A 57,671-nucleotide genomic window follows, 5' to 3' on the forward strand; every position below is an offset into this window, starting at 1 on the left:
ACAGGATCTTCCGGTGGACCTCCAGGACCTACGGGACCGACCGGAATAACTGGAGCGACAGGATCTTCCGGTGGACCTCCAGGACCTACGGGACCGACCGGAATAACTGGAGCGACAGGATCTTCCGGTGGACCTCCAGGACCTACGGGACCAACCGGAATAACTGGAGCGACAGGATCTTCCGGTGGACCTCCAGGACCTACGGGACCGACCGGAATAACTGGAGCGACAGGATCTTCCGGGCCAACCGGGCCTTCTGGGCTTACAACATCTGGTTTATCTCAGTATGCTTATGTTTTCAATACAGCAGCTCAAGTTATTGCCTTAGAAGCACCTATTCTTTTTAATTCACACGGCACAATCACATCCGGTTTTACTCATACTCTTGGAACTTCTCAGATGACAGTTATTAATGCGGGAGATTATAAAATTTCTTTTTCTGTATCAGGAGTTGAGCCTAATCAATTTGCACTCTTTTTAAACGGGGCTCCCGTTACCAACTCCGTTTATGGATCAGGTGCAGGAACTCAACAAAACAATGGGCAAACAGTTCTCACTTTAGCCGCAGATGATATTCTTACCCTTAATAATCATACTTCCGCTGCTGCAGTTACTTTGCAGACTTTAGCGGGTGGAACACAAACCAATATAAATGCTTCAATTGTAATTGAAAAGTTAAATTAATTATTCCTTGAAGCTCTGGCAGTCAATAATCTAGAAAGGATTCTTTTTTCAACAAGTATTTAGCATTAGTGATTCATTTTCACATTACGTTGAAATGGTCATATATTATTTCGAAGCAAGAAACCCTAATCTACTTTTCAACATTTCACTTTTCCCCTAAAGAGCACCGTAAATAAGTGCTCTTTTTTAGTTTCATCTATTCTACAAAATGAAATTTTTATACCAATCCTCACCAAGTGTTATAGCAATTATGTCGCCTCTTGTCTTCTTCTTTTAGCCAATTCATTTTAATATAGCTATATCCTATAACTTACCTTCTAATAAATTTATTTTAGAAGATTAAAAACACATGTTTATTGCCCATTCCTCAAACAACCCATACCCGCATAAATTATTAAGTATCTAAAATCCATAATTGATCATTATTTTAATCAAAAGAGAGCAGTGTTAATAATGATAAAAACAATAATGATTTTGTTATACATCTGTTTCGGAATAAGTGCAGTTTTTAGATTAATAAAGGAAGTTCGAAAACCACAGAAAAAACAGTTCTTGATTTTAGTTGATTCTCTAATTTTGATAGGAGCTATATTTTTAATGGCTAGCTTCTTTATCTAAATTACATAAAGAGAACTCCCTGTGAGTGAAGCAGCTAGCAAAAGCTAACTGCTTTTTAATTAAAATAACTATTTTGTTATAAAGTCACTTCTTCTGCTGCAGGTTTGTTTTTCTCTAATTGTTCAATTGCCATTTGCAGCCCTAACCAATAACCAATTAAGCGACGTGGTAACCTTTCACCGAAATTCCAAACATCTTCCATCGTGTCAGAATCTAATGAGCTATTATGATAGACATCACTCAACCAAAAGTGGTAACTTTCCATAGATGAACTCTCACCGATTGCTGAAATAATGCCGTCATATACTTCTTGTCCATCTTCCGTTTCATTCATGTTGTATTCTTTCCAATATTCATCAAGTTCCTTTTTAGCCTTTTCTTCATCGAAATTCCAACGTTCCTCACAAAATGCTGTTAACTTTTCAGTGAAATATCCTAAATTGAATCCCTTGATGTTTGCTAATGTCGCTGGACATGTAAGGTTATACACCGCTTCTCCAATATCACCAGAAACGAACACGTTGTATCCTGAAAGAACAAATTTAGTGCGATACATATTCGTTCCAGGCTTGCCCCAGTAAATAACCTGCAATCCTTCTTCACCTTGAATTTCAGCTACATGATCTTCAAACCAATTTTCTCTAATATCTTTAGTTGCTTTTTCAATGTATTCCATTTCTCATTTCCCCCTTTTGTATTCAAATAACGCTTTTGTTATAAGTCACTCGTAATAAGTCACTTCTTGTTGCAATCAATATAATACGTAACTTCCCTTGTATTTGAACCAACTTCCTAAGAGCCGTGACCTATATTAAAAACAAGCATCTAATAAATGAAAGGATCTTTATTATTCCAATAATCACCATCTAATAAATGAAAGGATGATGTATATGTGTTGTTGTCCAGACCCACAATTTGTATCTGTTTCTACATGCAATACTTTCACTACAACTGGAGGTGATGAAGTGGGTGGAGCTGTAGTATTTAATAATACTGGAGGTCCAGTCCTTTCTGGCTATGTTACTTTAACTAATAATCCTACAAGTGGTACTATTACTGCTTTTTTAGCGAATAATGGTACAAACATTATTGGCCCAATAACTCCAGGAAATAGTCAAACTGTTTTTGTGTCAAACATAGGAACATTGGATGCCTTTTCTGGTACCGCTGGCCAACCTGTTAGTGGTAGAGTTTGTGTTGATGCTGCCCGTCAAGTAGCTTAGCTTTTAAAGAAAAAGATATTAATTCATTTTTGGGTTAATATCTTTTTCAATTTATAGAAATGAGGCATTATATATGAAAAAAAATTTTAGGGATTTTAAATACTCCATTACAATCCCTTGTGCTTTTCCTATCCCAGTCTGTGATGTATTACCCAAACCACAAGAAGAACAAAAAATTGTATGCAATGACATTTGTGGTAACTTTTTACTTAGTGACAACATTACCTTTCTAGAAGTTTGGGAAAAGAGAATTGATCAACCTGTTACTGCTACTGTCACGATTTTTAACAGTATACAAAGCTCACTTATTGAAGTTAATGTGCAACAAAACACTGGTAACTCAATTCTTTTCACAATCCCTCCTGGAAATTCGATTTCCAAAACAATTGGAGACATCAAAGTAGTTACCATTCTTCTCACCGAACCCGGTAGTGCAAGCGGAAAATTTTGTTTAGATATAAATTTCACTATAAAGTCCCTATGAATATTATGAAGGGACTTATACATATCCCTCCAAATCTCTTCCTTGTTTCTTAATAAAATTCAAATTTGATTATAATAACTGTGTTTTTCGTTCTTCCATCCGAATTACTTTTCCACTTTGATATACAAATGATTGTTCACCAAATCCACCTTGAGGTGGTTCTATTAGTTGGACTTGACCATTTTTAACAACATATATTCCGTTTGTTTTCAAATCTATTTCAGCCGTCATTTCTACAAGATTTTCTTTTCTAATTCCCATCAAGATCACTCCCATATGTTATAATTACTTTGTCGGAGTAAGTTGAGAGTGATCTCAGCTTTTTTTATTTGTCTATAAATATTGCAAAACATTTTCCGGAACAAATAATTGTTCCAGTGATAGATGGAGCCGAATTGGAATCGGCTCTTTTTCATCTCTTGCTCGCTTACAAATTTCTTCCGCTTCTTCCCATACAAAATTCTTGTCCTCCGCTCGCTTATAACGCCAAATTCCAATTGCGTAATCTTCAAATAACTCATACCGCTCATCAGGCGCTGTCGTTGGTTTTAATTCATCAATCGCTTTGGCTTGACGTGGTATTTGTACAACCACATCTGCATACCGTAATTTTGAATTCAAACATTGAATATGAGCTTTCTTAGGATCAAATGATACAACTGGTTCCACGTCAAAAATTGTTAATTGCTTTGGCATTGTTTTTTCCCCTCCAATACCTGCAAGCTTGCTATTAAAATTCCTTCAAGCTGCGTTAACGTTAGTTGATCTAATGTTTGTCCGTTAATTTCAGTTAATCCTAATCCCAATAATTTACGAATAATTGCTAGTTTTCTACGCTCTACTTCCTGCCGTAACAACATGATTAGGCATCCTGTTGATGATTGAACTTTCGCTCTAAATTTACAAACTTACTAAATTCTTTAATGAATGCTAGTTCAACAACACCAACTGGACCATTTCTCTGTTTCGCTAAAATGATTTCCGTTATGTTTTTATTTTCTGTTTCACGGTCGTAATAATCTTCGCGATATAAGAATGCGATCAAGTCCGCATCTTGCTCAATTTGACCATTTTCACGTAGGTCTGAGAGCAACGGCCTTTTATCTTGTCTACTTTCAACAGCACGACTTAACTGCGATAATGCAACCACGCATACGTTTAGTTCTCTTGCCATAAGTTTTAGCTTACGACTAATCTCACCGATCTCTTGCATGCGATTCCCTTTGTGCTTTGGGTCACCTACAATAAGCTGCAAGTAATCAATTGCGACTAGCACCTTTTTGTCTGGGTATTTGCGCTTTAGTTTCCTAGTCTTTGCGTAAATCTCTTGCATCGTTACATTTGCTTTATCGTATATTTCTAAAGGCAAATCGTTTATTAACCCCATTGCTTGGCTAATCTTTTCCCAATCCTTTAAATTACATAGTTTTTTAGGATTCTTTAATTTCGTAGCATCTATATTTCCAGTACTTGAGATCATCCGCTTAAGCAACTGTTCTTCTCCCATCTCTAGTGAAAAGACGCCTGTTGCTGTATTAGAACTCGCTGCATGATAAGCAACGTTTAATACGAAAGCTGTTTTCCCCATCGAAGGACGTGCACCAACAATGATTAGGTCCCCTTCTTGTAGTCCAGCTGTCATTCTGTTCAACTCATCGTAGCCAGTATTTATTCCCGTTAAATCTCCAACATCAACTTGCATTTTTTTATATAAATCAACGAGCGTTTCCTTTAGGTTAAAATCATCTGAATAACCTGTTTCTTCAATTGCGCTTAATTCATCAATCGATGTACTAATAGCGCTCATATCTCTTTCTTGCTGAAGACGATTATATAAATTACCAGCAACCTCCTGAGCATGTCTCATCTTCCACGCCTCAATTACTAAACCTTCGTGATACGAAAAGTTTTTTGTTGTGGTAACAACTTCTGTCAAGTTTACAAAGAATCCAATTCCGCCAATTTGATTCATAAAGCTTTCATCGAATTTTCCCATGAGAGCGACAAGGTCTATTGGAACCTCAGCATCCTCTAACTCTCTCATCGCTTTAAAAATCACTTGATGTGTTGGTAAAGAAAACTGTTTTGCCTTTAGCTGGCAATCTTTAATTAAATCGCCTTCTTGGATTATGCTACCTAAAACACTTTGTTCGGCTTCTGCGTTACGAATCATATCATTACTCATTGAACCATCCACCCATTTTGTTGATTAAGTGCTGCAAGTTCTTCATCCGTTGGAATGTTTTTCTCCCATGATTGTTGCTGCTGTATTACGTTCTTAGTAGATTCTGATAAGCCTTTCTGTTGATAAGGAGCTTGCGTCGGTTGTTGTGCCTTTGCTAATCGTTGAGTACGAAATGCTTTATCAGCTACTTCAACATCTACTATCGTTTTAAAACCTTTAAGATGCCAATCTCGTAAAATCGTATTTACGTAAGACATGTTTCTCGTATTTTTCTCTAAAGCAATCTCCATAGCTTTTACAACTAGCTCCGCATTTAAATCATCTATCCAAGCGTGAATACCATCTGCGATAAAAGGTGTAATGAATCCGAAGTTCTGCTCGTAAAAAGAAATTGGATTAACCTCAACAACTTCTTCCGCGCCTGCGCGTTCTTCTTGTTGTTGTTCTTTTTCTTCTTCTTTTTCTTCTTCCTTGCTAGGGTCTTGGAAGCCCCTTATAAGCCCCTCCAAACGGACTGATAAATACTCCTTGATACGAGGGATTTTGAAATCTTGTTCACGTTCTAATTGCAAACATGTTTCATAGAAATCAACCAGAAAATCTTGATCTTTTACAGATTGAATTTCTTTTAAAACACACTTTTCAATGTTTACATTTTTAATTGGATTGAATTTCAACCAGTTGATTAAGAACAACTCTTTTGTTTTTTGGTTGTAATTAATTTTTCCATACTCAACAAAACGTTCTAATAGCTTCATAACAGTTTCGCGGTTGTACCCTGTATCCGTTTCAATGATACGAAGTGGAAGCTCATAGATTCCTGATTGAGACGTCTTACTGTTTGTCATCAAATATAAGTAGAAATACTTTTCCTCCGGTGTAAGATCTAAAACAAATGAATCCTGCCAAAATGAAACGTGTACTGGTCTATAAACTGCCATATTATTCATCCTCCCGTTTACATATCGCGAATCCGTCCTCTACACGTAATAAGCGATAATTCTTATATCCTATTTTGAGATATTGTTTTACTAAGTAAATTAGGTGTTGCTCTGATGTTGCTTGTTGAAACACTTTAGGGTTCAGCAACACTCTATGTAATGATTTGTCTAAAAGCATGTAGCACACTCCGTTGTTATACGAATGCTAATTTGATATAATTAATCCTAAGATCTTTTGCAAGACCGTTTGTCTATCACTCTGCCAAGTGATAGATCTTTTTATTTTCTACGTGTTACCAGCGAAGCGTTAACTCCTCTTGCTCTTAAATCTTTAATCACTACTCGATAACTCATCGATGCCTCATGTTCCTCTTTTGTATCACGAAGCATTTTAAATTCCCTCATACATCGCTCCAGCTCTTCTTCCCAGTGATTTGATTCTTCGATTGATTCTGCATTAAAAATGTAATAAATACATTCACTCATACAGTTACGAAGTTTATTCGCAAATGAAAAATCTCCAGGAAGAACTAGATCATGAAGACGATTGTTTTTATCGTTCATGAATTACATCTCCTTTCTGTTTGAGTTGATGCTGTACGCATCGTTACAACCAGAAAAGAGTTTTGTAGAGGTAAGGGAGGAACAATAATCCCTTTCTGGTCATAACGACAAGCACAGTGGCTTGTCCAAATAATGAATAAAATGGTATAATTACTTTGTAGAATTTATTGCGAGCTACTGTTGTCTAGGCGGTAGCTTTTTCTTTTGTCCACTTATGTTTTAAAGTAAATGATGCCTCAATAATTTTGATTCGAATTCCCACTAACTTTTTCTCTTGTTGTAATTCTCCTGACTTTTTATCATCACCAAATGTTTTAGCTATTTTTATTTCACCAGTTAACTTTGCATCATAACGAATTAGTTCCTTATATTCTCTTAAGCTTGGATTCTTGTAATCTACTGTCATTTACATTTCCTCCTTTATAAAACTTTTGTTAAAGTCATTAAGCTATCCACCGATTGAATAATAACGTTCTCCGCCATAGCCTTTTGCAACCAACTTCTTTGTATTTGTTCCATAATGCCAAAATGAACTTGTTCAAGAGCTTGTACTACACACTGAGTAGCTTGGATTGTATCGAAGATTTCTTTTGCATGAACTGCGTATTCATGTTTCTTCTTTTCATCAATCTTCCATGATCTTGTTGCAACTTGTAAGTTCATGATTTCTTTCGCTGCCGCAATGCCCTCTTCAGCTTGCTTAATGTAGTTCATCAATTGTAGATTTACATCTTGGGTTAAGCGTGGATCTGTAGGCGGTAACCCAACACCATAAATATGTTTGATTGCTTGTTGATTCAACTTTGCTCCTGTTGCATGGCACCAATCCATTGCAAGTTCAAATTCTGGTTTAGAAAGTCCAGATTCAATTCGAGTTAATCGTTCATGTGTAATACCAAGGTACTTAGATAGTCCTTTCTTCGTTTTCAGCTGAACATTGTCACAACATTCTCTAGCATTCTGTAATAATTCTCCTATTGCTGAATTGCAGTATATGCTTGTTCCCATATCTGTTCGCCTCCATATTTAGCTTTCGAATGGTTACAATGGATTTAATACATATGTAACTTGTCTACTTTTCGTATAAAAAGAGAGGAACTATTCCTCAACGTTTTCTTTTACTTGTATTTCTTTGATGATGGCCCAACCAGCCTTATAATATGCTTGACGGATTTTATCAATATCCTTTTGTGATTTTGGCTCAGGAGCCACAACATGGACTTTCGTTTTTCCAAATTCATAAGTCGCCGCATATTCTTCTTGTTGGCTCATGGTGTCACCTCTTGAAGTGCTTTTTATATGTTTATGCGACGGGTCTGTTGGTACTGCCATTTGAAGTTTTGACATTTCCTCACTCCTTAGAAACAATTCGTTTCCTTTTTAACCAAAAAAAAGATCATCAATTGTTGTTTTATACAATTCAGCTATTCTTTTGGCCAACTCTAATGAGGGTGTCCTATCACCTCGTTCAATCGCTCCTAACATTTGAGGAGTAATTTCCAACTTCTTTGCTACCATTATTCTCGATTGGACACTTCTAAACTCAATCATTTTATTTCTTTTTTTATCCACTAGTTCACCTCCCTAAAGAAACAATTCGTTTCCTCATACACCTAATATAAAGAAACAAATCGTTTCTGTCAATATTTATTAGAAACTTTTTGTTTCCTTTATAGATTTAGAAACTAAACGTTTCTATAATTAAGAAACAAAGCACCTATTCTTATTTAGAAAGAGGGCAGAATTTATGCTTGGAAAAAAGATTTCAGAACTCAGGAAAAAACAAAAGCTAAGTCAATATGAGCTTGCTGAACGATTAGGCTTTTCAAGAGGAAAATTAGCTAATTATGAACAAGGTCAACGTGAACCAGATTATGATACCTTAAAGAAAATCGCAGATTTTTTTGAAGTATCAATTGATTATTTATTAGATAGGACACAAAAAAAAGAAATGGTATCTAGTGAACCATCTAATTTATCTATAAAAGAAAAACGTGATATTGCCAAAGACTTAGAAAAAACTTTAGAAGATCTAGAAAATAGCGAGAATGCCCTTATGTTCGATGGTGAACCTATCGATGAACATACAAAGGAAATGATTCGTATCTCTCTGGAAAATTCTATGCGTATGGCAAAACAATTGGCGAAACAAAAATTCACTCCAAACAAGTATAAAAAAGATTAAATGGAGCGAAAAATGGACATAAAAAAATACGTACTATACATCGCACAAAAACATGAAACCACAAATCCATTTGAAATCGCTAAACAAAAAAATATCATAGTGTTGTTTGAAGACCTTGGGAATACCCTTGGCTTTTACAACACTTATAAACGATTTAAATTCATTCATATTAATAGTCAAATTGACGAAATCACTCAACGATTTGTTTGTGCTCATGAATTAGGTCATGCTGTACTTCATCCTAAAGCAAACACTCCTTTCTTACGCAACCAAACTTTCTTTTCAGTAGATCGTTTAGAAATTGAAGCAAATACATTTGCTGTTGAGCTGTTACTTACCGATGAAATGGTTTCTACTTATGAAGATACTTGTTTATCTATTCAAGAAATCGCGGAGATTCATGGGATACCTGGAGGATTTTCTCAACTAAAAACCTATTAATCAGGTTTAAAAATCCCATTCAATTTGACATTTTATATTCCTAAATAATACAAATATTTTTATCGAAACTATTTTTTATATTTAGTAGTTTTCGGTTTAATATAATTTTTACATAAACTAATTAGGAGGAAATAATCATGAAATTTAATGAACGTTATTTTACTGAGGTAATACCTGAACCTAATATTCTTGACAATTCTAGCTTAAGAAAGGCACAAATTCAGTCATATGCTAAAATTGCCAATCACTTTTTATTGGAAAAGTCCAGCCAACCAGCTGTAGCTATTTTGCCTACTGGAGCGGGTAAAACTGGTGTTATGGCAATAGCCCCATTCGGTATATCAAAGGGAAGAGTTCTTATTATAACTCCTCAATTAGTAATTAAAGATCATGTAGTAGATTCTCTTGATCCATCTTCACCAAGTAATTTTTGGTTGAAACATCATGTGTTCGAAGATTTTCCAAATCTCCCTGTAGTACTTGAGTACGATAATAAAACTTTAGATGAAGAATTACATAATAGTAACATTGTAATTTTGAATATTCATAAACTATCAGCTCAATATAGAAAATCTTTACTAAAAAAAGTCAATGAAGATTTCTTTGATATGATTATTATCGATGAAGCACATCATTCTCCCGCTAAGACCTGGCAGGATGCATTAAATTACTTTAAAAATGCCAAAGTACTAAAAGTCACTGGTACACCATTTCGAACTGATCGAAAAGAAATTGAAGGCAAAATCATTGTAAATTATCGTCTAGGACAAGCAATGAATGAAGGTATCGTAAAAACATTAAAAAACTTTGTTCTTAAACCAGAAAAATTACATTTAACTTTAGATAATGATTCATCACAAACATATACGTTAGAAGAAATTAGAGAACTTGGCATTAGAGATGAAGATTATATTTCACGTAGTGTAGCCCTTTCTGATGCATGTAATCAACAAATTGTGGATTCCAGCATAGAACACTGGAAAGAAAAAATACAAGAAAATAAAATACCACACAAAATCATTGCTGTTTGTTGTAGTATAAACCATGCTGAAGATGTTAAAAAATTGTATGAGCAAACAGGATTAAGAACAGTTATTGTCCATAGTAAGATGAAAAAGGGCGATAAAATTGAAGCATTTCGTATGATTGAGAGTCATCAGACTGATGTCGTAATACATGTTGCAATAGATAAGTAAGGGTATGATCACCCTTACTTATCTATTGCAGCCATCTTTAGACCATATAGAAGCTTAGCGCCATATTCTCAATTCATAGGTAGAATCTTAAGAAGAATACCTGACGAAGAAAGTAAAAGCCCTTCAGATAATATCGGTGTGGTTATCGCTCATAAAGAGCTAGGCCTAGATAAATTATGGGAAGAATACAAGAAAGAAAAAGAGTATTGCGCTATCCTAGAGGATGTTAAAAAACACGAATCTAAAGAAAAGAAATTAGAAAAAGAAATTTCTAAAAATACAAAAGATATAGGAATAGTTGCAACCGAAGGAGAACTATATTTTAGTACGGAATACTATGAATACACATTGGCTGCTCAAAAATATGAAGAGCATGAAAAAGAAATCCAACAAAAAATTGCAGAACTAAGAAAAACATTTAAAAAGGCGAGTGAGTCTGAATTACGACGTTTAATTAATGAAGAAACTCAAGATTATGAGTTCAATCCATTGATTAATAACCCTAAAAAGTATAGATTAACATTAAGAGAAGAGTTCAATCAAAAGATTCAATATGATTTACCAGCGGCTCTACTTCAAGAATATAATTTGGATACAAAAGGAACCGAACTCTCTAAACTTTCTCTAAAAGATAAATGGATATTGGATAAAGGAACGAATGATGCTATAATTGTTATTTTCCTTAATAATGAATTGAAGAAGCGATTTAGCGACAGAGATTTATGGACAATTAATGATTATAATTTTGCGGAAAATTACTTAGATAATGATTTAGTTCCTTATCTGCGTAAATTAATAGAATCAATAATATGAGGTGAAATAAATGATTAATCAATTGCGTGATCAATTGTGGAAAGCAATTTATCTTAATCCTGTATTCCCTAAAGACTTATTAGAAAATGCTAAAGACCCTGACTATGTTGGTGTGAATTTCTCTTATAGTGAAGCCGGGACGAAAGTAGACTTAACTTTTAAAGATCTTAATCAAATAATAAGAGCAACTTACTACTTTGATTCTAAAGATTTCTTACAAAAAGCTATTATGAACGAATTCGGCCAAGAGAGTATAATTTATGATAGAAATGCAGAAATCCAATCAATTATCAACAAGATTAAACATATAAATCCAAATGAAAATATAGAAATTGCAAATTATGCATAAAAGCTCCATTAATTGGAGCTTTTTCTTTTTAATTCATATTATTACTTCTTTCTCTAAATTTCTTTTCGTATAAATTAGTAATACTTAAGGGGGACTTCCATATTATGAAAACTGCGATTTACCTAAGAAAATCCCGTGCCGATCTCGAAGCCGAAGCACGTGGCGAAGGTGAAACTTTAGCAAAACACCGCTCTACCCTACTGAAAATTGCCAAGGAAATGAACTTAAATATTTTAGCTGTCCGTGAGGAAATTGTTTCTGGTGAGAGCTTAGTGAAACGCCCTGAAATGTTGGCGCTACTTGAAGAAATTGAAGATAACAAATATGATGCTGTTCTTTGCATGGATATGGACCGTTTAGGTCGTGGTGGTATGAAAGAGCAAGGAATCATTTTAGAGACGTTTAAACGCTCGAATACGAAGATTATGACACCTAGGAAGACTTATGACCTTAATGATGAGTGGGATGAAGAATACAGCGAATTTGAAGCGTTTATGGCTCGTAAGGAGTTAAAGATTATTACACGACGTATGCAACGAGGTCGTGTTGCTAGTGTAGAGGCTGGTAATTACCTTGGTACACATGCACCATTCGGATATGATATCCATCGTTTAAATAAGCGAGAACGTACTTTAACAATTAATTCAGAAGAAGCCTCTGTCGTTAGAATGATATTTGATTGGTATGCAAATGAGGATATGGGAGCAAATGCAATTAGGAACAAGTTAAATGATCTTGGCTACAAAAGTAAACTAGGTAATGAATGGAACCCCTACAGCATCTTAGATATATTAAAAAACAATGTTTACATCGGAAAGGTTACTTGGCAAAAGAGAAAAGAAGTAAAACGTCCTGACGCTGTGAAACGTAGTTGTGCAAGACAAGATAAATCAGATTGGATTATTGCTGATGGCAAACATGAGCCAATTATACCGGAAAGTTTATTTGAACAAGTACAAGAAAAATTAAACTCAAGATATCACGTTCCTTACAATACGAACGGAATTAAAAATCCTCTAGCTGGCATTATTAAATGTAGTAAATGTGGTTATAGCATGGTCCAACGTTATCCGAAGAACCGAAAAGAAACAATGGATTGTAAACACCGTGGCTGTGAAAACAAATCAAGTTATACTGAATTAATTGAGAAGCGTTTACTCGAGGCATTAAAAGAATGGTACATCAATTATAAAGCTGATTTTGAAAAACATAAGCAAGATGACAAATTAAAAGAAACACAAGTCATTCAAATGAATGAAGCTGCATTACGCAAGCTTGAAAAAGAATTAATGGATGTCCAAAAACAAAAAAATAATTTACATGATTTATTAGAACGTGGTGTTTACACAGTCGATATGTTTTTAGAACGCTCGAATGTAGTTTCTGACCGTATAACTGAAATTACTTCCACTATGGAAAACTTAAAGAAAGAAATTAAAACCGAAATTAAGAAGGAAAAAGTCAAGCAAGACACAATACCTCAAGTGGAGCATGTTCTTGATCTGTACTTTAAAACAGATGATCCCAAAAAGAAAAACAGCCTCCTAAAGTCAGTTTTAGAAAAGGCTGTTTATAAAAAGGAAAAGTGGCAAAGGCTCGATGATTTCGAACTTGTGCTTTACCCTAAGCTCCCTCAAGATGGCGACATATAAGCGTTTATGCTTTGTCGTCACCTTGTTGGTGTAATTAGATTTACTCCATTAAGCCCTAAAGCATCATTCGTCGAAACAGCTAACACGACAGGCTTCCCATTTCTAAGCGTCGCTTTTGCTGCCATTAATACTGGAGAGTCTGTCATTGCATTTGCAAATTTACTCATCGAATTCCCTGTTAGTGGTGCAATCACCATGCAATCTAGTGGAATTTTCGGTCCTAGTGGCTCTGCGCCAACGATTGAATTAATTGCCTTAAAACCGGTTATTTCTTCGATCTTTTTAATCCATTCTTCCCCTTCGCCAAATCTAGTATTTGTTGATTGGACAGTATAAGAAACAACGGGACGTACTTCTGCACCTTCTGCAATTAACTTCTCTAAATGTGGCATAACTTCTTCATACGTACAATGTGAGCCTGTAAATCCGAAACCAATTCGTTTTCCCTTCAAACTCATTTCTCATCATCCTCCTTTGCGATTGCATCTGCTATTAATAACTGAGAAAGAACATTCGCTAATATTTGTCCTGCTGTTTTCGGTGCAACAATCCCAGGAAGACCAGGTGCTAATAGTGCCTTCACTCCACGCTTCTCCGCATAGCGAAAGTCCGTGCCACCTGGCTTAGAAGCTAAATCAATAACTAGCGTATGAGCTGGCATTTTTGAAATAACATTCGCTGTCACAACGAGATGCGGAATTGTATTAATAACAATATCGATATTACCTACTTCTTTCTCTATGTCTTGCATATGAAAAGGAGAAAACATCATTTCTGTAATACGAGCAATATGTTCCGAACGTCTCGCTCCAACTTTGACATGTGCTCCTAATGATTGAAAGGCTCTTGCAACACTCATACCAGTTCTACCAAATCCTAAAACCATTACATTCGATCCATGAATTGTGTAATCAGTATGTTGAATAACCATCATTAGTGTACCTTCTACGGTCGGAATAGAGTTATAGATTGCAACATCATCACGATCAAATAATTTTACAAGTTTGCGATTTGTAGTAGCTACGAGATTTTCCAAGTAAGGTGTACCAATACCTGAATATATAGTGAAGTTTTCTGGCGTCTTTTCAATTTGTTCTTTCGTTATGGAAACTTTTTCATTTGAAAAAATAGTATCTACTTCTCCTCTGGCATTCGTCCCTGCAACCGGCAAAATAATCGCATCTAAAGAAGTGAAATTTAAATCTTGTATACTTTCCTTTGCTGCCCCTGTGAAGCCATGATCTAACTGTTCAAACCCTATTAATGAAAGTTTCGCGTCCAGTTCGACTAGCTTGCGAATTACTTCTAGCTGCCGTGCATCTCCTCCTATGACAGCAATATGCATCTCAGTCAACATTCCCTAATTCACCTTCTTTTTCTTTCATTTATAAGAAAAATGCCTACTTTTTCTTTTTCCTCCACATCATATGTAATGTACGCGTTTGAGGTGATTGAAAAACAAAATGCACACGTGATTTATTTTCTTTATATAAAGATAAAAAAAAGACAACCAAAATGGTCATCTTTCACTATGATCTTGAATGGTTCGTAAGATCGCAAAGTATCATATCATTTCCAACCTTCTTTATTTTGCTCCATTCTACTCTCACTTCTTGCTGTTCTCTTTTAAAACCTCCCCATTTCCCAGCAGGTATAATAAGCGCTTGTATTTTTCCATCTCTCTCATCAATTTCTAAATCTGCATGACCTAAAACTCCCATTTTTTCTGCTCTTTCTAAATCCACAATCTCTTTGCCACTTAATTCACTTAAACGCATTAAATCTCCCCCTATCCTACTTTTTATGAAGGTTATCCTATAATAAGTACCTATTCTGCATATATAAAAAAAATAACCGTATCTCATATAAAAGAGATACGGTTATTTCCGAAAGCGAATGAATTACAAGATCGATTAAAGTTTCATTCCTTTTGGCAGTTTTCCATCCGGACTAATAAGTGCCGCAGAGAATTCATCGGTAAACATATTGCGAATTAACTCGTCTACATTTTGCTTTGTTACAGTGTTTACACTTTCAATAATCTCATCAAGAGAACGATGTTTACGAAGAAGCAATTCGTTTTTACCATTACGGCTCATACGACTATTCGTACTTTCTAAACTTAACATTAAGTTTCCTTTTAATTGTTCTTTACTGTTAACAAGCTCTTTTTCTGTAATACCTGTATTTTTCAACGTATTTAACGTTTCTTGCATTGTTTCATACAGTGTATCTAATTGTTTACTACCTGTTCCACCGTAAAGTGTTAACATACCTGTATCTTCATAAGAAGAATGGTAAGAAAATACTGAGTACGCTAACCCACGTTGCTCACGTACTTCTTGGAATAAACGGCTACTCATACTACCGCCTAAAACATTATTTAATACAATTAAGTTATAAATATCTTCGTGTCCCATTTGCAAGCCTTTATATCCTAAACATAAATGAGCTTGTTCTGTTTCCTTCTTACGTGCTACTTTATTGAAATGGAAAATTGGGCTATGTACTTGTTCACGATTTGTTGTCCCTTCGTAACTACCGAAATATTGCTCTACAGTTTGTAAAAATGCTTCATCAATATTCCCTGCAATTGATACAACAACATTTTCAGGTGTGTAATGATCTTTCATATATTGACGTAACGTATCACCTGTAAATGTTTCAAGCGTTTCTTCTGTTCCTAAAATAGGATATCCAAGCGGATGCGTTTCATATGTCGCTTTCGTTAACATATCATGCACAATATCATCTGGCGCATCTTCGTACATTTTTATTTCTTCACATACAACATTCTTCTCTTTTTTCAGTTCTTCCTCATCAAATGTTGAATTAAAGAACATATCTGCTAAAACATCTAATGCATATTTAGCATGCTCATCTAGCACTTTCGCATAGTAACATGTATATTCTTTTGAAGTAAAAGCATTTACTTGTCCACCAATGCTATCAAATGATTCTGCAATCTCTCTTGCACTTCGCGTTTCTGTCCCTTTAAAGAACATATGTTCCAAAAAGTGCGAAACCCCATTATTTTTTTCATTTTCATTTCTTGAACCTGCGTGGATCCATATACCAATCGCAACCGAGCGTACAGTTGGTATATTCTCCATAACAATTCTTACACCATTTTTACACGTATATTTTTTAATCAAAAACTTTCCTCCTAATGCCAGTTTCTCTAAATAATTGCTATTATTTAATGATAACAAGTTTAGAGATGAATGTCATGCAAATGTATTTAATCCACACGTTTTTCATCTAGTAATTCTGTAATATTCCCCACTTTATATCCTTGTTCCTTTAAATTTTTAATCATAGTATCTAGCGCTTCTGTTGTAGATGAAGTAGGATGCATTAGCACAATAGCACCTGGATGTATTTTTCGCATTACTCTCTGCAATAGCACACCCGGTTCTGGCCGCTTCCAATCAATTGTATCTACAGTCCACATAATCGTCCCCATTTGGAAATCATCCGCTATTTTTACTACCTCATCCCGAAAGCTTCCACTTGGCGGAGCAAACCATCTCACTTTCTGATTTGTAGCTGCTTCTATCATTCGATTCGTTTTTTGTAATTGATCTCGTATTTCATCTGTAGACAGCGTTTTCATATTAGGGTGTGTGTAAGAATGATTTCCTACTTCTTGATTTGCATCGACAATCATTTTGGCAAATCGTAAGTTTTCTTTCACCCAGCGTCCTTCTAAAAAGAAAGTCGCCTTCACATCATGTTTTTTCAATATCTCTAATATACGTGGCAAATACTCATTACCCCAGGCCACATTAATTGTTAATCCCACCATCTTTTTATGTGGATGTCCTCGATAAATGGGAGCTGGTGGTAAATCTTCTAAGTGAACACTCGGTGATACTTCCTTAAATTCAAGTTGTTTTTGATCAAACTTCTTGATTTTCTTCATATTATTATAGGACGCTTCTATATCCACTTGTTTTCCATTATACCCAGGCGTCGCCTTCCAAATCTTATCAATCATCGCATTTTGCGGCATAATCTCATACTGTTTTACATGCTTTTGAATCTCTTCATGCAAGTTATCCTGCGCAAAAACGGAATAAGAGCCACAACCCATATATAAAGAAAATATAAATATGTACGCTAATATACGAGCTTTCATATAAACCCTCCCATTAACTATAAAAAAGAAACCATTTTCTTCTTATCTTTGTTAATTTGAGCGTTATGATGAAAACTATACCTATACTCACATAAAAATCTAAATGAATCACATTTTTTACATAACAAAAAAAGCCAGCTAAACTGGCTTTCACTTATTGTTGCTCTTGTGCGTTTTCTTCTTTAGCTGCTTCTTCTTTAGCTGCTTCTTTTTCTTGCTCTTCTTTTAGCAATACTTTTCTAGATAAGTTTACACGACCTTGTTTGTCAATCTCGATAACTTTAACTGAAATCTCATCACCGATTTTCACAACGTCTTCTACCTTACCTACACGCTCAAGTGCAAGTTCAGAAATGTGAACAAGTCCATCTTTACCGCTAAATAATTCAACGAACGCACCGAATTTTTCAACGCGTTTAACTTTTCCTAAGTAGATTTCGCCTACTTGTACTTCGCGAACGATATCTTCGATAATTTTCTTCGCTTTTTCATTCATCTCTTGATTAATTGATGAAATGAATACTGTACCATCTTGCTCGATGTCAATTTTAACGCCAGTTTCTTCAATGATTTTATTGATCTGTTTACCACTTGGTCCAATAACATCACGAATTTTATCTGGGTTAATTGCCATTGTAATAATCTTCGGAGCATACGCAGATAACTCAATGCGAGGTTCCGCGATAACAGATAACATGTGATTTAAAATGTGCATACGACCAACTTTCGCTTGTTGTAATGCTTCTTCTAAAATCTCACGAGATAAACCATCGATTTTAATGTCCATTTGTAGTGCAGTTACACCTTTTGCAGTACCTGCTACTTTAAAGTCCATATCACCTAAATGGTCTTCCATTCCTTGAATATCTGTTAAAATTGTGTAATGCTCACCAGATTTCACTAGACCCATTGCAATACCAGCAACTGGTGCTTTAAGTGGTACACCCGCATCCATCATCGCTAATGTACTACCGCAAATACTCGCTTGTGAAGTTGAACCATTTGATTCTAATACTTCAGATACAAGACGAACTGTATATGGGAAATCCTTTTCAGATGGAAGTACAGGTTCAAGAGCACGTTCTCCTAGTGCACCGTGACCAATTTCACGACGACCTGGTCCACGCATTGGTCTTGTTTCACCAACACTAAATGAAGGGAAATTATAATGGTGCATAAAGCGTTTTGACTCTTCTACACCTAGACCATCTAAAATTTGCACATCGCCTAATGCACCTAATGTACAAATACTTAATGCTTGCGTTTGTCCACGTGTGAATAGACCAGAACCATGTGTACGAGATAAAATGCCAACCTCTGATGCTAAAGGACGAATTTCGTCACCTTTACGACCATCTGGGCGGATTTTTTCAACTGTAATAAGACGACGTACTTCTTCTTTTACAATTTTATATAAAATCTCACTTACTTGTCCTAATGTATCAGCATCAGCTTCCTGAGCTTCGTAATGCTCAATTACACGCTTTTTCACTACGCTAATTGCATCTTCACGTGCATGTTTTTCGTGCACTTGAATTGCAGAATGCATATCTGTCTCAGCCATTTCACGTACAGCTTGATTCAAATCAGCATCCACTTCATAAAGTTTCACTGCTGTTTTCTCTTTACCGACAGCTTGTACAATCTCTTCTTGGAATGCAATTAGACGTTTAATTTCATCGTGTCCAAACATAATTGCTTCTAACATTGTTTCTTCAGGTACTTGATCCGCTCCTGCTTCAACCATGTTAATTGCATCTTTCGTACCAGCTACAACAAGGTGCATATCACTTTGTTCTTGCTGTTCTACTGTTGGATTAATAACGAACTCGCCATTAATACGACCAACTGTCGCACCTGCGATTGGACCTTCAAATGGAATATCTGAAATAGATAATGCTAATGAAGAACCAAGCATAGCTGCCATCTCAGAAGAACAGTCTTGATCAACACTCATTACGATGCTGACAACTTGTACTTCATTACGGAAACCATCTGCGAAAAGTGGACGGATTGGACGGTCAATTAAACGACTTGCTAAAATTGCTTTTTCACTTGGACGGCCTTCGCGCTTAATAAAACCGCCTGGGATTTTTCCAACTGCATATAAACGCTCTTCATAGTTTACTGTAAGCGGGAAGAAATCTACATTTTTTGGCTCTTTTGATGCAGTTGCTGTAGATAGAACTGCTGTGTCGCCATATCTTACTAATACTGCTCCGTTTGCTTGTTTTGCAAGCTGACTTGTTTCAATTGTTAGCTGACGACCAGCTAAATCTATCGAGAAGACTTGCTTTTCCTGACTCATTTAAGTACCCCTCTCAATTTAAAATATTCAATTCTTCTATGTAAATGGGTAGTATATCACAATATTCTTTCCTCTAGTATTGCCGAAAATTAAGTAAGCTATAAAGAGTAGAAGATATATTTTTACCTAACAAAAAAGCGGGAATATTCCCGCTTCTTTGACTATCGACGTAAGCCAAGCTTTGTGATTAATTCACGGTAACGTGTGATATCGCTATTACGAAGGTAAGTAAGTAAGTTACGACGTTTACCAACCATCTTTAATAGACCACGACGTGAATGATGATCCTTCTTGTGAGTACGTAAGTGCTCGTTTAGAGTGTTAATTTGCTCCGTTAGGACAGCAATTTGAACCTCTGGAGAACCAGTATCAGTCTCATGAGTTCTAAATTGTGCAATGATTTCGTTTTTACGCTCTTGTGTTAAAGCCATCCTATTTCACCTCCTAATAATTAAACCCCCAGTTACCTAGCAAGCATCGGTGAGTCGCAATGCCAAGTAATGGTTGTCATAAAGTACATAACATAGAATACTACTTTTCATTTGAAAAAGCAAGTATATTCTTTACGCTCGCAAAATATTCTTCGGCAACCTTTTTATCTTGAGCGATTTGCGCAACTAACTCATCAATTCCATTAAACTTTTTTTCTTCTCTTATACGCATGTGCCATTCCACTGTAACACTTTGATCGTATATGTCTTTATTAAATTCAAATAGATGCACTTCAATAGATAATTGACGCTCATTCTCTTTGAAAGTTGGTTTATATCCGATATTACACACACCATCATACCATTCATCATGAACCTTCAACCTTACCGCATATACACCTACAGGTGGCAACAAATATTCATCACTTAAACCTACATTTGCAGTTGGAAAACCAATTTGACGTCCACGCTTATCACCGTGTACAACTGTTCCTTCTACCGTGTAAGCTCTCCCTAAAATAGATGGAATTTGTTCCATTTCACCGTTTCGAATTAACTTTCGTAATGAAGTAGAACTTACTTTTTCTTCTTGATATTCAACTTTTTCGATCACGGTCTGTGTAAACTCCCCTCTTGCATGAAATGGTAAAGTCTCCATCTTCCCTTTTCCTAAACGTCCATATGAATAATCAAAGCCTGCTACTACATGCTTTACATTTAAACCAATAATATACTCATCGACAAACTGCTGTGGTAATAATCCAGCAAATGGCTCATCGAATTTCACCACATATAAGATATCAATTCCTAAACTTGCGATGATTTCTTCTTTAAGGCGCATCGGTGTAATATACTCCACATGCGCTTCTTTTTTTCCTAATACAACAGATGGGTGTGGATGGAACGTCATGACAGCACTTTTACATCCTCTTTCATCCGCTATTTTTTTCGCTGTTCGAATCACACGTTGATGTCCTAAATGAATGCCATCAAAATATCCTAATGCCATTACAGTAGGTGGTAATTCTATTTTATTTTGTTCATGTGGATGAGTTAAATGAATAAGTTTCACGCTTGAATTCACCTTTTTCTGTAATAATCCTTCCAATAATTCATTATAGCTTTAGTTCTTGATTATTCACAAGTACTTTCATTGGCTTTAGCATTCCAGGGTGTTTTGGGTGATGCTCATAAATTGCTAAGCAACGATCATTTTTATCAAATACTGTAATAAATGGTGCTGTTGTTTCTAATTCATTCTTTAAGAACATACCGTTCTTTATTTTTTCAGCTTGCTTTTCATCTACAACCATTTTTGGAAACTTACTTAGCGCCTCATCAATTGAGATGAAAATAGACTCTACTGTTCCATTTTGCACGTTTTCTTCAATTTCTTCAAATGATATGCAATCTTCTAGTAAAAATTCACCAGATGCTGTTCTTACAAGGTGAGACATATGTGATGGAAATCCAAGTTTTTCACCTATCATTACTGCTAGTGTTCTTACATATGTTCCTTTACTACACGTTACACGGAAACGAAATGAAATATTTTCCCCTTCAAAAACTTCACGTTCATCAAGTAATACAAATTCATGAATTGTAATTGTACGAACTGGACGTTCAACTTCTTGTCCTGCTCTTGCATATTCGTATAGTTTTTTCCCGTTAACTTTTACAGCTGAGAACATCGGCGGCATTTGTTCAATTGTCCCTGTTAATTCCGCTAGTACCTCTTCTACTTCTTTACGTGTAATGACACGATTTACATCTTGTTTCTCCACAACTTCACCAGAAGCATCTTCTGTTGTTGTTGAAAATCCTAATGTCACTTCACCTTCGTATGTTTTTGTTTCACTTGTTAAAAATTGCGCAATTTTTGTTGCACGCCCAACGCAAATAGGTAATACTCCTGTTACATCTGGATCCAGTGTCCCTGTATGACCAATTCGTTTCTCACGCAATATCTTTCTTAATTTGAACACACAATCATGTGATGTCATTCCCTTTGGCTTATGTAATAATACTACACCTTCCATATACTCACCTCATCGTTATTCTTTTATAGTAATTGCAATTATGCAAAACTTATTTTACATTGAAAAAATGGATAGACAAATGTCTATCCATTATTCTTCACGTTTACCGTCTTTATTAATTTGATGTAAAAGTGTATCAATTCGATGACCATATCCAATAGACTCATCAAACTCGAAGGAAATTTCCGGTGTTTTACGAAGACGAATACGTTGGCCAATTTCTGAACGAATAAAGCCTTTTGCCTTCGCTAAACCTTTTAATGTATTTTCTTTCTGTTCTTCGTCACCTAAAACAGAAATATATACTTTAGCAATTTGTAAATCTCCACTTACCTGTACATCTGTTACTGTAACAAATCCAATACGTGGGTCTTTAATTTTACGACTGATAATGTCGCCTAATTCTTTTTTCATTTGCTCGCCCACACGGTTCGCACGTAATTTCATAACTCTTCACCTCATTCAATACCATTCCAAATGTGTTATCGTACGTTCAATTTCAGGAAATGAATCGATATACTCAAGTACACGATTCATTTCTTTTTCACAGACAACACGATTTGAGGATACGGAAACAATTGCAATTTCTGTACGTTGCCATACATCTTGATGCCCAACTTCAGAAACAGCTACATTATAGCGCTGTTTCACACGAGTTAACACACGTTGCAAAATTGCTCGTTTCTCTTTTAAAGAATGCACATCGTAAATCATACACTCGAATGAGAGTGAAGCGATAATCATCGCTTCACTTCTTCCATAACGTATGCTTCAATGATGTCCCCTTCTTTAAGATCATTATATCTCTCAATTGTAATACCACACTCATAGTTTTGTGCAACTTCTTTTACGTCGTCTTTGAAACGTTTTAACGTATCAAGTTTTCCTTCGAAGACTACTACGCCATCACGGATAATACGAACGCCACTATCACGTGTAATTTTACCGTCTATTACGTAACAACCTGCGATTGTTCCAACTTTTGTTACTTTGAATGTTTGACGAACTTCCGCTTGACCGATTACTTTTTCTTCGAATTCTGGATCCAGCATACCTTGCATTGCTGATTCAATTTCTTCGATTACTTTATAGATAATACGGTGTAAACGAACATCAACTTTCTCTAATTCAGCTGTACGCTTCGCATTCACATCTGGGCGTACGTTAAATCCAATTACAATTGCATTAGATGCAGAAGCTAAAATAATATCAGATTCTGTAATCGCACCTACGCCTGTATGGATAATTTTCACTTTTACGCCTTCAACATCAATTTTACGAAGTGATGCTGCCATTGCTTCTACAGAACCTTGTACGTCTGCTTTCACAATTAAGTTAATTTCTTTTACATCGCCCTCTTGGATTTGTTGGAATAAATCTTCCAGGCTGAATTTAGATTTCTCACCACGTTGTGCAACTAACGCTTCTTGTGCACGTGATTCACCGATTTGACGAGCTTTCTTCTCATCAGCGAATGCCATGAAACGATCTCCCGCTTGTGGCACTTCATTTAAACCTGTAATTTCAACAGGAGTTGACGGACCAGCAACTTTTACACGACGACCAATATCACTTACCATTGCACGAACACGACCGAATGATGTTCCAACAACAATTGGATCTCCAACTCGAAGTGTACCGTTTTGAACAAGTAATGTCGCGATAGTTCCTTTACCTTTATCAAGCTGTGCTTCAATTACAGTACCAGCTGCATAGCGATTTGGATTTGCTTTATATTCTTCTACTTCACTCACAAGAAGGATCATTTCTAGTAAGTTGTCAATTCCCTCGCCTTGAATCGCAGAAATTGGTACGAAAATCGTGTCTCCGCCCCAAGCTTCTGGAACTAATTCATATTCTGTTAATTCTTGCATTACACGATCAGGATTTGCCGCTGGTTTATCCATTTTATTCACAGCAACAATAATTGGTACTCCAGCTGCTTTCGCATGGCTAATCGCTTCAACTGTTTGTGGCATAACACCGTCATCAGCTGCAACAACAAGAATTGTAATATCTGTTACTTGTGCACCACGAGCACGCATTGTTGTAAATGCCGCGTGACCTGGTGTATCTAAGAACGTAATTTTCTTATCATTTACATCAACTTGGTATGCACCGATATGCTGAGTAATTCCACCAGCTTCGCCAGCAGTTACTTTTGAATTACGGATAGAGTCAAGCAATGTTGTTTTACCATGGTCAACGTGTCCCATAATTGTAACAACAGCTGGACGTTCTTTTAAGTTTTCTTCATCATCTTGCTCATCGATGAATGTTTCAAATTCAGTTTCACTTACAACTACTTCTTCTTCTACTTCAATACCGTAATCAGTAGCAATTAACTCAATTGTATCTTTATCTAAGTCTTGGTTAATTGTCGCCATAATTCCTAGCATGAAGAGCTTTTTAATAATTTCAGATGGCTCTTTGCTTAACTTTTTAGCAAGGTCACCTACTGTAAGGCTTCCAGAGAAAGTGATTTTATCTGGTGTTTCTACTATTGGTGTTTGTTGTCTTCCAGCAAAGTTATCTTGACGTTTATCTTCATTTGCTTTGCCTTTTTTCTTATTCTTATTGCTGTTCTTTTTACTACGAACAACTTTCTCTTCTACTTCAAACTCATCTGCAACAGAAGGTTTTTCCGCTCCAGCGCTATATTGATTATCTAATTTGTTTACTACTTCATCTTCTAACATTGTCATATGATTCGAAACCTCGATATTCATCTCTTTTAGTTTTGTCATAAGATCTTTACTTGAGATATTATTTTTTTTTGCATATTCATGTACTCGAATTTTACTCATACCTTCACCCCCGGTAATTTGTATCGAGCATGCTACGTAGCTTTTTCGCAAAGCCTTCATCTAAAACAGCTACAACGACTCGCTCGTCTCTCCCAATCGCATGCCCTAATTGTTGTCGATTTTCGACTTTTCTCATTGGTATGTTGTAGTACGTGGTTTTATCAATGATACGTTTTGTAGTGTTCGCTGACGCATCTTCAGAAAGCAATACTAGCTTTGCTTTGCCACTTCGTACTTCTTTTAAAACGAGTTCTTCACCCGAAATAATTTTTCGAGCGCGGTTTGCTAGTCCTAAAAATGATTTCCAATCAGACACTTATTTCGACTCCTTCTCAACAAGCTCAAGAAGCTCTTCGTACAGAGAACTGTCGATTTTCGCTTTTAGATGATGTTCCAAAATGTTTTTCTTTTGGGCTTGAATAATGCTTTCTTTATCTTTTGATAAATATGCACCTCGTCCTGATTTTTTTCCTGATAAATCAATAGACACTTCGCCCTCTTTGGAACGAACAATGCGAACTAGCTCTCGTTTTGATTTCATCTCTTGCGTCGCAATACATTTTCGTAACGGAACTTTTCGATTGCTCATACTCATCACCTCTATTCGATTTCGTCTTCAGCTGAATCGAATCCGAATGCGATTACGCTATCTTCTTCTGTCACAATACCAAGTTGTTTCGCATCAGACTCACTTTTAATATCAATTTTCCAGCCTGTTAATTTAGCTGCAAGACGCGCATTTTGTCCACGCTTACCAATCGCTAATGAAAGCTGGTGGTCTGGAACAACAACAGTTGTTGCTTTCTCTGCTTCATCTACAAGTACTTTAACAACCTGTGATGGACTTAAAGCATTTGCAACATATTCAACTGGGTCATTCGACCAGCGAACGATGTCAATCTTTTCACCTTTTAGTTCATCTACAACGCGTTGTACACGTTGTCCTTTCGGTCCTACACAAGAACCTACTGGATCAACATCGATATTCTCTGCATATACAGAAATTTTAGAACGGTCGCCTGCTTCACGTGCTACAGAGCGAATTTCTACAGTTCCATCATAAATTTCTGGAACTTCCATTTCGAATAAACGTTTTAAAAGACCAGGATGTGTACGTGATACGTAAATTTGTGGTCCTTTTGTTGTCTTTTCTACTTTTGTAATAAATACGCGAATACGATCATGTGGTTTATATTGCTCATTTGGCATTTGCTCACTTACAGGTAATAAAGCTTCTACTTTACCTAAGCTTACATAGATGAAACGAGCATCTTGGCGCTGTACAATACCAACCATAATGTCTTCTTCACGATCACTAAATTCTGAATAAATTACACCACGTTCCGCCTCACGAACTCGTTGTGTTACAACTTGTTTTGCAGTTTGTGCTGCAATACGACCAAAATCTTTTGGCGTTACTTCAATTTCTAGTACGTCACCATCTTGGTAGTTTGGATTAATTTGTCTTGCCTCTTCTACAGAGATTTCAAGACGTGGATCAAACACATTATCTACAACGTCCTTACGTGCTAAAACTTGAATTGTTCCCACTTCTGGGTTAAAGCTCACACGAACGTTTTGTGCTTGGTTAAAATTGCGTTTATAAGCAGAGATTAATGCTGCTTCAATCGCATCAATAATAATATCTTTGCTAATACCTTTTTCTGACTCTAATACGAGCAAAGCATCTAACAACTCAGTGCTCATGAAGATCCCCCTTCTTACTAAAACGTAACAGCAAGTCGCGCATTTGCAACTTTATCCATTGGAATTTGGATTTCTTTTTTACGTGTTTTAATTGTTAATAGTAGTGTAATTGTAGTACCGTCGTAGGAAAGTAGCTTTCCTTCAAACATCTTCTCACCATCAATCGGCTTATATGTTTTAATTGCCACTTGTTTTCCTACCGCTTGCTGGAAGTCTTTCTCTTTCTTTAATGGGCGTTCCGCTCCAGGAGATGATACATCCAAAAAGTAAAGATGAGGAATTGGATCCTCTTTATCTAAAGCTTCGCTTAAACGTTCACTTACCGCACCGCATTCTTCAATTTCGACTCCCTTTTCAGAATCAATGAATACGCGTAAGAACCAGTCTTGTCCTTCTTGCACATACTCTACATCTACAAGTTCAAGATTTAACTCTTCAACGATTGGCTGCGCAAATGCTTCTACAATTTCTGTGACTTTCTTATCCATAAACAGCCTCCTTCCTGCCGCCATGTACCATTTACAAGAAAAGATCCCGTTCATAAAGACGGTCTATCTTATTCTTTCTCGTTAGCTAACAAAAGCCCCTGCCGTTAAGCAGGGAATATCTGTCTTAGTATTACCAAATTTAAGAAGTAAAACTTGTAACAAAATATGTATATACGACAGAAATATCATTACTATCTACATAAGCAAAATGTAGATAGTAACACGAAAGAGTGGGTTTCCCCACTCTCTTTTTCACAAAATATACATGACATGGTTATCTCGGTTTATAGTATACCATAGCAAATGTTGATTTGCAAAGATTTTTCCTACCTATTAGAACAGTGACAATTGGTTTTGATCCGGTAAATCTCCTAGACAACCTTGACCATCTAAATACTCAATAATCGTTTTAGAAACCTTACTGCGCTGCTGTAAGTCTTCTTTTGATAAGAAATCACCATTTTTACGAGCTTCAACAATACTGAAAGCTGCGTTTGTACCAAGACCAGGAACTGCATTAAATGGAGGAATTAAAGTATCCCCATCAATTATAAATTCGGTTGCATGCGAGCGGTATAAATCAACCTTTTGGAATGAATAACCACGCTCACACATTTCAAGTGTCATTTCTAGTACCGTTAATAAACTCTTCTCTTTCGGTGCTGCATCCAATCCTTTTTGTGCAATTTCATCAATTTTTACACGTATGGATGCTGAACCTTTCGCCATCGCCTCTACATCAAAGTCATCTGCACGAACTGTAAAATATGCCGCATAGAATAAAAGTGCGAAATGTACTTTAAAGTATGCAATACGCACAGCCATAAGTACGTAAGCAGCCGCATGGGCTTTAGGGAACATGTACTTAATCTTCTTACATGAATCAATATACCAACCTGGTACATTGTTATTTCTCATTTCCTCTTCCCATTCTTCTGGTACACCTTTACCTTTACGCACCGACTCCATGATTTTGAAGGCTAATGATGGATCCAAGCCTTGATAAATTAAATATACCATGATGTCATCACGACAACCGATAACTTCACTCAGTGTACACGTACCATTATAAATTAATTCATTCGCATTACCTAACCATACATCTGTACCATGGGACAGTCCAGAAATTTGGACAAGCTCTGAAAACGTTGTTGGTTTCGTTTCTTCTAACATTTGTCTTACGAATTTCGTACCAAACTCTGGTATACCAAGTGTACCTGTTTTACAGTTAATTTGTTCTTCCGTTACCCCTAAAGATTCTGGACCAGAGAAAATTTTCATTACTTCTGGATCATCCGTTGGGATTGTTTTCGGGTCAATACCACTTAAATCTTGAAGCATACGAATAACAGTCGGATCATCGTGTCCTAATATATCAAGTTTCAATAAATTATCATGAATTGAGTGGAAGTCAAAGTGCGTTGTTCTCCACTCAGCACCTATTGAATCAGCCGGAAACTGAATTGGTGAAAAGTCAAAAATATCCATGTAATCTGGTACAACGATAATACCACCTGGATGCTGTCCGGTCGTACGCTTTACACCTGTACATCCCGCAACTAAGCGATCAATCTCTGCATTTCGAATTGTTAAGTTATGATCATTAGCATAACCTTTCACATACCCATAAGCGGTTTTTTCCGCAACCGTACCAATTGTTCCTGCGCGGTATACATAATCTTCACCGAACAGTAATTTCGTATAGTTATGGGCGCGTGGTTGGTATTCTCCGGAGAAATTCAAATCGATATCCGGTACCTTATCCCCTTTAAATCCAAGGAACGTTTCGAAAGGAATGTCATGCCCATCTTTCACATATGGAACATTACATGTTGGGCATTCTTTATCTGGTAAATCAAAACCAGAACCTACAGAACCGTCATTAAAGAACTCTGATTGTTTACACTTTGGACATACATAGTGCGGTGGTAATGGGTTTACTTCTGTAATTTCCATCATCGTTGCAACAAATGATGAACCTACCGATCCACGCGAACCTACTAGATAACCGTCCACTAACGATTTTTTCACAAGCTTATGTGAAATTAAATAAATAACAGCGAATCCATGTCCAATAATACTTTTCAATTCTTTTTCCAAACGAGCTTCTACAATTTCCGGTAGTTCATCTCCATAGATACTTCGTGCCATTACATAGCTCATATCACGTGTTTCATCATCAGCACCTTCAATTTTCGGTGTGTATAAATCATCTTTTACTGGACGAACATCACCAATTAATGATGCGATCTTGTTTGTATTTGTCACAACAATTTCTTTTGCTTTGTCTTCACCTAAGAATGAAAAACAATCTAGCATTTCATTTGTTGTACGGAAATGTACAGGCGGTAATGAATGGCGATTTAACGGATTAGCTCCTCCCTGCGAACTGACTAAAATTTTCCGATATATCGCGTCCTCTGGATCTAAATAATGCACATTCCCAGTAGCAACAACTGGCTTATCTAACGTCTCACCTAGTTTTACTAAGTTAGAAATTATTGTTTTTAACTGTCCTTCATCTCGAACGAGTTCACGTTCCACTAAATGACGTAACACTTCTGGAGGCATAACCTCAATGTAATCATAAAACTGTGCAATTTCTTCTACTTCTTCAGGCGCTTTTTGCATCATAGCTTCAAATACTTCACCTTTGTCACAAGCTGTTCCTACTAAAATGCCTTCGCGATATTTTTTTAATAGTGATCGTGGTACACGTGGTACACGATAAAAGTAATTCAGGTGAGAATATGAAACAAGTTTATATAAGTTTTTCAACCCAACATCTGATGTGGCAAGTAACGTCATATGACTTGGACGCCCACGTTTATACGCATCCCCTTGTCCCATACTATCGTTTAGTTGATCGTGATATTCAAATCCCTTTTCAATCACATCTTTTAACATCTTCACAAGTAAATATCCCGTTGCTTCTGTATCATAAATCGCACGGTGATGTTGCGTTAATTCAATATCAAGCTTTTTACACATCGTATTTAATCGATGATTTTTCATTTCTGGGAATAAGAACCGTGCAAGTTCTAACGTATCAATAACTGGATTTTTCGTTTTTTCTATCCCAGCCTTTTTAAAACCTACGTTAATAAAGCCCATATCGAAGCTTGCGTTATGAGCAACAAGTGTATGGTCACCCATCCATTCCTCAAACTTTTTAAACACTTCGTCCACTTCTGGTGCATCAGTTAACATATCATCTGTAATGCCTGTTAATTCAATAATCGTCGCCGATAATGGTTGATGAGGATTTGCGAAAGATTCAAAGCGATCAATAATTTCTCCACCTTTTATCTTTACAGCAGCTAACTCAATGACTGTATCATATACAGCAGATAACCCTGTTGTCTCAACGTCAAAGACAACATATGTTTCTTCTGCAAGTAGACGATGCGCTTCGTTATATGCTATCGGCACACCATCATTAACTAAATTTGCTTCTACACCATATAGAACTTTAACTCCAGCCTTTTTACCAGCAGAATATGCTTCTGGGAACGACTGTGCAACAGCATGGTCTGTAACTGCAATAGCCTCATGCCCCCATTTTCCGGCTTGGGCAACGAGCTTAGAAACAGAAGTAACAGCATCCATTTGACTCATTGGAGTATGAAGATGAAGTTCTACTCTTTTTTCCCCTTCTTTTGCTTTATCTTTACGAGAAGGTCCCGTTATTTCATTTATATCATTTGCAATCATAACTAAATCGCGCACGAATGTATCATTTTGAACTGAACCACGCGCTTTTACCCAAGTTCCTTTTTTCAAGGATTGTAACATCGGGATATCTTCTTTATCACGTGAGAACATCTTAATCATAATAGAGTCCGTATAGTCAGTTATCTTTAAAGTTAATAATGTACGTCCACTACGAAGTTCTTTCGTCTCTACATGGAAAACATACCCTTGAACGGTTTTTCTTCTTTCTTCATCTTGAATTTCACGCAGCGGCGTAATCTCTTCATCTGGCTTAATAAGATAACCAAGCACAACTGGTCCTTCATGAACAACATCACTTTCTTCAGCTTGCCTTTTAGCCATCTCTTCCATAGCCTGTATAACTCGTTGACGATCTTCTTCCTGTGTTTGCTCACGAAACTTTTGCATTTCTTCTGCATTTTGCTTTATATGTGTGTCTAACTGAAAACGCGGGAATCCAAAAGCTTCGTATTGATCACCTACTGGTTTCGCAACGTTTTTCTTTAAAGTAGTAGATTCCAGCTCATTATTCACATTTAATAGCAACTTCACGCCATTGACCTGCGGAAGTTGCTTCTTTAAGTACGCGAACATAGGTGAAAATGTAATTCGTTCTGTACAAAGCGGCCAATATGCCTTCACTTCTTCTTCTGTAAATTGTTTATTCTCTGCTTCTAATGCAAATGTTGTTCTTGCAATATGAGAAAATGATTGCTTAAGCTTTGTTTCTAGCAACTCATATAATTCTGTCGGCAAAATACGTGGCACTTGTAAGTCAAAATGCCAACTTTTATTCGCTTTATCAATAACTAGCTTTTCAATACCACCGCCATGTAAATATTGATTTATAAGGTCTTCTGGTATTTGCAACTGTTGGAGCAAAATTTGAAATCGCTCTTGTTGTTCATTTGTTAATGACATAAGCACTCTCCTTCCATTTGCTATTATAAATTGAAACGTACTACAAAGAAAGATTTCTTCCTTCTTCTTTTACAAAATACGTTTACAAAGAAAGAGAAGGTACCTCATTACGAGGTACCTCTTCTTATTTTAAAATATTAGCAATATATGTTTGAAGTTCTTCTACTTTCACTTCTTCAGACTCGCCTGTAGCACGTACTTTCACTTCTACAATACCTTCATCTGCTTTTTTACCAACTGTAACACGAACTGGAAGGCCGAATAAATCTGCATCTGCAAATTTAACACCTGCACGTTCTGCACGATCATCTAGTAATACTTCGTATCCTTGCTCTTGTAATGAGTTATAGATATTTTCACCCATTTCACGTTGTGCATCAGATTTCATATTCACTGGAATTACATGCACATGGAACGGTGCAACAGATTTTGGCCAAACTAAACCATTCTCATCATTAAACTGCTCTGCAATTGCTGCCACTGTACGAGATACACCGATACCGTAACAACCCATAATAAGTGGTTTTGTTTTTCCGTTTTCATCTAGGAACGTTGCGTTCATTGCTTCACTATAACGAGTTCCTAATTTGAATACATGACCAACTTCAATTCCACGTGCGAAAAGAATTGTTCCATTTCCATCTGGAGATTGGTCTCCTTCTTGGATGAAGCGTAAATCTGTATATTGACTTACTTTAAAGTCACGTTCTGGATTTACATTTACATAATGGAATCCTTCTTCGTTCGCTCCTGAACATCCGTTGACAATTGATGCTACAGCATGGTCAGCGATAATTTCGATATCCCCTGTAACACCAATCGGTCCTAAAGAACCCACTTCACAGTTTAATAACTCTTTTATTTCTTCATGTGAAGCAAGCTCAACGACTGAAGCTCCGTATACATTCTTCACTTTTACATCATTGACTTCATGATCGCCACGAACAAGTACTACTACTAATTTCGCATCTACTTTAAACACCATAGATTTAATGCATTTTTCCGCTGCGATATTTAAGAATGCAGATACTTCTTCAATAGCTTTTTGATCTGGAGTTGCTACTTTTTCAAGTGCTTTTTCGGCTTCATCACTCTTCGTATACGTAGCAACAACAGGAGCCATTTCAATATTTGCCGCATAATCAGATGTATTAGAATACGCAATTGTATCTTCACCTACATCAGATAACACCATAAATTCGTGTGTATCTTTTCCACCCATTGCTCCAGAATCAGCTATAACTGCACGGAAATTCAAACCACAACGAGCAAAGATATTAGAATACGCTTTGTATAAACCGCTATATACTTCATCCAAACTTTCTTGTGTTGCATGGAAAGAATACGCATCTTTCATTAAAAATTCTCTTCCGCGTAATAAACCGAAACGTGGTCTTTGCTCATCACGGAATTTTGTTTGAATTTGATATAATGTTAATGGTAATTTTTTGTATGATTTAATTTCATCACGTACAAGATCTGTAATTACTTCCTCATGAGTTGCCCCTAGCGCAAACTCGCGAGCATTACGATCTTTCATACGCATTAATTCTGATCCGTAAGAATACCAACGGCCTGATTCTTGCCATAATTCAGAAGCTTGCATAGCTGGCATTAATAGTTCTACTGCCCCTGCGCGCTCCATTTCTTCACGAACAATACGTTCTACTTTGTGTAACACTTTTAAACCAAATGGTAGAAAACTATAAATACCAGAAGCATTTTGACGCATAAACCCTGCGCGAAGTAATAATTGATGACTCTTAATTTCAGCATCTGCTGGAACTTCACGTAATGTAGGACTGAATACCATACTTTGTTTCATTTATTCGCACCTCTTCATTTTACTCTTACACGCAATAAAACCCCTCACCTCGAGTTAGGTGAGGGATTTTATTCTATGAGCTCTATTTCATTATAACCTTCTTCTTATTTTACAAGAAAAACTTACGGATGTCATTCCATGTTACAACTAACATAAGCAACATTAATAATGCAAACCCAATAAAGTGAACCATTCCTTCTTTTTGACGATCAATTGGTTTTCCTCGTAACGCTTCAATTAAGAAGAAGAACAAACGCCCACCGTCTAAAGCTGGGACTGGTAATAAATTAAATAAACCAAGGTTAATACTTAAAACTGCCGCTAAACTTAGTACACGCGTAAATCCATAATCTACAACTTGATCTGTTAGATTATAAATTCCTACTGGACCTGACAACTCATTAATAGAAAATTGACCCGTTACTAATTTCACAAGAGAATCAAAAATTAGTTTCGTCCATTCGTATGTTTGTTCAAACCCTGATTTAATAGAACCCATCACTGTTTTCTCTACAGGAGAATAAACACCAATTCTACCAACTTCGTCTTTTCCTTCTTTATCAAGCGTTGGTGTTACTTTCACATTAAATTGCTCACTATCACGCTTTACATGTAACGTAATTTCTTTATTTGGGTTTTCACGTACAATCGTTACAACATCTTTCCATGTACTAGTGTTCTTCCCATTGATTGCTTGAATTGTATCGTTTTCTTTTAATCCAGCTTGTTCTGCAGCACTATTCTCCATTACTTTTCCGACCATCGGTTTGTCAACAGGAACTCCTTGTACAAATCCAAGAATCACAAAAATAACAAATGCTAGAATAAAGTTCATTGCAGGACCTGCAAAGATTGTTAGAGCACGTTGGCCCAATTTTTTAGAGCCAAATTGTCTATTGTACGGAGCGATTTGAATTTCTTCTCCCGCAGAAATGATACGAGCTTTTTCATTCACTCGGAATGTTTGCAGCTCTTCCTCGTACTCTTCATAACCCAAAATTGTAAGATTATGCTCTAAATCAGCTTGTTCGACTTCAATGACACGAACATTTGGATATTTTTCATGTCCGTCAAAAACTAATTTCACAACTTCGTCTTTTTCATTTAATACAAGCCCAACCTTTTTTCCAGGTTTTAACTCAACTGTGTCCGCATCCTCGCCAGCCATTCTTACATAGCCACCAAGGGGCAGTAATCGAATCGTATACACCGTTTCATTCTTTTCAAATGAGAATATTTTCGGACCAAAACCAATCGCAAACTCGCGGCACAAAATACCTGCTCTTTTTGCGAAATATAGATGCCCTAGCTCATGGAAAAATACGAGTGCACCGAAAATTAATATAAAGGCAATCGCTGTATTCAATTCCATAACCACCTTTGCTAAATTTGTTCCATCACAAACCGTCTTGTGGCTGCGTCAATTTCCTGAATTTCCTCTAAGCTCGGACGTGCAATGACAGTGTGATGGTGCATTGCTTTTTCAATGAGGTCTTCCACTGTTAAGAAACCAATTCTCTTTTGTAAAAAAGCTTCAACAGCTACTTCATTTGCCGCGTTCATTACAGCCGGCATACTTCCACCTGTCTTTCCAGCTTCATACGCAAAACGTAGACAACGGAAACGCTCTTGATTCATTTTCTCAAAATGCAATGTTCCCATTTCCCATAAATTTAACTGTTTCGTGTCTGAAAGAGGTAATCTATCAGGATATGTAAGCGCGTATTGAATCGGTACTCGCATATCAGGTGAGCCAAGCTGTGCCATTACACTACGATCTTCAAATTCAACCATAGAATGAATAATACTTTCTTTATGTAGAACAACATCGATTTGCTCATAAGGGATACCAAAAAGCCAGTGTGCTTCAATTACTTCTAGCCCCTTATTCATCATTGTAGCAGAATCAATTGTAATTTTCGAACCCATTGACCAGTTTGGATGACGAAGTGCATCTTCTACGGTCACTTGATGCAATTCATCTCTCGTTTTATCACGAAAACTTCCGCCTGAAGCAGTTATAATTAAGCGAGAGATTCTTTTTTCATTTTCACCATTCAAGCATTGAAAAATAGCTGAATGTTCACTGTCTACTGGAAGTAACGATACATTATGTTTTCGTGCTGCTTCCATTACAAGATGCCCTGCAGTTACTAACGTTTCTTTATTTGCAATTCCAATTGTTTTTTTCGCCTCAATTGCGCGGAGTGTCGGTAACAACCCTACGCTCCCTACAACAGCATTCACTACAATTTCTGTATCTGGGTGCAGCGCTACTTCTAATAAGCCTTCGCTACCATATACTACTTTTGTATTACCAGAAACAGCTTGTAATTTTAAAACATCTTCCTCTCTTTGCACAGAGACAATTTGCGGGGAAAATTCTTGAATTACCTTTACTGCATAATCAACATTTTTCCCTACAGAAAAAGCAACGAGACGGAATTGGTCTGGGTGCGAGCGTAACACATCTAATGTTTGTGTACCGATTGATCCGCTTGCACCTAGTAAACTAATGTTTTTCATGACTCCAACCCCTCGTTCATTTATTAATTGTATTGTAATAAGAAGTATAGAATTGGTAACACAAATAACCAACTATCTGTTCGATCTAAAATACCACCATGTCCAGGTAAAATTGTACCTGAATCCTTTACACCATAATGGCGTTTAAATGCAGATTGCACTAAATCACCAATTTGTCCAAAAATAGAAATGATAATCGTCAGAACGATTAAAACTCCTACATTCGCTTCAACTGGGAAGAACATATTGTAAACAAGTGCAACAACAATTCCACAAACAATACCGCCTAATGAACCTTCAATCGTTTTATTCGGACTAATTTCTGGCCATAATTTTCTTTTTCCAAATGCTTTCCCTATGAAATATGCACCTGAATCAGTTGCCCATATGACAAATAGTGCACAGAACACATATTTGATTCCTAATATTCTCGTTTCATTTAAATATAAGAATCCCATTCCAACATATGTCGTTGCCATAAGTAAAAATGAAGCATTGTCAAAAGTAAATGTATTCTTAGAAAGGACTGTATATGATAAAAGTAATAAAACAATCACAAATGTGATTTCTAATTTACCTAATCCAATCCACGTAAACAGTTCTGATGCACTACTCGGAATTAAAATAATCCACAATAATACTGCAGCTAAAACTGTTGGTACCGAAATAAGCGTAAGCTTGTTCATACGAATTAATTCATATAAACCTATAGAAGCAAGTGCATACACTAAAACTGTAAAAGGCACGCCACCGTAAATTACGATGGGAATGAATAGCGCGGCAGCAATCACTCCAGTAATAATTCTCTGTTTCACTACCAAACCCTCTCTTTCTACACGCCTCCGAATCTGCGCCCTCTATGTTGAAAGTCTGTAATCGCATTTAGCAAATGTTCTTCGGTAAAATCTGGCCAATACACATCTGTAAACCAAAATTCCGAATAAGCAATTTGCCATAACATGAAATTACTAATACGTAGCTCTCCGCTTGTACGGATTAACAACTCTGGATCAGGTAAAGAACTCGTCATTAAGTAAGAAGAAATCTTTTCTTCACTTATTTCTTCCGAACGAATTTTTCCTTCCTCACTATCTTTCATCATATGTTGCACAGCAGAAACGATTTCATCTCGACTTCCATAGTTTAACGCGAAATTAAGAATTAATCCCGTATTCTCTTTCGTATCTTCCATGGCTTTTTCCATCGCTCTGCGCGTATGCGTAGGAAGACGATCTTTTTGCCCTATTACTCGGACTTGTACGTTTTCTTCAATCAACTCTGGTAAAAATGCACCTAAAAATTCTTCTGGAAGCTTCATCAAATAATCAACTTCTTTTTTCGGTCTTTTCCAGTTCTCAGTCGAAAAAGCATAAAGAGTTAATACTTTCACATCAAGCTTACTTGCAAATTTTGTGATTTTCTTCACAACTTGCATACCTTCATGATGACCAGCAATGCGAGGCATGGCTCTTCTCTTTGCCCATCTTCCATTACCATCCATAATAATAGCAATATGTTCTGGGATATATCCTTTTTTCACTTTTTCAATGAGATGATCAAACGATGTGACCTTTTTACTTTTAAAAAAAGGAAACTTTTTAAACATCATTCATACCCTCCAACAAGCAGACGTATGCCTAAAAGTGTAAAAAGACCCCCTTAAGAAGAGGGTCATATTTGCGAAATTATCGCTATTACACTTCCATAATTTCTTTTTCTTTGTTTTTTGCGATTTCGTCAACTTTTGCAATATATTTATCTGTTTCTTTTTGGATATCTTCAGTATATCCTCTTAAATCATCTTCTGTAATGTCGCCAGCTTTTTCAAGCTTCTTAAGGTCATCATTACTGTCACGACGTACGTTACGAACAGCAACTTTTGCTTCCTCAGCATATTTCTTCACAACTTTTACAAGATCACGACGACGCTCTTCTGTTAATGCAGGGAATGCAATACGAATTACAGTTCCATCATTAGAAGGGTTTAAGCCTAAATCTGCTTTTAAAATTGCTTTTTCAATATCACCGATAGAAGTTTTATCATAAGGTTGAATTACAAGCAAACGTGCTTCTGGAACTGTAATGTTCGCTAATTGCACAACTGGTGTTGGTGCACCATAGTAATCAACTTGTACCTTATCTAATACAGACGAGCTTGCACGACCAGCGCGAACTGTTGCTAATTCACGAGAATAAGCAGCAACTGCTTTTTCCATTTTTTCATTTGAAGACTTCAATACTTGTTGTCCCATAATTTATTTCCCCCTTACAACTGTTCCAATATTTTCGCCTAAAACGGCACGTTTAATGTTACCTTTTTCCATAACCGAGAATACAATTAATGAAATATCATTATCCATACATAAAGAAGAAGCTGTAGAATCCATTACACCTAAACCTGCTTTTAATACATCTAAGTAAGTAAGTGTTTCGTATTTCGTAGCTGTTGGGTCAATAGATGGATCTGCACTATATACGCCATCCACATTATTTTTCGCCATTAAAATAACGTCCGCTTCGATTTCAGCTGCACGTAATGCTGCTGTTGTATCTGTAGAGAAGTATGGGTTACCTGTACCTGCAGCAAAGATAACAACACGTTTTTTCTCTAAGTGACGAATTGCTTTACGACGAATGTAAGGCTCTGCCACTTGACGCATCTCAATTGAAGTTTGTACGCGAGTTTGAATTCCAATATTCTCTAAGCTATCTTGAAGAGCTAATGAATTCATAACTGTTGCTAACATGCCCATGTAATCTGCTCCTGCACGATCCATGCCCATTTCACTTCCAATTTTCCCACGCCAAATGTTACCGCCACCAACAACAACAGCAACCTCTACATCAAGTTCTGCAATTTCTTTCACTTGTTCCGCAACTGACTTAATAACAGCTGGGTTAATTCCAAATCCTTGCTCGCCAGCTAAAGCTTCTCCGCTCAGCTTTAAAACGACACGATTATATTTCGGTTTACTCATAATGAACCTCCAATTGCTTACATCTTTATTTTAAAAAAGGGAACACAATGTGTTCCCTAATCTGTATTAGTTGTTACCTTTTACTTGGTTCATTACTTCTTCAGCAAAGTTGTCTTCGCGTTTTTCGATACCTTCACCAACAGCGTAGCGAACGAATCCTTTTAATGTTCCGCCTTTAGACTCAACGAATTGACGAACTTTCATGTCAGGATTCTTAACGAATGTTTGGTCAAGTAAGCAAATCTCTTCAAAGAATTTGCCAAGACGGCCTTCTACCATTTTCGCAACGATTTTTTCAGGCTTGCCTTCGTTTAAAGCTTGTTGTGTTAATACTTGACGCTCATGCTCAACTTCTTCAGCTGTTACAGCATCGCGGTCGATGTATTTAGGGTTAACTGCTGCGATGTGCATTGCTACATCTTTAGCAGCTGCTTCGTCAGTAGAACCTTCAAGAACTGTTAATACACCAATACGTCCACCCATGTGTAGGTAAGCGCCGAATGCATCAGCATCAGTTTTTGATACGATTTCGAAACGACGAAGTGTAAGTTTTTCACCAATTTTAGCGATTGCTTCGTTGATGTGCTCTTCTACTGTTTTGCCGCCTTCGATTGTTTGAGCCATAGCTTCTTCAACGTTAGCAGGTTTGTTAGCTAATAAGTGAGCAGCTAATTCTTTAATTAACGCTTGGAAACCTTCGTTTTTCGCAACGAAATCAGTCTCAGAGTTTAATTCTAAGATTAAACCTTCGTTACCGTTTGTTTCGATGAAAGTTAAACCTTCAGCAGCGATGCGATCTGCTTTTTTAGCAGCTTTCGCAATACCTTTTTCACGTAAGAAGTCAATTGCTTTCTCCATGTCGCCGTTAGTTTCTGTTAAAGCTTTTTTGCAGTCCATCATACCTGCGCCAGTTTTTTCGCGAAGTTCTTTTACCATTTGTGCAGTGATTGCCATATTTTTCATCCTCCTAAAATATGTATTTATACCTTTTATAAAGGTGTTTATACCTTAAAAAAGGTGATAAAAGGCCGAACCCCTTATCACCTTTCCAAATTTGTTACGCAGTAACAGTTTCTTCACCTTGTTTTGTTTCAAGGATCGCGTCTGCCATTTTAGATGTAAGAAGTTTTACAGCACGAATTGCATCATCGTTTGCTGGAATAACGTGATCGATTTCGTCCGGATCACAGTTTGTATCAACGATACCGATGATTGGAATGTGTAATTTGCGTGCTTCAGCAACTGCAATACGCTCTTTACGAGGGTCTACTATGAATAATGCACTTGGAAGACCTTTCATATCTTTAATACCGCCTAAGAATTTCTCAAGACGCTCTAACTCTTTTTTAAGTTGAACAACTTCTTTCTTAGGAAGTACTTCGAAAGTACCATCTTCTTGCATTCTTTCGATATCTTTAAGACGCTTGATACGCTTTTGGATTGTTTGGAAGTTTGTTAAAGTTCCACCTAACCAACGTTGGTTAACGAAGTACATACCAGCACGAGTTGCTTCTTCTTTAATAGCTTCTTGTGCTTGTTTTTTAGTACCTACGAATAAAATGTCTCCACCTTCAGCAGCGATGTCACGCATCGTTCTGTAAGCTTCCTCAACTTTTTTCACAGTTTTTTGTAAGTCGATGATGTAGATACCGTTACGCTCTGTGAAGATGTAACGCTTCATTTTTGGGTTCCAACGACGAGTTTGATGTCCGAAATGAACACCAGCTTCAAGCAATTGTTTCATAGAAATTACTGACATAATTTAGTTCCTCCTAAATGGTTTTTTTGATATCCTCCGTTTACTTCATCTCTAAGCGAAACTACGAACGTAGCACCAACACTTAAATCAGTAAACGTGTGTACTTTGTACTGACACCACTGCTTACTATATCATACTGAAATATTACAATCAAGTCGAAAATGCGAACAATGTAAAACTTTCTTTTTTTCACGCTCAAATCCTAGTATTACCAACCTTCAATTCCTTTAAGCAAGGAATTGAAGGTTAATTAATAGTTTTCTAATGAATGTTGTCATGACGCCTTACGTAAGCAAAATCATTCACTTGAAAAAACAAAAAACTCTCCTCAAGCGCGGAGAGTTTTTTTATAAATTAGTTTGTTTTTAATTTAGCAAGTTCCTGTAGAAACTTGTCGTTTAGCACTTTAATGTATGTTCCTTTCATACCTAAAGAGCGAGACTCAATAACACCAGCACTTTCTAATTTACGTAGTGCATTTACGATTACCGAACGAGTAATTCCTACGCGATCAGCAATTTTACTTGCAACAAGTAAACCTTCTGTTCCATTTAATTCTTCGAAGATATGCTCGATTGCTTCTAACTCACTGTAAGATAATGAGCTAATCGCCATTTGAACAACAGCTTTACTACGTGCTTCCTCTTCGATTTCTTCTGCTTTTTCACGTAAGATTTCCATACCTACAACAGTTGAGCTGTATTCAGCAAGAATTAAATCATCGTCTAAGAACTCTTGACCAAGACGAGCTAACACTAGTGTACCTAGACGCTCACCGCCACCAACGATTGGTACGATTGTAGTTAAACCTTGACCGAATAATTCTCTATTTTCTACTGGGAATGCTGTGTAGTCACTATCCACACCTAAATTTGAAGATGTTTCTGTAACATTGAATAAACTTTGCGTATACTCTTCTGGGAATTGACGCTCTGCAAGCATGTGCTTCATACGTTCGTTTTCGATTTGTTGGTGAATCGCATATCCTAATAATTTACCGCGACGACTTACAACGAACACGTTCGCTTCAATTACTTCACACATTGTGTCAGACATCTCTCTAAAGTTTACAGGCTTTCCTGCTGCGCTCTGTAATAACGCATTTAATTTTCTCGTTTTTGCTAATAATTCCATTTCAAAATTTCCTCCTACATGTTACTTACATATTTTTTCATCACTTGGAAACTAGGGCGAGTCACCTGATGACACTATTACAAAATAAACTGGCTCACATCTTTATTTTTAGCTATTGTCGCTAATTTTTCCTCAACATATTGAGGTGTTATCGTTATTTTCTCTAACGTAATTTCAGATGCCTCAAACGATAAATCTTCAAGGAGCTTCTCCATAACAGTATGAAGTCTTCTCGCTCCAATATTATCTGTATCCTGATTAACTTGATAAGCAATCTCAGCAATCTTACGAATAGCTTCGTCTGAAAATTCAATTTCTATACCTTCAGTCGCTAATAACGCCGTGTACTGTTTAATTAGCGCATTGTCAGGCTCGATTAATATTTTAACAAAATCATCCGCCGATAATTTTGTTAATTCTACTCGAATCGGAAATCTCCCTTGCAATTCCGGAATTAAATCCGACGGTTTAGACATATGGAACGCTCCAGCTGCAACAAATAAAATATAATCCGTTTTTACTGATCCGTATTTCGTTGCTACATTCGACCCTTCTACAATCGGTAAAATGTCACGTTGCACACCTTCACGCGATACATCTACGCTATTCGACTGCTTACCAGCAATTTTGTCAATTTCATCGATAAAAATAATCCCGAGCTGTTCAGCACGATAAACAGCCTCTTGTGTAACTTCATCCATATCAATTAAGCGCTGTGCCTCTTCATTTGTCAAGAGTTTTCTTGCTTCTTTTACAGAAAGTTTACGTTTTTTCGTTTTTTTCGGCATGATACTTCCTAGTGCATCTTGGAAATTCATTCCCATTTGCTCCATGCCAGTTCCTTGCAACATATCAAACATAGAAGACTGTTGTTCCGTCACTTCGATCGATATCACTTCATCTTCAAGAAGGCCTGCCGCAAGCTTTCTTTCCACATCTTGACGTTTCTTTTCGATTTCATCATCTTCCTGTGCATCAGATGTTTGGTTTGAATTTTGATTACCACCAAAAAGCATTTCTAATGGATTTTTAAATCCAGATTGTTTCTCCGGACTCGGCACTAAAATTTCAACAAGACGTTGATTCGCTTGCTCTTCTGCTTTATCTTGAACTTTAACTACCATTTCCTCTTTCACAATACGAACAGACGTTTCAACAAGGTCGCGGACCATCGACTCTACATCTCGACCCACATATCCAACTTCTGTAAATTTCGTCGCTTCAACCTTAATAAAAGGTGCTCCAACGAGTTTCGCCATTCGCCGTGCTACCTCTGTTTTACCAACACCTGTCGGTCCAATCATTAAAATGTTTTTAGGTGCAATTTCATCACGTAAATTTTCAACTAATTTACTGCGACGGTATCGATTTCGTAGAGCTACAGCAACCGCTTTCTTTGCATCTTTTTGACCGATGATGTATTGATCTAATTTTTCCACAATTTGACGCGGAGTAAAATGTAAATGCATATAAAATGCCTCCCTTACGATTCTACAATTCTTCAACAATTATGTTGTGGTTCGTATAAACACAAATATCGCCTGCAATTTCTAAACTGGCCTTCGCAATTTGTTTCGCTGTTAAATGTTCACTTGCATGTTGCTTTAAAGCACGACCAGCAGCAAGTGCATAATGTCCGCCTGAACCAATTGCTAAAATACCATCATCTGGTTCAATCACTTCTCCTGTACCTGAAACAAGGAGCATCGTTGTTTTATCCATGACAATGAGCATTGCTTCTAGCTGACGTAGCATTTTATCACCACGCCATTGTTTCGCCATCTCAACTGCAGCGCGCTGCAAGTTGCCATTATACTCTTCTAATTTTCCTTCAAACATTTCAAAAAGAGTAAATGCATCAGCAACTGATCCTGCAAAACCAGCTAAAACTTTCCCTTGGAAAAGTTTGCGAACTTTGCGAGCTGTATGTTTCATTACAACAGCATTCCCCATCGTTACCTGACCATCTCCAGCCATTGCACATTCTCCATTATGATGAACTGCAAATATCGTTGTAGCGTGGAAATTTCCCATAGAAAAAACTCCTTTATATGTTTTTATAGCCTTAAAAGCAATTTATGCCCGCGGGTGATGCTTCATGTACACAGAACGCAATCTTTCTTTAGAGACATGCGTATAAATTTGTGTGGTTGACAAATTCTCATGACCTAATAGCTCCTGCACAGTACGTAAATCCGCTCCTTCATCCAACATATGTGTAGCAAATGTATGCCTTAACATATGGGGACTTATCCGCATTGTAAGTGAAGCTTTCTTAATGAGTTCGTTCAAAACATAACGTACACCCTGATCTGTTAACGGCTTACCTTTCGCATTTAAAAATACCATATGAGATTGTTCTTCAGTCTTTTGAGCTAACTGTTTTCTTCCGTTCTCTATATAAGTAATTAAAGCATCTTGTGCATAGCTTCCGAACGGAATATATCTTTGTTTTTTCCCTTTTCCCATCACTAAAATTGTTCCCACTGCAAAGTCAATGTCGGTAAGTTGCAAATTAACGCATTCGCTTACACGAATCCCAGTTGCATACATCAACTCTAATAAAGCTTGATTCCTTTGACCTAATGGTGCCTCTGTATCAGAAACTTCAAACAATTCCTCTAACTCTTCAGCATATAAAAACTTTGGGATTGACAATTCTTTCTTGGGAAGTGACGCAAGTGCAAACGGATTATCTTTTTGATAACCTTCACGCATCAAAAAACGATATAAACTTCGTAAGCTTGATACTTTCCTTGCGACAGATTTACGGGCTAACTTCTGATCGTGCAACGTCGTCAAGTATAAACGAACATCCGCGTATGTAACATCTAAAAAAGAGGATATGCCTTCTCGCTCCATAAATTGCACAAAATGTTCTAAATCATTTTGATAACTTGCAATTGTATATTTTGAATAATTTCTTTCAATTTGTAAATATCCAACGAATAATTGTAACAATTTCTTCACATTCACATCCATATAATTCACCTCAATAAAGGCTACTAAATCGTATCACAACTTAGTAGCCTTTGCAAGAAATTTAATTAAATATTTACAAAATTTTGAATTGTTTCCAAAGCGCGTGTAGCATATGCTTCATTTCGCTCTTGTTTCTTTTTAATTTTCTTCTCTAACGGTGTAAATAAACCGAAGTTTGCATTCATTGGCTGGAAGTTTTTCGCATTTGTCGCAGTAATATAATTCGCCATACTTCCCATTGCAGTTACAGGTGGTAATACAACTGGCTCTTCACCTTGTACAAGTCGAGCAGCGTTAATACCCGCTAATAATCCTGATGCTGCTGATTCAACATAACCCTCTACACCAGTCATTTGACCAGCGAAGAATAAATCATCACGTTGTTTATATTGATATGTTGGACGAAGCAAATTAGGCGAATTAATAAACGTATTACGATGCATTACACCATAACGTACAATCTCTGCGTTTTCTAGTCCTGGAATTAGCTGTAACACTTCTTTTTGTGGTCCCCACTTTAAATGTGTTTGGAAGCCTACAATATTGTATAATGTTCCTGCTGCATCATCTTGACGTAACTGAACAACCGCATACGGTGTTTTCCCTGTTTTCGGATCTTCTAACCCAACAGGCTTCATCGGTCCAAATACTAACGTCTGTCTTCCTCTACTTGCCATAACTTCTACTGGCATACAACCTTCAAAGAAAATTTCTTTTTCAAATTCTTTTAAAGGCACTGTCTCAGCAGCAATTAAAGCCTCATAAAAACGATCAAACTCTTCTTCTGTCATTGGACAGTTTAAATATGCCGCTTCACCTTTATCATAACGGGATTTTAAATATACTTTATTCATGTCAATGCTGTCTTTCTCAACGATTGGCGCTGCAGCATCATAGAAATAAAAATAATCTTCACCTGTTAGTTTTTTTAATTGTGCAGAAAGATCCGGAGACGTAAGTGGACCTGTCGCAATAACAGTTGGTCCCTCTGGAATTTCAGTGATTTCCTCATTCATTACAGTTACGTTCGGATGATTTTTCACATATTCAGTCACTTTCGCCGCGAATTCATGACGGTCTACAGCTAAAGCACCTCCTGCTGGTACAGAGCACTCATCAGCTGCACGAATAATGACAGAATCCATTAGACGCATTTCTTCTTTAATAACACCAACAGCATTTGTCAATGTGTTTGCGCGAAGTGAGTTACTACATACTAATTCAGCAAATTTATCTGTATGATGAGCTGGTGTTTGCCTTACTGGTCTCATTTCATATAATTTTACTTGGACACCACGCTTTGCAATTTGGTAAGCTGCTTCGCTTCCTGCAAGACCTGCGCCAATGACGTTTACTACTTGTGTTGTCATATATATCACCTTTCCTTTTCTTCCCGAAAAAAATGTGAGCAGTTACGCTCACATTTGTTGTTCTTCTTCATAATCACACGAAATACATTGTACTTGCACGCCTTTTTTTAACTTTTTCTCTACGAGCATACCTTCACACTTCGGACATTTACGACCAATCGGCTTATCCCAAGATACAAAGTCACATTCTGGATACGTACCGCATCCGTAGAAAAGACGTTTCTTTTTATTACTACGGCGTTCAATAATTTGCCCTTTATCACACTTCGGACAAGTAACACCGATTTCTTTTACAATCGGTTTTGTATTACGACATTCCGGGAAATTTGAACAAGCCATAAACTTCCCATATTTACCCATTTTAAAGACCATCGGGTGACTACATAATTCACAGTCTTCCCCAGCTGGTTCATCTTTAATTTCCACTTCACGCATTTCTTTTTCCGCTTTTTCTAAGCGCGGTTCAAATCCTACGTAGAAATCATCAACAATTTTCACCCAATTTGCATTTCCTTCTTCTACTTCATCAAGGCTTTGCTCCATATTGGCAGTAAATTCAATGTTAATAATTTCTGGGAAAAACTCTAAAATAAGTTCGATTACTATTCCACCAAGCTCAGTCGGAACGAAGCGTTTATTATCTAAAGCAACGTATCCTCGTTTTTGGATTGTTTCAAGTGTTGGTACATAAGTAGACGGTCTCCCAATTCCAAGCTCTTCAAGTGTTCTTACTAGACGAGCCTCTGTATAACGCGGCGGAGGCTGTGTGTAATGTTGCTTTGGTTCTATATCTTTTGAAAATACAGTTTCACCTACTTCTAACGGTGGCAACATCTTATCCTTTTCTTCCGCACCATCATCTTTCGACTCTACGTACACTTTCATAAATCCTGGGAACTTTACAACTGATCCACTTGCACGGAACTGAACATTGTTATTAATGAGTTTCGCTGTAACAGTATCCATTATAGCAGATGCCATTTGACTTGCAACAAATCGCTCCCAAATCAGTTTATACAAACGGAGTTGATCACGACTTAAGAAACTTTTTAGTTCCTCTGGCTTTCTCATTACCGAAGTAGGACGAATCGCCTCATGCGCATCTTGTGCTTTCGACTTTTTCGTTTCTTTCCTCTTCTCTGTTCCTATGTATTCCGCACCAAACGCCTCAGTAATGTAATCACGAGCCTCTGTTTGAGCTGTTTCTGAGATACGTGTTGAATCAGTTCTCATATACGTAATAAGACCTACAGTCCCTTGTTTTCCAAGATCTATCCCTTCATACAGCTGCTGTGCAAGCATCATTGTTTTCTTTGCTCGCATATTTAACTTACGCGCTGCCTCTTGTTGCAAGGAAGATGTTGTAAACGGTAATGCAGGGTTACGCTTTCGCTCTTTTCGCGTTACATTTTCAACCGAAAACGCATTATCTTTCATCTTTTCGATTATTTCGTTCACTTGTGCTTCGTTCGTTAATTGAACTTTTTCACCATCTACACCGTAAAAGCTTGCTTCAAATGTGTCTTTCCCTTTGACAAATTCTGTTTTAATTGTCCAGAATTCTTCAGGTTCAAAACTTTGAATTTCTTTTTCACGTTCGATGATTAAACGAACTGCTACAGATTGTACGCGTCCTGCACTTAATCCTTTTTTTACTTTCTTCCATAATAAAGGACTAATATTGTAACCAACAAGACGATCGAGTATACGCCTTGCCTGTTGTGCATCTACTAAATCCATATTAATTGCACGAGGATATTTAAATGATTCTTTTATTGCATCTTTTGTAATCTCATTAAATACAACTCGGCAATCTGATTCAACGTCCACATTTAACGTATTTGCTAAATGCCAAGCAATTGCTTCTCCTTCACGATCCGGATCGGCCGCGAGATAGACTTTCTTTGCTTTTTTTGCCGCTGATTTTAAATCTTTTAAAACGGGACCCTTACCACGAATGGTAATATACTTCGGAGTGAAGTTATTCTTTACTTCTATCCCCATTTGGCTTTTAGGTAAATCGCGGACATGTCCCATGGACGCGACGACTTTGTATTTTTTCCCTAAATATTTTTCAATGGTCTTCGCCTTAGAAGGCGACTCCACGATTACGAGGTAATCTGACATGCTAGTGCCTCCTTAAGAGGTGGATTCAAGTCTTCATCAATCTTATTGATTTCTCTTGTTTTTGTCAATCAAGAATGAATATACCATACAGCGACAATCTACCATTTGTCAATAATTGTTTAATAAAAACATAAAAATATATGGTTAATTTAAAATTTCTTCAAGGATATCCTCCGCATTTCTTACTAGCTTGGCGCCTTGTTGAATTAGATGATTCGTTCCTGCTGCACTCTCTATAAATATAGGTCCAGGAAGCGCAAACACCTCTCTATTTTGTTCTAGCGCAAGGTCTGCAGTAATAAGGGATCCACTTCTCGTTTTTGCTTCTACAACTAAAACACCTTTACTTATACCGCTAATAATTCGATTTCTTTTTGGAAAATACCATTTTTTCGGCACATAATGGGGCGGATACTCTGTCAATAACAATATATAATCTTTCCACGTGTCATATAAACCTCTATTCTCCTTTGGATACATATAAGATAATCCGTGTCCTAATATTGCAATGGTCGGGCAATGCTGCCTTACTGTAACTTCATGAGCAATTGTATCTATCCCTCTTGCAAACCCACTAACAATAAGCCATTCTTTTTCAAGTAAAGGTTGTAAAATAAACTTCATACTCTCCTTTCCATATAAAGACGGTTCTCTCGTTCCAACAATCGCTAATTTATTTACTTTATTTAGAAAATCTCTTTCTCCTTTTCCGTATAAAACAAAAGGGGGATCTTGTATTTCTCGCAGTAATTGTGGATAGTCCTTATCCCATATTGTTATATAAAATATTCTCTTTTTTTCTAACTGGGATACATATTGTTGGAGATTTGAAATTTGAAGAAAATTTACTAGTTCTAAAGATTTTTTCGAGGATATTCCAGCGTAATATTCAAATTGTTTCGGACTAAAAGTGTATATTTCCTTCAGTTCTGGATCAACATATAGTAGTCTCTCCATCGCCTTCCAATGATCCGACAACATGTAATGAAGGTGCAATAAACGTTCTCTTTTCATCTCAATTCTCCTTACCCATAATTTTTATTATGTAAACAAAAAATGTGTAAAAAGACACCCTCTAATAAGAAGGTGTCTTTCAAAAAGATTAGTAGTTTTTACAAGTCTCAAATAATCCCTTTTCTTTTAAAACAGAGATTAATGTTTCACCCATAACAGCTGGTGTTTCCGCTACTTTAATACCACAAGCTTCCATTGTTTTAATCTTTTCAGCAGCAGTTCCTTTGCCGCCAGAAATGATCGCCCCAGCATGACCCATACGTTTGCCTTCAGGCGCTGTTTGACCACCAATGAAGCCTACAACTGGTTTTGTCATATTAGCTTGTACCCATTCTGCTGCTTCTTCTTCTGCCGTACCGCCGATTTCACCAATCATAATTACAGCATGCGTTTCTTCATCTTCATTAAATGCTTTTAACGCATCAATAAAGTCCGTACCGTTAACAGGGTCTCCCCCGATACCTACAGCAGTAGATTGGCCAATACCTTCTTGCGTTAACTGATGTACAGCTTCATACGTTAATGTACCAGAGCGAGATACGATACCAACATGACCTTTTTTGTGAATATATCCTGGCATAATACCAATTTTACATTCGTCAGGTGTAATGACACCAGGGCAGTTTGGTCCAAGTAAACGTGTATGTTTACCCGCCATATATCTCTTTACGTTTACCATATCTAATACAGGGATTCCTTCAGTAATACATACTACTAAATCAACCTTTGCATCAACTGCTTCCATAATTGCATCAGCCGCAAAAGCGGGTGGAACGTATACAACTGAAGCGTTTGCGCCTGTTGCTTTCACAGCATCTTCTACTGTATCAAATACTGGTACGCCTTCAATATCAGTGCCACCTTTACCTGGTGTTACACCACCTACAATTTTCGTACCGTATTCAATCATTTGCTTTGTATGGAATAACCCTTGAGAACCTGTAATACCTTGAACAATAACTTTTGTATCTTTATTAACTAATACGCTCATTTTTCTCCCCCGCTTTCTATTAGCCCACTAGTGAAACAATTTTTTGTGCACCGTCTGCCATAGATTCTGCTGCAACAATATTTAAACCAGACTCATTTAAAATTTTCTTTCCTAGCTCTACGTTTGTACCTTCAAGACGTACAACTAAAGGCAACTCAAGACCTACCTGCTTCGTCGCTTCAATAACACCTTCTGCGATAACATCACACTTCATAATGCCACCAAAAATGTTAACGAAGATACCCTTTACATTTTTGTCAGAAAGGATAATTTTGAATGCTTCTGTAACTTTTTCAGCTGTTGCGCCGCCACCAACATCTAAGAAGTTAGCCGGGTCACCATGGTAATGTTTAATGATATCCATTGTAGCCATTGCTAAACCTGCACCATTAACCATACAACCGATATTTCCATCTAAAGGAATGTAGTTTAAGTCATATTTAGAAGCTTCAATTTCTTTTGAATCTTCTTCTTCAAGATCACGAAGTTCTAAAATATCTTTATTGCGATATAACGCATTAGAATCAAAGTTTAATTTTGCATCTAACGCCATAACTTTACCGTCACCTGTTGTAACAAGTGGATTAATCTCAGCGATAGAGCAATCTTTTTCGATAAACGCACTGTATAAGCCCATCATAAACTTCACAGCTTGTCCTACAAGTTCTTTTGGAATATTGATGTTAAACGCGATTCTACGCGCTTGGAAACCTTGTAAACCTACTGCTGGATCAATATATTCTTTAAAGATTTTTTCAGGCGTTTTTTCTGCTACTTCTTCAATTTCTGTTCCACCTTCTTCAGATGCCATTAAAACAACTTGAGAAGTTGCACGATCTAATACAAGACCTACATAATATTCTTTTTTAATATCGCAACCTTCTTCGATAAGTAAGCGTTTTACTTCCTTACCTTCAGGACCTGTTTGATGCGTCACAAGTGTAGTTCCTAAAATGCTTTCTGCATATGTACGAACTTCTTCTAAATTTTTCGCAACTTTTACACCGCCAGCTTTGCCGCGTCCACCAGCGTGAATTTGCGCTTTAACTACACATACTTCCGTTCCTAATTCTTTCGCTGCTTCTACAGCTTCTTCTACTGTAAATGCAACCTTCCCGTTCGGAACGCTAACCCCATAGCTTCTAAGGACTGCCTTACCTTGGTACTCATGGATATTCATGGTCCCATCCTCCCCTGTTTTCCTGTTTTACTCGAAAAGTTTTTTAATGTTTAAAAAACATTACATTGCCATTGTATAAGATGATTGGCACGCTGTCTACAATAAAGTGTCAGAAAACTGAAATCGCTTTATTCTTTTTCGAAAATAATAATGTTTATATACCAAAATAAAAAATAAGCTGTGAATATACAGCTTATTTTTTAATCATATCTTTAATTGGCGCAAATGATTTTCGATGTTCCTCTAATACTCCATGTACTTCAATCGCTTCTAAATGCTGTTTCGTCCCATATCCCATATGTTGTTCAAATCCATATGCAGGATACTTTCCTCCTAACTCTTTCATCATACGATCTCTCGTCACTTTCGCAATAATAGATGCAGCTGAAATAGAGACACTTTTCGTATCACCTTTAATGATTGATGTTTGCGGAATTGATGTAGGAAGCTTCATCGCATCGATTAATAAATATTCTGGTGTACACGATAAATTAGCAACCGCATCTAACATCGCTTGCTTCGTCGCTTGATAAATATTTATTTCATCAATAACTTGTGGTGATATAATTCCAACTCCAATCGCAATTGCATGCTCTTTAATTTCATCATAAAAACGCTCACGTTTCGCTTCACTTAATTTTTTCGAGTCATTTAATCCTGGAATATAAAAATCTTCCGGAAGGACGACAGCCGCCGTCACAACCGGTCCTGCTAACGGCCCACGACCCACTTCATCAATACCAGCAATGTATGTGAGCCCTTTTTCACGTAACTCATTTTCGTACTTTGACATTTCTAGAAATTTTTCTCTTTCTTTTTGCGCTAACTCTTTTTGTTTATACCACTTCAAAATTAGTTTTTGAACACCTTTTCGCTCATCTTTCACTAACATTTGAAAACGCTCGTCTTCTTCATTCATAATTTCTTGCAGCAAACATTCAGCTTCTTGAATAGTCATTTTTTGCATCTATTTACACTCCTTTTAAACGTAACCAAAAAGAAAAGACGTACAAACGCACGTCTTATACTTCTTCTACTTTTTCCACATCTTCTACCTGCTCTGCAAACTCTTCTGGTGTTTCAAACGTCATTTTTCCAAATCTTCCACCACGAAGCTCACGAAGTATAAGCTCAGATGTTTTATCATAATCAATCATTCCGCCGCCCATTAAGCAACCTCTGTTTTTTCCAATCGCATCAAATAACTCCACAATTTCTTCTGGAATGTCATTTAAATTATATCGCTCTTTTAAACGTTCTGGATAATGTTTTTCCATAAAACGTAACGCATAAATAGCTACATCCTGTAAATTTAATATAGAATCTTTAATTGCACCAGTCGTCGCTAAACGAAGACCAACTAATTCATCTTCAAATTTAGGCCACAAAATACCTGGTGTATCTAATAATTCCATTTCTTTCCCAACTTTAATCCACTGCTGGGCCGTTGTCACACCAGGACGATCTCCTGTTTTTGCTATATTTTTCTTCGCTAATTTATTAATCAGTGTAGATTTACCAACGTTTGGAATACCTACAATTAAAGCACGAATTGCTCTTGGTCTAATACCTTTAGCAACCATTTTATCGAATTTTTCTTTGACAAGAACTTTACAAGCTGCTGCAATTTCTTTCATACCTTGTCCAGCTTGCGCATTAATTGAAATTGCCTTTTGACCTCTTTCATCAAAATATGCAATCCACTGCTTTGTAAGACGATCATCCGCCATATCCGCTTTATTTAAAACAACAAGCCTTGGTTTATGTGTAATAATTTCATCAATCATTGGATTACGAGAAGATAAAGGTAATCGAGCATCTACAAGCTCAATTACAACATCAATTAACTTTAATTTTTCTGTTACTTGGCGTCTAGCCTTTGCCATATGTCCTGGGAACCATTGAATTACCATGTTGCCACCTTCTTTTTCTTTTATTTCACAATACGTGCATCTTTTAACGGCCAATATAGCATATTTGCTTTACCTATCATTTGGTCCATTGAAATTGTACCAATCGAACGGCTATCTTTACTAAAACGACGATTATCGCCTAAAACAAATAATTGACCTTCTGGAACAGTTTTCTTTCCTGTCATTTCTTCAAGAGTAAAATCATATGTAAGCGGTCCGTCAGCAAGTTGTTTTTTCTGCTTATCTAAATACGGCTCCTCATAAGGTTTCCCGTTAACATATAGTTTATCATTACGGTATTCGATTTCGTCGCCTGGCAGGCCAATAATACGCTTAATATAATCTTTTTCTTCCGTCGCTCGGAATACAATAATATCAAAGCGTTTCGGATCACCTATGTGATAGCCAATTTTATTAACAATCATTCGATCACGGTCATGTAAAGTCGGCGACATCGATACACCGTCTACGAGAATTGGGGCAAAGAAAAACTGTCTAATTACGCCCGCTAATACAACAGCAATCAAAATTGCTTTGATCCATTCCCAAAGTGAGCTCTTCTCTTTCTTCATGCTTTCCCCTCCACTGTTATGTAAGCTGCTCGTATTATACCAAAATTTCATATAGATTGGAAAAAGGGAGCTTGTGTATTTACAAGCTCCCATACATGTCTTATCGAATTTCTTTAATACGTGCTTTTTTACCGCGAAGGTTACGTAAGTAGTATAACTTAGCACGACGTACTTTACCACGGCGAAGTACTTCGATGTTCGCGATTCTTGGCGTGTGAACTGGGAATGTACGCTCAACACCTACACCGTAAGAAATCTTACGAACTGTGAATGTTTCACTGATTCCGCCACCACGACGTTTAATTACAACACCTTCGAAAAGCTGAATTCTTTCACGAGTTCCCTCAACTACTTTTACGTGTACACGTAAAGTGTCTCCAGGACGGAATGAAGGAAGGTCAGTTTTCAATTGGCCTTTTGTGATTTCTGTGATTAATTGTTGCATATTAAATTCTCTCCTTTAAACAGATGCTCTTATAAAGTCTTATTAAATTACAGCGGAACATCGTTAATACGGCTACTGATTTCAGTAGCACAAATGTTATAATAGCATATTGCTAGGACTGTTGCAATAGAAAATATATCAAGCCCTTATCGGTCTTCTTTAATCTGTTCCAGCCATTTCTCTTCTTGCTTAGATAATTCTCGTTCTTCCAGTAAATCCGGTCTACGTGTGTACGTACGACGTAGTGACTCTTTATGGCGCCATTCATCAATGTTTTTATGATTTCCTGACATTAGTACATCCGGTACCTTCATACCACGAAAATCAGCAGGACGTGTATAATGTGGGTGTTCTAACAAACCTGTGCTAAAAGAGTCTTCCACTTGTGACGTTTGATTCCCAAGCACTCCTGGCAAAAGACGTACAACACTGTCAGTGACTACCATAGAAGCCAATTCTCCACCCGTTAATACGTAATCCCCAATAGAAATCTCATCTGTTACAAGATGCTCACGAATTCGTTCATCGTATCCTTCATAATGGCCACATACAAAAATAACATGCTCTTCTCCAGCAAGCTCTTCTGCCTTCTTCTGCGTGAAACGCTCTCCTTGTGGACACATTAAGACGATTCTCGGCTTACGGTCTGTTTCCTTCGTTAACTCTTCTACTGCGTCAAAGATAGGCTGTGGGGTTAATACCATACCAGCGCCCCCACCATACGGATAATCATCTACACTATTATGCTTACTAGTTGTATACTCACGAAAATTGACAACACGAAGCTCTACCGCTTCTTTTTCTTGTGCTTTCTTTAAAATTGAAGACCCAAATACACCCGTAAACATATCTGGAAACAATGTTAAAATGTCAATTTTCATTATAGTAGCCCTTCCATTACATGAATGGTTACTAATTTATTTTCAATGTTAACTTGAAGTACAACGTCATCAATATAAGGAATTAACAAATCTTGACCCTTTGGACGTTTAATCACCCAAACGTCATTCGCACCAGGAGATAGAATCTCTTTGATTGTCCCTAACGCTTCTCCTTCTTCCGTTACAACGTTGCAACCAATAATTTCATGGTAGTAGTATTCGCCTTCAGCTAGTTCGCCTAACTGCTCTTCTGGTACTTTTATTAAAGAACCTTTTAACTTCTCTACTTCATCTACATTGTTGTATCCTTCAAGTGTTAATAAATCAAATGTCTTATGTTGACGATGAGAAGTTACCTTCACTGTAAGATAGTCTGTACCTTTCTCATCCCATATGTATAGCGTGTTCCCTACTTTATATCGCTCTTCTGGAAAATCAGTACGAGAAATAACACGAATTTCTCCTTTTACGCCATGAGTATTTACAATTTTCCCTACATTAAACCACTTTGTCATAAATAGTATGTCACCCCTGGTTTCTATATAAATTAAGCATTTCCATTTTATATATGGAACATGCAATTTCTCTTTAAATGTTAAAAAAGGGAGAGGAAATAACTCCTCGCCCTTTTTACGTTTATTGAATTTCCAGTGTGACGTTCTCATCATTATGATGTCCCACTGAATACAAGAGCATTCTAATCGCTTTCGCAACTTTCCCTTGCTTTCCAATGACTTTTCCAACATCCTCAGGATGTACAGTTAATCGATACTTTATTTCTCCGTTGCAAAGTTCCTGTGTAACTTTTACATCTCCAGGATGATCCACAAGAGGTTTAACAATTGTCTCGACTAACATTTTCATTGTCATTGCCTCAATTACTTACCTTGTTTAGATAAGTGGAATTTCTCCATGATACCTTGGTTAGAGAAAAGGTTACGAACTGTATCAGATGGTTTAGCACCATTTCCTAACCATTTTAATGCTGCTTCTTCGTTGATCTTAACTTCCGCTGGTTGAGCAACCGGATTGTAAGTACCGATTTCCTCAATGAAACGTCCGTCACGAGGAGAACGAGAATCTGCAACAACTACACGATAGAAAGGAGTTTTTTTAGCTCCCATACGTTTTAAACGAATTTTAACTGCCATTTATAAAGCACCTCCGAATTTATTTCACACAGATAATTATATTAGCAAAAAGACTATTGCTTTGTAAAGTATTTTTTCTTAACAGAGCCATCTTTTTTCCTTACATGAATGGAAACTTCAATCCACCTAGTCCTTTTTTCTTACCTTTTTGCATTCCCGTCATCGTCTTCATCATTTTTTTCATATCATCAAATTGCTTGATTAGACGATTGATTTCTTGTACCGTTGTACCGCTACCTTTGGCAATGCGCTTTTTACGACTAGCATTGATTATTTCCGGTTGTTCTCGTTCTACTTTAGTCATAGAACGAATAATTGCCTCAATATGCCCAATTTGTTTTTCATCAACTTGTGCATTTTTCAGCCCTTTAATTTTATTTGCACCAGGAAGCATTCCTAACAATTCGTCAAGTGGTCCAAGTTGACGCACTTGTCCAAGTTGTTCTAGGAAATCGTCAAGCGTAAACGAAAGCGTACGCATTTTTTGCTCAAGTTCTTTTGCTTTCTCTTCATCAACTGTAGCTTGCGCTTTTTCAATTAATGTTAAGACGTCGCCCATCCCTAAAATACGGGATGCCATACGTTCTGGATGGAACGCTTCAATTGCATCTAGTTTTTCACCCATACCAGCAAATTTAATTGGTGTATTTGTTACAGCCTTAATAGATAATGCCGCACCACCGCGCGTATCACCATCTAATTTCGTTAGTACAACACCTGTTAATCCTAACTGTTCATGGAAACTTTGTGCTACATTTACCGCGTCTTGTCCTGTCATCGCATCGACAACAAGGAAAATTTCATCCGGCTTCGCAACTTCTTTGACTTTCGCTAATTCACCCATTAGTTCTTCATCAATATGCAGGCGACCCGCTGTATCGATTAAAACGTAATCGTGATGATCTTCTTTTGCTTTCGCAATCGCTTGTTTC

Annotated in this window: 62 protein-coding genes and 2 pseudogenes (1 of these 64 running past the window's edge); 9 read left to right on the plus strand and 55 right to left on the minus strand. The window is 36.9% G+C overall.

Annotated features, from left to right (window positions below; all coding sequences use genetic code 11):
- Positions 1-684: BclA C-terminal domain-containing protein (locus ABH957_RS00005; RefSeq protein ID WP_483862337.1), on the plus strand; the 684-nt coding region annotated here is incomplete at its 5' end.
- 694 nt (positions 685-1,378) lie between these two features.
- Here the strand turns inward: ABH957_RS00005 and ABH957_RS00010 are convergent.
- Positions 1,379-1,978: a hypothetical protein gene (locus ABH957_RS00010; RefSeq protein WP_201052823.1), complete on the minus strand. Its 600-nt coding sequence runs from the start codon at positions 1,976-1,978 to the stop codon at positions 1,379-1,381.
- Positions 1,979-2,192: 214 nt separating this feature from the next.
- On the opposite strand from ABH957_RS00010, the gene ABH957_RS00015 reads away from it, so the two are divergent.
- Together ABH957_RS00015 and ABH957_RS00020 are read left to right on the plus strand one after the other, a co-directional pair.
- Positions 2,193-2,525, plus strand: a complete 333-nt coding sequence (locus ABH957_RS00015; protein ID WP_002088126.1) for an S-Ena type endospore appendage — start codon at positions 2,193-2,195, stop codon at positions 2,523-2,525.
- Between the two features lie 73 nt (positions 2,526-2,598).
- A complete protein-coding gene (locus ABH957_RS00020) occupies positions 2,599-3,009 on the plus strand; it encodes an S-Ena type endospore appendage (protein ID WP_269481041.1) in 411 nt (136 codons plus the stop codon).
- Positions 3,010-3,078: 69 nt separating this feature from the next.
- Here the strand turns inward: ABH957_RS00020 and ABH957_RS00025 are convergent, their stop codons facing one another.
- The 10 genes and pseudogenes from ABH957_RS00025 to ABH957_RS00070 all read right to left on the minus strand — a co-directional run bounded on the left by ABH957_RS00025 (position 3,079) and on the right by ABH957_RS00070 (position 8,271).
- Positions 3,079-3,270: a DUF3954 domain-containing protein gene (locus tag ABH957_RS00025; RefSeq protein WP_000512858.1), complete on the minus strand. Its 192-nt coding sequence runs from the start codon at positions 3,268-3,270 to the stop codon at positions 3,079-3,081.
- A gap of 72 nt (positions 3,271-3,342) precedes the next feature.
- Positions 3,343-3,705 (minus strand): cell division protein SepF, encoded by a 363-nt coding sequence (locus ABH957_RS00030; protein ID WP_201052825.1) that lies wholly within the window; start codon positions 3,703-3,705, stop codon positions 3,343-3,345.
- Positions 3,680-3,869: pseudogene (locus tag ABH957_RS00035) on the minus strand (hypothetical protein). Before ABH957_RS00035 ends, ABH957_RS00030 begins: the two are co-directional and overlap by 26 nt.
- Before the next feature lie 2 nt (positions 3,870-3,871).
- Entirely contained in the window at positions 3,872-5,194 is a 1,323-nt protein-coding gene (dnaB, locus tag ABH957_RS00040; protein ID WP_269481040.1) for a replicative DNA helicase, read from the minus strand.
- Entirely contained in the window at positions 5,191-6,135 is a 945-nt protein-coding gene (locus tag ABH957_RS00045) for a DnaD domain-containing protein (protein ID WP_404510565.1), read from the minus strand. Before ABH957_RS00045 ends, dnaB begins: the two co-directional genes overlap by 4 nt.
- A 279-nt stretch (positions 6,136-6,414) precedes the next feature.
- Positions 6,415-6,699: a hypothetical protein gene (locus ABH957_RS00050; RefSeq protein WP_404510567.1), complete on the minus strand. Its 285-nt coding sequence runs from the start codon at positions 6,697-6,699 to the stop codon at positions 6,415-6,417.
- A gap of 184 nt (positions 6,700-6,883) precedes the next feature.
- Positions 6,884-7,105 carry an RNA polymerase subunit sigma gene (locus tag ABH957_RS00055; protein WP_404510569.1) on the minus strand — a complete coding sequence of 74 codons (222 nt, stop codon included), beginning with the start codon at positions 7,103-7,105 and terminating at the stop codon, positions 6,884-6,886.
- 14 nt (positions 7,106-7,119) lie between these two features.
- A complete protein-coding gene (locus ABH957_RS00060) occupies positions 7,120-7,707 on the minus strand; it encodes a sporulation sigma factor-processing peptidase (RefSeq protein WP_404510571.1) in 588 nt (195 codons plus the stop codon).
- A gap of 90 nt (positions 7,708-7,797) precedes the next feature.
- Complete coding sequence (locus ABH957_RS00065) at positions 7,798-8,046, minus strand: hypothetical protein (RefSeq protein WP_404510573.1); 249 nt, start codon at positions 8,044-8,046, stop codon at positions 7,798-7,800.
- 33 nt (positions 8,047-8,079) lie between these two features.
- Positions 8,080-8,271 (minus strand): helix-turn-helix transcriptional regulator, encoded by a 192-nt coding sequence (locus ABH957_RS00070; RefSeq protein WP_404510575.1) that lies wholly within the window; start codon positions 8,269-8,271, stop codon positions 8,080-8,082.
- Between the two features lie 175 nt (positions 8,272-8,446).
- Here ABH957_RS00070 and ABH957_RS00075 point away from each other — a divergent pair, with 175 nt between their 5' ends.
- The 6 genes from ABH957_RS00075 (at position 8,447) to ABH957_RS00100 (ending at position 13,335) form a co-directional block, all read left to right on the plus strand.
- Positions 8,447-8,884 carry a helix-turn-helix domain-containing protein gene (locus tag ABH957_RS00075; RefSeq protein ID WP_404510577.1) on the plus strand — a complete coding sequence of 146 codons (438 nt, stop codon included), beginning with the start codon at positions 8,447-8,449 and terminating at the stop codon, positions 8,882-8,884.
- Between the two features lie 12 nt (positions 8,885-8,896).
- The gene (locus tag ABH957_RS00080) at positions 8,897-9,325 is read left to right on the plus strand and encodes an ImmA/IrrE family metallo-endopeptidase (protein WP_404510578.1); all 429 of its coding nucleotides are present in this window, start codon (positions 8,897-8,899) and stop codon (positions 9,323-9,325) included.
- Between the two features lie 137 nt (positions 9,326-9,462).
- Positions 9,463-10,521 carry a DEAD/DEAH box helicase gene (locus tag ABH957_RS00085; RefSeq protein ID WP_404510580.1) on the plus strand — a complete coding sequence of 353 codons (1,059 nt, stop codon included), beginning with the start codon at positions 9,463-9,465 and terminating at the stop codon, positions 10,519-10,521.
- Between the two features lie 138 nt (positions 10,522-10,659).
- The gene (locus ABH957_RS00090; protein WP_404510582.1) at positions 10,660-11,334 is read left to right on the plus strand and encodes a hypothetical protein; all 675 of its coding nucleotides are present in this window, start codon (positions 10,660-10,662) and stop codon (positions 11,332-11,334) included.
- A gap of 10 nt (positions 11,335-11,344) precedes the next feature.
- Positions 11,345-11,683, plus strand: a complete 339-nt coding sequence (locus ABH957_RS00095; protein WP_098330495.1) for a hypothetical protein — start codon at positions 11,345-11,347, stop codon at positions 11,681-11,683.
- Between the two features lie 104 nt (positions 11,684-11,787).
- Entirely contained in the window at positions 11,788-13,335 is a 1,548-nt protein-coding gene (locus ABH957_RS00100; RefSeq protein WP_404510584.1) for a recombinase family protein, read from the plus strand.
- Positions 13,336-13,367: 32 nt separating this feature from the next.
- Here ABH957_RS00100 and dpaB read toward each other — a convergent pair.
- From dpaB to ffh, 44 genes and pseudogenes are all read right to left on the minus strand, one after another.
- Positions 13,368-13,793: pseudogene (dpaB, locus tag ABH957_RS00105) on the minus strand (dipicolinate synthase subunit B); the annotation flags it as partial.
- The gene (gene dpaA, locus ABH957_RS00110) at positions 13,790-14,692 is read right to left on the minus strand and encodes a dipicolinic acid synthetase subunit A (protein WP_002128797.1); all 903 of its coding nucleotides are present in this window, start codon (positions 14,690-14,692) and stop codon (positions 13,790-13,792) included. The pseudogene dpaB and the gene dpaA, both read right to left, overlap by 4 nt.
- A gap of 172 nt (positions 14,693-14,864) precedes the next feature.
- Positions 14,865-15,113 carry a YlmC/YmxH family sporulation protein gene (locus tag ABH957_RS00115; protein WP_002014571.1) on the minus strand — a complete coding sequence of 83 codons (249 nt, stop codon included), beginning with the start codon at positions 15,111-15,113 and terminating at the stop codon, positions 14,865-14,867.
- 135 nt (positions 15,114-15,248) lie between these two features.
- Positions 15,249-16,490 (minus strand): M16 family metallopeptidase, encoded by a 1,242-nt coding sequence (locus ABH957_RS00120; RefSeq protein WP_002088150.1) that lies wholly within the window; start codon positions 16,488-16,490, stop codon positions 15,249-15,251.
- An 86-nt stretch (positions 16,491-16,576) separates the two neighbouring features.
- Entirely contained in the window at positions 16,577-17,476 is a 900-nt protein-coding gene (locus ABH957_RS00125; protein ID WP_113936806.1) for a polysaccharide deacetylase family protein, read from the minus strand.
- Positions 17,477-17,630: 154 nt separating this feature from the next.
- Positions 17,631-19,784 carry a polyribonucleotide nucleotidyltransferase gene (pnp, locus tag ABH957_RS00130; RefSeq protein ID WP_113936805.1) on the minus strand — a complete coding sequence of 718 codons (2,154 nt, stop codon included), beginning with the start codon at positions 19,782-19,784 and terminating at the stop codon, positions 17,631-17,633.
- Positions 19,785-19,945: 161 nt separating this feature from the next.
- The gene (rpsO, locus tag ABH957_RS00135; RefSeq protein WP_001229392.1) at positions 19,946-20,215 is read right to left on the minus strand and encodes a 30S ribosomal protein S15; all 270 of its coding nucleotides are present in this window, start codon (positions 20,213-20,215) and stop codon (positions 19,946-19,948) included.
- 100 nt (positions 20,216-20,315) lie between these two features.
- On the minus strand, positions 20,316-21,287 hold the full coding sequence (ribF, locus tag ABH957_RS00140; protein ID WP_404457827.1) for a bifunctional riboflavin kinase/FAD synthetase: 972 nt from the start codon (positions 21,285-21,287) through the stop codon (positions 20,316-20,318).
- Positions 21,288-21,330: 43 nt separating this feature from the next.
- The gene (gene truB, locus ABH957_RS00145; protein WP_002033681.1) at positions 21,331-22,254 is read right to left on the minus strand and encodes a tRNA pseudouridine(55) synthase TruB; all 924 of its coding nucleotides are present in this window, start codon (positions 22,252-22,254) and stop codon (positions 21,331-21,333) included.
- Positions 22,255-22,344: 90 nt separating this feature from the next.
- On the minus strand, positions 22,345-22,701 hold the full coding sequence (rbfA, locus tag ABH957_RS00150; RefSeq protein WP_002146104.1) for a 30S ribosome-binding factor RbfA: 357 nt from the start codon (positions 22,699-22,701) through the stop codon (positions 22,345-22,347).
- 15 nt (positions 22,702-22,716) lie between these two features.
- A complete protein-coding gene (locus ABH957_RS00155; RefSeq protein ID WP_002088157.1) occupies positions 22,717-22,998 on the minus strand; it encodes a DUF503 domain-containing protein in 282 nt (93 codons plus the stop codon).
- Complete coding sequence (gene infB, locus ABH957_RS00160; protein ID WP_002014558.1) at positions 22,995-25,061, minus strand: translation initiation factor IF-2; 2,067 nt, start codon at positions 25,059-25,061, stop codon at positions 22,995-22,997. The genes ABH957_RS00155 and infB overlap by 4 nt, the downstream gene beginning before the upstream one ends.
- Positions 25,062-25,065: 4 nt before the next feature.
- Positions 25,066-25,377 carry a YlxQ family RNA-binding protein gene (locus tag ABH957_RS00165; RefSeq protein WP_001286519.1) on the minus strand — a complete coding sequence of 104 codons (312 nt, stop codon included), beginning with the start codon at positions 25,375-25,377 and terminating at the stop codon, positions 25,066-25,068.
- A complete protein-coding gene (gene rnpM / locus ABH957_RS00170; protein ID WP_002088161.1) occupies positions 25,378-25,650 on the minus strand; it encodes an RNase P modulator RnpM in 273 nt (90 codons plus the stop codon).
- An 11-nt stretch (positions 25,651-25,661) separates the two neighbouring features.
- Positions 25,662-26,768: a transcription termination factor NusA gene (nusA, locus tag ABH957_RS00175; protein WP_002014554.1), complete on the minus strand. Its 1,107-nt coding sequence runs from the start codon at positions 26,766-26,768 to the stop codon at positions 25,662-25,664.
- 17 nt (positions 26,769-26,785) lie between these two features.
- Positions 26,786-27,256: a ribosome maturation factor RimP gene (gene rimP, locus ABH957_RS00180; protein ID WP_002146103.1), complete on the minus strand. Its 471-nt coding sequence runs from the start codon at positions 27,254-27,256 to the stop codon at positions 26,786-26,788.
- Positions 27,257-27,589: 333 nt separating this feature from the next.
- The gene (locus ABH957_RS00185) at positions 27,590-31,891 is read right to left on the minus strand and encodes a PolC-type DNA polymerase III (RefSeq protein WP_002014551.1); all 4,302 of its coding nucleotides are present in this window, start codon (positions 31,889-31,891) and stop codon (positions 27,590-27,592) included.
- A 124-nt stretch (positions 31,892-32,015) separates the two neighbouring features.
- Entirely contained in the window at positions 32,016-33,716 is a 1,701-nt protein-coding gene (locus ABH957_RS00190) for a proline--tRNA ligase (protein WP_002014550.1), read from the minus strand.
- Positions 33,717-33,825: 109 nt separating this feature from the next.
- Complete coding sequence (gene rseP, locus ABH957_RS00195) at positions 33,826-35,082, minus strand: RIP metalloprotease RseP (protein WP_002088169.1); 1,257 nt, start codon at positions 35,080-35,082, stop codon at positions 33,826-33,828.
- A gap of 17 nt (positions 35,083-35,099) precedes the next feature.
- Entirely contained in the window at positions 35,100-36,242 is a 1,143-nt protein-coding gene (gene dxr, locus ABH957_RS00200) for a 1-deoxy-D-xylulose-5-phosphate reductoisomerase (RefSeq protein WP_002014547.1), read from the minus strand.
- A gap of 23 nt (positions 36,243-36,265) precedes the next feature.
- Positions 36,266-37,057 carry a phosphatidate cytidylyltransferase gene (gene cdsA / locus ABH957_RS00205; protein WP_002088171.1) on the minus strand — a complete coding sequence of 264 codons (792 nt, stop codon included), beginning with the start codon at positions 37,055-37,057 and terminating at the stop codon, positions 36,266-36,268.
- Between the two features lie 17 nt (positions 37,058-37,074).
- Complete coding sequence (locus tag ABH957_RS00210; protein ID WP_002014545.1) at positions 37,075-37,851, minus strand: undecaprenyl pyrophosphate synthase; 777 nt, start codon at positions 37,849-37,851, stop codon at positions 37,075-37,077.
- Positions 37,852-37,936: 85 nt separating this feature from the next.
- Positions 37,937-38,494 carry a ribosome recycling factor gene (gene frr, locus ABH957_RS00215; protein WP_000531506.1) on the minus strand — a complete coding sequence of 186 codons (558 nt, stop codon included), beginning with the start codon at positions 38,492-38,494 and terminating at the stop codon, positions 37,937-37,939.
- Positions 38,495-38,497: 3 nt separating this feature from the next.
- The gene (pyrH, locus tag ABH957_RS00220; protein ID WP_002014544.1) at positions 38,498-39,220 is read right to left on the minus strand and encodes a UMP kinase; all 723 of its coding nucleotides are present in this window, start codon (positions 39,218-39,220) and stop codon (positions 38,498-38,500) included.
- Between the two features lie 66 nt (positions 39,221-39,286).
- Positions 39,287-40,174, minus strand: a complete 888-nt coding sequence (gene tsf, locus ABH957_RS00225) for a translation elongation factor Ts (protein ID WP_002088177.1) — start codon at positions 40,172-40,174, stop codon at positions 39,287-39,289.
- Positions 40,175-40,277: 103 nt separating this feature from the next.
- A complete protein-coding gene (rpsB, locus tag ABH957_RS00230) occupies positions 40,278-40,979 on the minus strand; it encodes a 30S ribosomal protein S2 (protein ID WP_002088178.1) in 702 nt (233 codons plus the stop codon).
- 354 nt (positions 40,980-41,333) lie between these two features.
- Positions 41,334-42,113 carry a GTP-sensing pleiotropic transcriptional regulator CodY gene (codY, locus tag ABH957_RS00235; RefSeq protein WP_002014541.1) on the minus strand — a complete coding sequence of 260 codons (780 nt, stop codon included), beginning with the start codon at positions 42,111-42,113 and terminating at the stop codon, positions 41,334-41,336.
- A gap of 77 nt (positions 42,114-42,190) precedes the next feature.
- Entirely contained in the window at positions 42,191-43,582 is a 1,392-nt protein-coding gene (gene hslU / locus ABH957_RS00240; protein WP_002014539.1) for an ATP-dependent protease ATPase subunit HslU, read from the minus strand.
- A 22-nt stretch (positions 43,583-43,604) separates the two neighbouring features.
- Positions 43,605-44,147 carry an ATP-dependent protease proteolytic subunit HslV gene (gene hslV / locus ABH957_RS00245; protein WP_002014538.1) on the minus strand — a complete coding sequence of 181 codons (543 nt, stop codon included), beginning with the start codon at positions 44,145-44,147 and terminating at the stop codon, positions 43,605-43,607.
- 42 nt (positions 44,148-44,189) lie between these two features.
- On the minus strand, positions 44,190-45,089 hold the full coding sequence (xerC, locus tag ABH957_RS00250) for a tyrosine recombinase XerC (RefSeq protein WP_404457866.1): 900 nt from the start codon (positions 45,087-45,089) through the stop codon (positions 44,190-44,192).
- Positions 45,090-45,160: 71 nt separating this feature from the next.
- Positions 45,161-46,465: an FADH(2)-oxidizing methylenetetrahydrofolate--tRNA-(uracil(54)-C(5))-methyltransferase TrmFO gene (gene trmFO, locus ABH957_RS00255; RefSeq protein WP_002066796.1), complete on the minus strand. Its 1,305-nt coding sequence runs from the start codon at positions 46,463-46,465 to the stop codon at positions 45,161-45,163.
- Between the two features lie 48 nt (positions 46,466-46,513).
- Positions 46,514-48,592 carry a type I DNA topoisomerase gene (gene topA, locus ABH957_RS00260; RefSeq protein WP_002088184.1) on the minus strand — a complete coding sequence of 693 codons (2,079 nt, stop codon included), beginning with the start codon at positions 48,590-48,592 and terminating at the stop codon, positions 46,514-46,516.
- A 144-nt stretch (positions 48,593-48,736) separates the two neighbouring features.
- On the minus strand, positions 48,737-49,606 hold the full coding sequence (dprA, locus tag ABH957_RS00265; protein WP_404457811.1) for a DNA-processing protein DprA: 870 nt from the start codon (positions 49,604-49,606) through the stop codon (positions 48,737-48,739).
- An 88-nt stretch (positions 49,607-49,694) separates the two neighbouring features.
- Complete coding sequence (gene sucD, locus ABH957_RS00270) at positions 49,695-50,597, minus strand: succinate--CoA ligase subunit alpha (protein WP_002033796.1); 903 nt, start codon at positions 50,595-50,597, stop codon at positions 49,695-49,697.
- Positions 50,598-50,616: 19 nt separating this feature from the next.
- The gene (gene sucC / locus ABH957_RS00275; protein ID WP_002014529.1) at positions 50,617-51,777 is read right to left on the minus strand and encodes an ADP-forming succinate--CoA ligase subunit beta; all 1,161 of its coding nucleotides are present in this window, start codon (positions 51,775-51,777) and stop codon (positions 50,617-50,619) included.
- Between the two features lie 193 nt (positions 51,778-51,970).
- Positions 51,971-52,744 carry a ribonuclease HII gene (locus ABH957_RS00280; RefSeq protein ID WP_404491028.1) on the minus strand — a complete coding sequence of 258 codons (774 nt, stop codon included), beginning with the start codon at positions 52,742-52,744 and terminating at the stop codon, positions 51,971-51,973.
- A gap of 55 nt (positions 52,745-52,799) precedes the next feature.
- Entirely contained in the window at positions 52,800-53,690 is an 891-nt protein-coding gene (gene ylqF, locus ABH957_RS00285; RefSeq protein ID WP_002088188.1) for a ribosome biogenesis GTPase YlqF, read from the minus strand.
- 20 nt (positions 53,691-53,710) lie between these two features.
- Positions 53,711-54,262, minus strand: a complete 552-nt coding sequence (lepB, locus tag ABH957_RS00290; protein ID WP_002088189.1) for a signal peptidase I — start codon at positions 54,260-54,262, stop codon at positions 53,711-53,713.
- A 100-nt stretch (positions 54,263-54,362) separates the two neighbouring features.
- The gene (gene rplS, locus ABH957_RS00295) at positions 54,363-54,707 is read right to left on the minus strand and encodes a 50S ribosomal protein L19 (RefSeq protein WP_002014524.1); all 345 of its coding nucleotides are present in this window, start codon (positions 54,705-54,707) and stop codon (positions 54,363-54,365) included.
- 146 nt (positions 54,708-54,853) lie between these two features.
- Positions 54,854-55,588, minus strand: a complete 735-nt coding sequence (gene trmD / locus ABH957_RS00300; RefSeq protein ID WP_002014522.1) for a tRNA (guanosine(37)-N1)-methyltransferase TrmD — start codon at positions 55,586-55,588, stop codon at positions 54,854-54,856.
- On the minus strand, positions 55,588-56,103 hold the full coding sequence (gene rimM / locus ABH957_RS00305) for a ribosome maturation factor RimM (protein ID WP_002014521.1): 516 nt from the start codon (positions 56,101-56,103) through the stop codon (positions 55,588-55,590). The genes trmD and rimM overlap by 1 nt, the downstream gene beginning before the upstream one ends.
- Positions 56,104-56,224: 121 nt before the next feature.
- Positions 56,225-56,452, minus strand: a complete 228-nt coding sequence (locus tag ABH957_RS00310; protein WP_002088196.1) for a KH domain-containing protein — start codon at positions 56,450-56,452, stop codon at positions 56,225-56,227.
- Between the two features lie 14 nt (positions 56,453-56,466).
- Entirely contained in the window at positions 56,467-56,739 is a 273-nt protein-coding gene (gene rpsP, locus ABH957_RS00315; protein WP_000268750.1) for a 30S ribosomal protein S16, read from the minus strand.
- Positions 56,740-56,839: 100 nt separating this feature from the next.
- Positions 56,840-57,671 carry the 3' portion of a signal recognition particle protein gene (gene ffh, locus ABH957_RS00320; RefSeq protein ID WP_002014519.1) on the minus strand. 518 nt of this gene lie beyond the right edge of the window, so only the last 832 of its 1,350 coding nucleotides appear in the window; its start codon lies off the right edge, out of view; it ends in the stop codon at positions 56,840-56,842.

Origin of the sequence: Bacillus sp. RC242 (genome assembly GCF_044908245.1) — a bacterium.
GTDB lineage: Bacteria > Bacillota > Bacilli > Bacillales > Bacillaceae_G > Bacillus_A > Bacillus_A mycoides.

What these genes read in the sequence shown, in the direction of transcription:
- ABH957_RS00010 (WP_201052823.1), bottom strand. Translation starts at nt 1,978, where the DNA reads ATGGAATACATTGAAAAAGCAACTAAAGATATTAGAGAAAATTGGTTT.
- ABH957_RS00015 (WP_002088126.1), top strand. Translation starts at nt 2,193, where the DNA reads ATGTGTTGTTGTCCAGACCCACAATTTGTATCTGTTTCTACATGCAAT.
- ABH957_RS00020 (WP_269481041.1), top strand. Translation starts at nt 2,599, where the DNA reads ATGAAAAAAAATTTTAGGGATTTTAAATACTCCATTACAATCCCTTGT.
- ABH957_RS00025 (WP_000512858.1), bottom strand. Translation starts at nt 3,270, where the DNA reads ATGGGAATTAGAAAAGAAAATCTTGTAGAAATGACGGCTGAAATAGAT.
- ABH957_RS00030 (WP_201052825.1), bottom strand. Translation starts at nt 3,705, where the DNA reads ATGCCAAAGCAATTAACAATTTTTGACGTGGAACCAGTTGTATCATTT.
- dnaB (WP_269481040.1), bottom strand. Translation starts at nt 5,194, where the DNA reads ATGAGTAATGATATGATTCGTAACGCAGAAGCCGAACAAAGTGTTTTA.
- ABH957_RS00045 (WP_404510565.1), bottom strand. Translation starts at nt 6,135, where the DNA reads ATGGCAGTTTATAGACCAGTACACGTTTCATTTTGGCAGGATTCATTT.
- ABH957_RS00050 (WP_404510567.1), bottom strand. Translation starts at nt 6,699, where the DNA reads ATGAACGATAAAAACAATCGTCTTCATGATCTAGTTCTTCCTGGAGAT.
- ABH957_RS00055 (WP_404510569.1), bottom strand. Translation starts at nt 7,105, where the DNA reads ATGACAGTAGATTACAAGAATCCAAGCTTAAGAGAATATAAGGAACTA.
- ABH957_RS00060 (WP_404510571.1), bottom strand. Translation starts at nt 7,707, where the DNA reads ATGGGAACAAGCATATACTGCAATTCAGCAATAGGAGAATTATTACAG.
- ABH957_RS00065 (WP_404510573.1), bottom strand. Translation starts at nt 8,046, where the DNA reads ATGTCAAAACTTCAAATGGCAGTACCAACAGACCCGTCGCATAAACAT.
- ABH957_RS00075 (WP_404510577.1), top strand. Translation starts at nt 8,447, where the DNA reads ATGCTTGGAAAAAAGATTTCAGAACTCAGGAAAAAACAAAAGCTAAGT.
- ABH957_RS00080 (WP_404510578.1), top strand. Translation starts at nt 8,897, where the DNA reads ATGGACATAAAAAAATACGTACTATACATCGCACAAAAACATGAAACC.
- ABH957_RS00085 (WP_404510580.1), top strand. Translation starts at nt 9,463, where the DNA reads ATGAAATTTAATGAACGTTATTTTACTGAGGTAATACCTGAACCTAAT.
- ABH957_RS00095 (WP_098330495.1), top strand. Translation starts at nt 11,345, where the DNA reads ATGATTAATCAATTGCGTGATCAATTGTGGAAAGCAATTTATCTTAAT.
- ABH957_RS00100 (WP_404510584.1), top strand. Translation starts at nt 11,788, where the DNA reads ATGAAAACTGCGATTTACCTAAGAAAATCCCGTGCCGATCTCGAAGCC.
- dpaA (WP_002128797.1), bottom strand. Translation starts at nt 14,692, where the DNA reads ATGTTGACTGAGATGCATATTGCTGTCATAGGAGGAGATGCACGGCAG.
- ABH957_RS00115 (WP_002014571.1), bottom strand. Translation starts at nt 15,113, where the DNA reads ATGCGTTTAAGTGAATTAAGTGGCAAAGAGATTGTGGATTTAGAAAGA.
- ABH957_RS00125 (WP_113936806.1), bottom strand. Translation starts at nt 17,476, where the DNA reads ATGAAAGCTCGTATATTAGCGTACATATTTATATTTTCTTTATATATG.
- pnp (WP_113936805.1), bottom strand. Translation starts at nt 19,784, where the DNA reads ATGAGTCAGGAAAAGCAAGTCTTCTCGATAGATTTAGCTGGTCGTCAG.
- rpsO (WP_001229392.1), bottom strand. Translation starts at nt 20,215, where the DNA reads ATGGCTTTAACACAAGAGCGTAAAAACGAAATCATTGCACAATTTAGA.
- truB (WP_002033681.1), bottom strand. Translation starts at nt 22,254, where the DNA reads ATGGAAGGTGTAGTATTATTACATAAGCCAAAGGGAATGACATCACAT.
- rbfA (WP_002146104.1), bottom strand. Translation starts at nt 22,701, where the DNA reads ATGAAATTACGTGCGAACCGTGTGGGCGAGCAAATGAAAAAAGAATTA.
- ABH957_RS00155 (WP_002088157.1), bottom strand. Translation starts at nt 22,998, where the DNA reads ATGATTATCGCTTCACTCTCATTCGAGTGTATGATTTACGATGTGCAT.
- infB (WP_002014558.1), bottom strand. Translation starts at nt 25,061, where the DNA reads ATGAGTAAAATTCGAGTACATGAATATGCAAAAAAAAATAATATCTCA.
- rnpM (WP_002088161.1), bottom strand. Translation starts at nt 25,650, where the DNA reads ATGAGCAATCGAAAAGTTCCGTTACGAAAATGTATTGCGACGCAAGAG.
- nusA (WP_002014554.1), bottom strand. Translation starts at nt 26,768, where the DNA reads ATGAGCACTGAGTTGTTAGATGCTTTGCTCGTATTAGAGTCAGAAAAA.
- rimP (WP_002146103.1), bottom strand. Translation starts at nt 27,256, where the DNA reads ATGGATAAGAAAGTCACAGAAATTGTAGAAGCATTTGCGCAGCCAATC.
- ABH957_RS00185 (WP_002014551.1), bottom strand. Translation starts at nt 31,891, where the DNA reads ATGTCATTAACAAATGAACAACAAGAGCGATTTCAAATTTTGCTCCAA.
- ABH957_RS00190 (WP_002014550.1), bottom strand. Translation starts at nt 33,716, where the DNA reads ATGAAACAAAGTATGGTATTCAGTCCTACATTACGTGAAGTTCCAGCA.
- dxr (WP_002014547.1), bottom strand. Translation starts at nt 36,242, where the DNA reads ATGAAAAACATTAGTTTACTAGGTGCAAGCGGATCAATCGGTACACAA.
- ABH957_RS00210 (WP_002014545.1), bottom strand. Translation starts at nt 37,851, where the DNA reads ATGATGTTTAAAAAGTTTCCTTTTTTTAAAAGTAAAAAGGTCACATCG.
- frr (WP_000531506.1), bottom strand. Translation starts at nt 38,494, where the DNA reads ATGGGACAACAAGTATTGAAGTCTTCAAATGAAAAAATGGAAAAAGCA.
- pyrH (WP_002014544.1), bottom strand. Translation starts at nt 39,220, where the DNA reads ATGAGTAAACCGAAATATAATCGTGTCGTTTTAAAGCTGAGCGGAGAA.
- tsf (WP_002088177.1), bottom strand. Translation starts at nt 40,174, where the DNA reads ATGGCAATCACTGCACAAATGGTAAAAGAACTTCGCGAAAAAACTGGC.
- rpsB (WP_002088178.1), bottom strand. Translation starts at nt 40,979, where the DNA reads ATGTCAGTAATTTCTATGAAACAATTGCTTGAAGCTGGTGTTCATTTC.
- codY (WP_002014541.1), bottom strand. Translation starts at nt 42,113, where the DNA reads ATGGAATTATTAGCAAAAACGAGAAAATTAAATGCGTTATTACAGAGC.
- hslU (WP_002014539.1), bottom strand. Translation starts at nt 43,582, where the DNA reads ATGCATTTACATTTTACTCCGCGTCAAATTGTGGAAAAATTAGATCAA.
- hslV (WP_002014538.1), bottom strand. Translation starts at nt 44,147, where the DNA reads ATGGGAAATTTCCACGCTACAACGATATTTGCAGTTCATCATAATGGA.
- trmFO (WP_002066796.1), bottom strand. Translation starts at nt 46,465, where the DNA reads ATGACAACACAAGTAGTAAACGTCATTGGCGCAGGTCTTGCAGGAAGC.
- topA (WP_002088184.1), bottom strand. Translation starts at nt 48,592, where the DNA reads ATGTCAGATTACCTCGTAATCGTGGAGTCGCCTTCTAAGGCGAAGACC.
- dprA (WP_404457811.1), bottom strand. Translation starts at nt 49,606, where the DNA reads ATGAAAAGAGAACGTTTATTGCACCTTCATTACATGTTGTCGGATCAT.
- sucD (WP_002033796.1), bottom strand. Translation starts at nt 50,597, where the DNA reads ATGAGCGTATTAGTTAATAAAGATACAAAAGTTATTGTTCAAGGTATT.
- sucC (WP_002014529.1), bottom strand. Translation starts at nt 51,777, where the DNA reads ATGAATATCCATGAGTACCAAGGTAAGGCAGTCCTTAGAAGCTATGGG.
- ABH957_RS00280 (WP_404491028.1), bottom strand. Translation starts at nt 52,744, where the DNA reads ATGCAAAAAATGACTATTCAAGAAGCTGAATGTTTGCTGCAAGAAATT.
- ylqF (WP_002088188.1), bottom strand. Translation starts at nt 53,690, where the DNA reads ATGGTAATTCAATGGTTCCCAGGACATATGGCAAAGGCTAGACGCCAA.
- lepB (WP_002088189.1), bottom strand. Translation starts at nt 54,262, where the DNA reads ATGAAGAAAGAGAAGAGCTCACTTTGGGAATGGATCAAAGCAATTTTG.
- rplS (WP_002014524.1), bottom strand. Translation starts at nt 54,707, where the DNA reads ATGCAACAATTAATCACAGAAATCACAAAAGGCCAATTGAAAACTGAC.
- trmD (WP_002014522.1), bottom strand. Translation starts at nt 55,588, where the DNA reads ATGAAAATTGACATTTTAACATTGTTTCCAGATATGTTTACGGGTGTA.
- rimM (WP_002014521.1), bottom strand. Translation starts at nt 56,103, where the DNA reads ATGACAAAGTGGTTTAATGTAGGGAAAATTGTAAATACTCATGGCGTA.
- ABH957_RS00310 (WP_002088196.1), bottom strand. Translation starts at nt 56,452, where the DNA reads ATGAAAATGTTAGTCGAGACAATTGTTAAACCTCTTGTGGATCATCCT.
- rpsP (WP_000268750.1), bottom strand. Translation starts at nt 56,739, where the DNA reads ATGGCAGTTAAAATTCGTTTAAAACGTATGGGAGCTAAAAAAACTCCT.